This is a genomic window from Nocardia sp. NPDC003979, assembly GCF_053605015.1.
In genome coordinates this window covers 55,339-111,475 of sequence record NZ_JBSGIJ010000006.1, presented here as the reverse complement: position 1 = coordinate 111,475, position 56,137 = coordinate 55,339, and the positions used below count along the sequence as shown (strand labels likewise).

Below are 56,137 nucleotides of genomic sequence, written 5' to 3'. Positions count from 1 at the left end.
GCAGCGACCCGGTGACATTGGACATGATGTGGCGGAACATGATTCGCGCCGTCGACGCGCCGGTCACCCGCGCGGCGTCCACGTACGGTTCCGTCTTCACCGCCACCGTCGCGTTGCGCACCACCCGGAAGTACTGCGGCACATACACAACGGTGATCGCGATCGCCGCCGACAACATGCCACCCAGGCTGCTCGACGTGCCGCCCGCGATGACGATGGAGACGACGATGGCGAGCAGCAGCGACGGGAACGCGTAGATCGCGTCCATCACCATCACCAGCACCCGGTCGACCCACCGGCCCACATAACCCGACAGCAACCCGAGCGGCACCCCGATCAGCAGCGACAGCGTCACCGCGATGGCGATGACGAGCAGCGCGGTGCGGGCGCCGAACAGCACCCGCGACAGCACGTCCTCACTGCGCACCGAGGTACCGAACCAGTGCTCGGCCGACGGACCCTGCTGCGACGCGAAAGCCACTCCGTCGGAGGTGTTCTGCGCCAGATCGTAGGGCGCGAGCAGCGGCGCGAACGCCGCGACCAGCACGAACCCGGCCACCAGGATCAATCCGGTGATGAGTGTGACGCGCTGCATCCCAGCGGTTTTCGACAGCAATTCGGCGCCGGGCAGCCTACGTTTCGTGACCGCCATCAGAACCTCACCCTCGGATCGATCAGTGCGACAACGGCATCCACCAGGAAACTCATCACCGCGACGAGCAGCGCGATGAACGCCACGATGCCCTGCACCGCGATGAAGTCACGCGCCCGCAGGTACTCGGCGAGCTGATAGCCGAGGCCCTTCCATTCGAACGTGGTCTCGGTGAGCACCGCGCCGCCGAGCATCATCGCGATGCACATGCCCATCACCGTGATGATCGGGATGAGCGCGTTGCGCACCGCGTGCCGCCCGGTGACCACCCGCGAGGACAACCCGCGCGCCCGCGCCGCCTCGACATAGTCGCTGCGCAGGGTCTGGATGAGGTTCACCCGGACCAGCCGCAGGAAGATGCCGCCGGTGAGCAGGCCGAGCGCCACCGCGGGCAGCACCGCGTGTTCGAGCACGTCGAGCACATAGGACGGTTCGCCGTAGAGGATCGAATCGATGAACAGGATGTTCGTCTTCGGCGACACGTGCTGCAGCGCCAGCTCCACATCCGTACTTGCCCGGCCACCGACCGGAAACCAGCCCAGCCACACCGAGAACACCAGCTTCAACAGCATGCCGACGAAGAACACCGGCGCCGCGTAGGCGAGCACCGCCGAGAACCGCAGCACCGCGTCGGCGGGCGTATCCCGGTGTGTCGCAGCGTATCTGCCCAGCGGGATACCGACCGCGAAGGCGACGAGCAGTCCCCAGAACACCAGCTCGAAGGTGGCCGCACCGTAGGTGACGACCACATCGGCGATGGCCTGGTTGTCCTGGGTGCGCCCGAAGTCGCCGCGCAGGAACCCGGTGATGTACTCCCAGTACTGGGTCAGGATCGGCCGGTTCAGCCCGGCCGCGTCCTTGCGTTCCTCGATCTGCTCCTGGGTCAGCCGGCCACCCATGGCCGCGCTGATGGGGTCACCGATCACCCGCATCAGGAAAAACACCACTGTCACCAGCAACCACGCGGTCGGCACGATCAGCAGGAGCCGGATCAGCAGGTACCGCAGCAAAGCCACCTGGCGGGAACCCCCGCCGCGCATCCACCCGAAACGTCGCGCCCGGACCGGTGATCCGGGCGCGACGGGAACGTCACTCACTTGCTCAGTACCGTGAACCGGAACTTGAAGGAGCCGTCGAGGGTGTCGCCGACGCCGTTCACGCCCGGCTTGGACACCGCGACCTGCTTGCCCGAGAGCAGCGGCAGCGTCGGCAGATGGTTCTGGGCGAGATCGGTCTGGATCTTCTTGATCAGCTCCACCCGCTTGGTCGGGTCCGCCTCGGTGAGTTCGGCGGTGAGCTGGGCGTTGATAGCGGGGTTCTCGAAGTGCGACTGCAGGAAGTTGTTCGGGCCGAAGAACGGCGCGAGGTAGTTGTCGCCGTCCGGGAAGTCCGGGTACCAGCCGAACTGGTACATCGGGTAACCGTCGGAGGCGCGTTCCTTCTGGTACGTGACCCATTCGGTGGACTGCAGGTTCACCTTGAACAGGCCCGACGCCTCGAGCTGGGACTTGACCGCCGCGTACTCCTCCGAGGAGCTCGAGCCGTAGTGGTCGGGGTTGTACTGCAGGTTCAGCGTCACCGGGGTGGCCACGCCCGCGTCGGCGAGGAACTTCGCCGCCTTGTCCTTGTCCGGCTTGGCGCCGTAGATCTCCTTGAGCGGTTCGGCCGCGCCGATCATGCCTTGGGGCACATAGCCGTAGGCGGGCTGGTAGGTGCCCTTGTACACACCGGCGGCCAGCGCCTCACGGTCCACCGAGGATGCCATCGCCTTGCGCACGGCCAGCTTCTGCTCGGGCGTGCTGCCCGGCATGGTGTTCATGTTGAACACGATGTACCGCAGCTCGCCGCCCGGTCCGTCGGTGACCTTCACCTTGGAATCGGCACGGAGGCTGTCGATATCGGTCGGCGTGAAGGAGCGGTAGCCGACGTCGATGGCGCCGTTCTGCAGGTCCAGCTTCAGGTTGTCGGAGGTGGCGTAGTACTTGGTCGAGACCGAGTCGTTCTTCGGCTTGCCGAGGATGCCGGTGTAGTCGGCGTTGGCCTTGTACTCGACCAGCTTGTTCTTGTCGTAGGTACTGATCGTGTAGGGGCCCGAATAGCCCTTGGCGGCAACGACTTCCTCATCGGTGGCGACCTTGTCGGCCGGGAACACCTTCTCGTCGACGATGGGTCCGGCCTGGGTGGGCAGGATCGTCGGGAAGGTCTGATCGTTGGCGACCTTCAACGTGAACGCGACGGTGAGATCGTCGACCACATCGGTCTTGTCGAGGTTGCCGAGCAGTGCGGCGGGACCGTGCGGGTCGTTGATCTTCACCATGCGGTCGAACGAGAACTTGACGCTCTTGGCGGTCAACGGATTACCGTTGGCGAATTTCAGACCGGATTTGATCTTGCAGGTATACACCGTCGGTGCGGTGAATTCGCATTTCTCCGCCGCATCCGGCTTGGGTGTGGTATCGCCGGGCGCGAAGTTCAGCAGATACGAATAGATCTGGTTCTCCACGAGCAGCGACCCGTTGTCGTAGGCCGCGGCCGGGTCGAGGGCGAAGATCTTGTCCGTGGTGCCGACGACCAGCCCCGCGCCGGAGCCCGCGTCATCGGTGCGTCCCGACCCACAGGCCGCAAGCGAGGCGGCGACAACAGCCGCAACACCCACTGCGGCAGCTTGTTTCGCGCGATTCTTGCGAGCGCTCTTTGCACTGTTCAACATCAGATCCCATTCTCGAACGCCGCGATGTCGCCGCACCCGGATCACGGGAGCGGCGACGACGCGGTGAGCTAGCGATATAACGAGGGACCGTACAGGCGAACCATTACCGCCCAGTTTCAAATCGAGCGAAAAATTACGCGGATGTTATGAACAAATCTTACGTAATTCGGATAGGCCGGAAAATTGTAGGTACACAACACAAAAGGGACCGATCAGGTTTATCCTGACCGGTCCCTGGTGCGAGGAGGTTATGGGCGGCTGAGCGCGTCGACGTTCACATTGCCGCCGAGCAGCGCGGCCTCGGACTGGCCCGACAGCATCCCCTCTAGCACGTTCTTGCCGATGGCGGCCTCCTGCGGCAGCTCGATCGGGTACTCACCGGTGAAGCAGGCGGTGCACAGCCGCGAGGCGGGCTGTTCGGTCGCCGCGATCATGCCCTCGGTGGAGATGTAGCCCAGCGAGTCGGCACCGATGGAGCGGCGCACGTTCTCGACCATCGCCTCGTAGCTGTCGTCGGAACCGCCCGCGCCGTTGGCGATGAGCTCCGCGCGCGAGGCGAAGTCGATGCCGTAGAAGCACGGCCACTTCACCGGCGGCGACGCGATGCGCACATGGATCTCGAGCGCACCGGCCTCGCGCAGCATCCGGATCAGGGCGCGCTGGGTGTTGCCGCGCACGATGGAGTCGTCGACGACGATGAGCCGCTTGCCGCGGATCACCTCGCGCAGCGGGTTGAGCTTGAGCCGGATACCGAGCTGACGGATCGTCTGGCTCGGCTGGATGAAGGTGCGGCCAACATAGGCGTTCTTCATCAGACCCTGGCCGTACGGAATGCCGGAGCCCTGGGCGTAGCCGACCGCGGCGGGCGTGCCCGACTCGGGCACCGGGATCACCAGGTCGGCCTCGACCGGGTTCTCCTTGGCCAGCTTGCGGCCGATCTCCACGCGGGTGGAATGCACCGAACGGCCCGCGATGGTGGTGTCCGGCCGCGCGAGATACACGTATTCGAAGACGCAACCCTTGGGTTCGGGGTTGGCGAAGCGCAGCGAGCGCACACCGTCGGAGTCGATGGCGAGCAGCTCACCCGGTTCGATCTCGCGGACGAAGGCGGCGCCGACGATGTCGAGCGCGGCCGTCTCCGAGGCGACGACCCACCCGCGATCGAGGCGGCCGAGCACCAGCGGACGCACACCGTGCGGGTCGCGCGCGGCGTAGAGGGTGTGCTCGTCCATGAACGTCAGGCAGAAGGCGCCGCGCAGTTGCGGCAGCAGTTCCATCGCGGCCTGCTCGATGCTCGAGTCCGCCGAGGCGTGCGCGAGCAGCGCGGTGACGATGTCGGAGTCGGAGGTGGCGCCGGTCATCTGCGGGCGGCCGTTCACCACACCCGCACCGATCAGGCCGAGTTCGCGTGCGCGCCCGGCCAATTCGGCGGTGTTCACCAGGTTGCCGTTGTGGCCCAGGGCCAGGCCGGAGCCGACGGCGGTGGTGCGGAAGATGGGCTGGGCGTTCTCCCAGGTGACCCCACCGGTGGTGGAGTAGCGGCAATGGCCCACGGCGATATGGCCGGGCATGGCGCCGAGCGTCTGCTCGTCGAAGACCTGGGACACCAGGCCGAGATCCTTGAAGACCAGGATCTGGGAGCCGTCGGAGACCGCGATACCGGCCGCCTCCTGTCCGCGATGCTGCAGCGCGTACAGGCCGTAGTAGGTGAGTTTGGCCACGTCCTCGTCGGGAGCCCAGACGCCGAAGACGCCACACTCCTCGCGAGGCTCGTTCTCGGGCTCGTCGGAAATGGCGGATGTTGTGTCGATCGTCGGATCGGCGTCGGTCACCGTTTGCTCCCTGTTCGGGCGGGCTGGGGGCACTCGTCAGTCTACGGGTGAATCGCCGGTGCGTACCACGGGTGCTCGCATCCCGGCAGCAATCTCCGCGCGGAACACCCTGATCGGCCGCGTGGAGCTGTTACCGTGCCGGTTGTGACGACGGACGACAGTGCAGACGTTGCAGCCGGTGAATCGCGTTCGAACAGTGAAAACGCCAGGTCGACGCCGAGTGATTCCCGCAAGACGTCCGCCCGTGGAGCGATGTTCGACACATCGACGCGCCCCCGGCGTCACTGGGCCAAGATTGTGTTCGCCCCGACACTGGTGCTCGCCGTGCTCACCGGTCTGCTCGGGGTGATGTACCTGGGTTATGTGGCCGATCCGGAGAAGAATCTGCACGATTTCCCGGTCGCGCTGGTGAACCTCGATGTGGGCGATGTCCTCGATACCGGTGGTCAGCAGCGCCGCGTCGACTTCGGCAAGCAGGTCACCGACGCGCTCGTCGCGAACGTGCCCGCCGACAAGATCGACCTGCGAGTGGTCGGCAAGCCGGAGTCCGAGCAGTTGCTGCGCACCGGCCAGGTGTACGGCGCGATCGTCATCCCCGGCGATTTCAGCAAACGCCTGGGAATTCTCGGCGCGGGCTCGATCGTGCCCGGCGAGATGGAAAACCCCATCATCACCTTGCAGACCAATCCGCGCATGGGCGCCTACGGTGACGCCATCGTGCAGCGGATCGGCGAGCAGGCGCTGGCCGAGGTCGACAAGCAGGTCGGGGTGCAGCTGGTCGACCAGGTGCAGGCCACCCTCGCGCAGACGCCGGAGGGCGCGCCCGCACCGCAGATCTCCGGTGCGGCGATGCTGAGCCTCCAGAGTCCCATCGACACCGTCACCCAGGAGTACCGGCCGCTGCCACCCGGCACCGGTCAGGGCCTGACGGCCTTCTTCTACGCCCTGCTCCTGCTGCTGGCGGGGATGGTCGGCGGGATGGTCATCCACACCATGGTCGATGGCCAGTTCGGTTTCGTGCCAACCGAGTACGGGCCATGGTTCGTGCACTATCCGACGTCGTCGATCTCCCGGTTCCACACCCTGCTCGTCAAGTGGGGCGTGTCGACGGTTGTCGCGGTGGTGGTTTCGGCGGTGTTCCTGCTGGCGGCAAAGCTCATCGGCATGCCGGTCGACAATCCGCTCGCCCTGTACCTGTACTCGGTGCTCGCCATGGTCGCGGTCGGCTGGACGGCACTGATGACGCTGGCCGCGCTCGGCACGGCGGGCCTGCTGGTGAATCTGGTGCTGTTCGTCATCCTCGGCCTGCCCTCCTCGGGCGGCACCGTGCCCATCGAGGCGACCCCGACCTACCTGTCCTGGCTGGCCGAATTCGAACCGATGCACCAGGTGTTCCTCGGCGTGCGCTCGATCCTGTACTTCGACGCGAACTACTCGGCCGGCCTCGATCGCGGCATCTGGATGGCACTGCTCGGCATCGCGATCGCCGTCGTGGCGGGCACGATCATCACCCGCTACTACGACTACAAGGGCCTGCACCGCAAGAACCACTCCGACTGACGATGCGCGCGGCGGGGGTCACCGCGCAGCACCGGCTCGCCACCGGTCGCGCCGGTCCTGCCACGTCTCGGTTCAGCGCGGTGCGGACAAGGGGACGATCGGCAGCCAGCCCGCGATCTCCGCTGCCCTGGTCCCGGAGGCCGAGACCGCGCCCGAAGCCACGGCGTCGTCGAACTCCAGCAGCCCGGTGGCCAGCAACAACCACGTCCGCGCGTCGGTCTCCACCACGTTCGGCGGATTCCCCCTGGTATGCCGAGGTCCCTCGATGCACTGCACCGCGACGAACGGCGGCACCCGCACCTCCACCGAATGCCCCGGCGCACTCGCCGCCAACGCCCGCGCCGTCCCCTTCACCGCCGCCCCCAACTTCGCCCGCCCCGGCCCGGGCACACCCTCGTCCCCCAACCACTGCGCCACCGCCAACACCGCCGCCCGCACCTGCGCGGGATCGACCACATTCCGACCAGCCATAACGCGCAACGCTACCGACCGCCCCCGACAGCAATCGAGTGGCCGTATGCCTGAGTTGCCAGAGGGCCGAGAAGGGCGAAACCGCCGCCCAAAGCGTCACGGCTGCCCCTAGGGCTGGATGGTCATCGGCCCTCGCAGCCGGCCGATGCCTGATCCGGCGGCAAGTCGGGTCTCGACGTAGGCGGCCAGGGTGGGCAACAAGGCACCGCCCGCATTGATCGTGAGGTGCAGCAGGGCTGGGGCGGTGGCGCTGTCGGCGCGGCGGCGCAGGGCGCTGAAGATCAGGCCGGCGACGGTGGTCGCGGCAAGGGTGACGGGGAGGGAGTCGCCTGCGGTGCGGGCGGGGCGGATGTGCCAGAGGGCGAAGTCGGCGGCACCGACGACGGGCGGGCAGCCGCGGGAATCGAGGAGGGGGTCGAGGGTGGCGCGGAAGACGGCTTCCTCGGCCAGGACCGTGCCGACGGGAATGTGGACGGCGATCCACTCGAGGGTGGAGGTTTCGGGGACGCGCACCGCGATCTCGGCGAGCAGCCTGCGCAGCGCCGGAACAGCCAAGACCACGCCGTAACCCGCGAGAACCACCGCAGAACTACCGAGACCCCACCGTAAACCGCCGGCGGACAACCAGTTCGGGCGACCACGGAACACCCCGGTGTACGCGCCGGCGAACAGCACGTTGGCCACCGATCGTCCGCGCAGAGGCAGACCGAGGGCAGGCAGAACCCAGTTGTTCCACACCGGCGGTATACACAGCGCCACACCGACAGCACCGACCACGTTCTCCCCGGCTCTCACTTCACCTCCCGCTCCAGCTTCTCGGCGGATTCGACTGCCACCCTGGCCTTTTCGATCGCATCCGGGTTCACCGAAAGCCCCGTCACTGCCAGCCAACCGTCGAGCACGAGACTCCCGTACCGATGCCCGTGCCCGTCCGACACCCCTTGTGCGTTCGTGAGATCGGCAGTGACCTGCCAGAACGTCACGAACGGCGCCCAGCGCATCTGCGTCGACACATCGTCGCCACGCGGTTCACGCAACCAGTCCGGCCGGGTGAAGATCAGGTCCGCCGACCACCACACGATCGGGTCGGACGGATGCTGCAGGTAGGCGATGCGGGGCTCGCGCCATACCTCCGGCGAGTCGAAATCTGTTGCGTCATCGGCGAATCGGACGACCAGCCCATCGGCATAGACCGGTGCCACCTCTCGCGAACCCGGATCGCGCCGGGCCACGAACTGCCGCCAGAGCCGATTGGAATTGGGCGGCCCTACCCACAGCGCCCCGTCGACCTTCTCCCGCAGATCGGCCAACCCCTCGAAGGCCTCCTCCGACCCCTGCGACCCGAGACTCTCGCCGTACACGAACAGCTTGGGCCGCAGCTCTTCCGGCTGCGCCGACCACCGCCGGTACACCGCGTCGAACAGCTCACGGCTCGCCGCCGCGGCCTTCTCCCGGTCGGACAGAAACGACAGCACGCTGGGCAGATACGAGTACTGGGTGGCCACGATCGACGTGTCACCGCCGTAGAGGTATTCGAGCGAACCGGCCGCCATCCCGTTCACCCACCCGGTGCCGGTGGTCGTCACCACCACCATCGCCGCCCGCTCGAAGGCCTTGGTCCGCTCGAGTTCGGCCACCGCCAGCTCGGCCGCCGTCTGCTCCCCGCGCACCGATTCCAACCCCACATAGGCCCGGATCGGTTCGCGCGCAGGCCTTCCCGTCACCGCGGCGATGTCGGCCGCGTCGGGACCGTTGGCGACGAACCACCGCCCTTCGAAACCGAGTGTCTCCCAGGGCGCGAGCGAAGCCGAGCTCCCGGACTTCTCCGGCGCCACCGGCGGCACCGCGTACTCGGTGGTCCGGTCGTTGCGCACACTGAACGCGGAGTTGGCGACGGCGAAGAACGCCCGCGAGGCCACCCCGTTGAACACCGTCACCGCGAACACCACCAGCACCAATGCCCCGGCCGATGGCGCCAATTCGCGCGGCACCCGCACCCACTGGTTGAGCTGACGGGCCAGCACGAGGATCAGCGCACGCACCGTCCGGTACACCGCGACCACCGCCACCCCCACAGCCACACTGAGTAGCCCGGTCCGCAGATACGCGGGGGTGGTCGTACCTTCCATCCCCATCAGCGAGGTGATCTCGCGCTGCCAGCGCGCCGACTGCACGAGCATCCCGGCCGCCACGACCGAGCACACCACGAGCACCACGGCCTTGATGGCGTATCGCACCCGGTCAGGGGGCCCGGCCAGCGGAATCCGTGGCCGCACCCACCGCCGCAACGCCCACTCGAGCACGCACCCGAGCCCGTACCCGATGGCCGCGTTGATCCCACTGATGAGCCCCTGGAACAACCAGTCGCGCGGCACCAGCGACGGCGTCACCGACAGCGCGAAGAACAGGGTGGCGACGACGAGCCCCGGGTAGTTCAGATCGGCGATGTCCTCGACGCGGCGCACCACCCGCTTGCCGCGCGTACGCAGCGTGACGAGGGTCGACTCGGTCGCAGACACCGATCAAGTATGGCTGGCGGGCGCGCCGGGGGCAGAGGTTGTGAGTGGTGGGTCGGTCACTTTCGGCAACTACCCATCGCCGGTGAGTAGTTTCACGCGCCCGCGCGAATCCCCCGCCGCCCATGCTTGTTCCATGAGCACACCCAATGCCAAGCCGAAGAACACCACGGCCTACATGGCCCAGGCCGCGATCGCCTTCGCCGTCAGCCTGTTCGGCACCGGCGCGGGCATCGCCTACCTGCCGCTGGACGGCTGGCAGCGCGCCTTCCTCGCCATGTCGGGCCTGTTCCTGGTGACGAGCTGCTTCACCCTCGCCAAGGTGGTGCGCGACCAGCAGGAATCCCAGACCGTGATGAGCCGCCTCGACGAGGCACGCATCGAACAACTGATCGCCGAACACAATCCGTTCAAGTCGGTGTCGTAGCCGGAAGTAGCCGATCGAGGGGTTCGGCTACTTCAGCTGATGCTCGGTGGCGGCGGATTCTTCGAGGAACAGCCGGATCCGCTGCGCCAATTCCGGTGTGTAGTCCGGTGGTTGGGCGATCGCCGCCCAGGCATCGGGCACCAGGTTGCCGTAGTTGTGGCCGTGCCCGTTCGAGACCGACTGCGCCCGTGGCAGATCCGCCGCCACCTGCCAGAAGGTGACGATCGGATACCACGACATCGCCGGTGACACATCGGGACCACGCTTCTCCGCGAGCCAGTCGGGCCTGCTGAACAGCAGATCGGGCGACCACCACACCACCGGGTCCGAGGCGTGCTGCAGGTAGACGATGCGCGGATCGGTCCACTTGTCCGACGGCCGGGCGAGCTGATCGGCACTGGCGGCGAAGCGCACCGAGAGCCCGTCGGCGAAGATCGGGGTGATCTCGTCGGTCCCCGGATCACGGCGGGCGACGAATTCCGACCACAGCCGGTTGGAGTTGGGCGGGCCGACCCAGAGCACACCGTCGGTGCGGTTGCGGATATCGGCCAGCCCGGAGAACGCGCCCTCCGACCCCTGTGAACCGAGGCTTTCTCCGTAGACGAGCAGCTTGGGCCGAGCGTTCTCGGGCAGCGTCGACCAGCGTTCGTACACCTTGTCGAACAGCATGCGGCCCATGCTCATCGACTTGTCCCGGTCGGACAGGAACGACAGCGCACTCGGCAGGTACGAGTACTGGGTGGCGACCAGAGCGCTGTCCCCGCCGAACATCAACTCGACCGATTCGGCGCTGGTCGAGTCGACCCAGCCGGTGCCGGTGGTGCTGATCACCACCAGCACCTCGCGGTCGAAGGCCTTGGTTCGTTCGAGTTCGGCCACGGCCAGGTCGGTTTGCGCCTCGAATCCGTCGGCCGATTCCAGTCCCGCGTAGACCCGGATGGGTTCGCGGGCCGGTTTGCCGGTGACCTGGCTGATGGCCAGCGCGGTCGGTGCGTTCGAGACGAACCAGCGGCCTTCGGAACCGAGTGTTTCCCACGCCGCCAGCGAGCCGGGGCTGCCGGACCGTTCGGGCAGCGTCGGCTGGATCGCGTGTGCGGAAGTGTGGCTGTTGCGCGCGCTGAACGCCGAATTGGCCACGGTGAAAAAGGCTTTCGCCAGCACGCCGTTGAACAGGAGCACCGCGCCGATCACCACGATCAGCACTCCGAGCGGTCGCGCGAACGACGCGGGCACCCGAATCCACTGATTGAGACCGCGCGCCACCGCACGCACCAACTTGCGCACTGCGCGCGCGATCCAGATCAGCAGCCCGACCACCGCGGCGCCGAGCAACACTGTTCGCGCGTAGGAGTCCGAAACCGGCGCCATCCCCATCAGATCGGTGATCTCGCGTTGCCAGCGGCCCGATTGGATCGACATCAGCACCGCGAACACCACGCACGCCACCACGATCAGCGCCTTCACCGCCATCAGCGTCCACCGCGGCCGCTGCGCCCATCGCGCGGCGATCTGCTCCGGCACCGTCACCCGCGGCACCACCCACCGCCGCCAAGCCCAGGCCAGCCCACACCCGAGGCCGTACCCGATCGTCGCATTGATGCCACTGATCAGGCCCTGGAAGAACCAGTCGCGCGGCAGCAGCGACGGTGTGAGCGACCAGCCGAACAACATGGTCGCCACGAGCAACCCGGTGTAGTTCGGGTGGAAGAACCGTTCCACCAGGTGCACCCCGCGCAACAACGGGTTGTCGGCGGGTGCAACGGTGGCGCCGGTGGGGGCCGAGCTCGTCTCCGATGTGGTCAAAGCTCGGCTCCTCCTGCTCTAGGTGTGCGCTCCGAACAGCTTAGGCAGCGTGCCCTCGAAAACCTCACGCAATTCCGTGAGCGTCACCGAGAACTGGCCCTGCACCTCGATCGAATCCGAACCCTGGTCGACCACGCCGATGCGCACCCACGGCAGCTGCCGTGCGTCGCACATCTTGGTGAACCGGGTCTCCTCCGAACGCGGCACCGCGACGAGCACGCGTCCGGCCGACTCGGAGAACAGCTGCACGAACGGGTCACTGCCCTCGGGAAGCACGATGCGGCAACCGGTCTCGCCGGCCAGCGCGGCCTCGACGACGGTCTGCGCGAGACCGCCCTCGGACAGGTCGTGGGCCGCCGAGATCATGCCGTCGCGCGAACCGGAGACGAGCACCTCCGACAGCAGCTTCTCCCGGGCCAGGTCGACCTTGGGCGGCACACCACCGAGGTGACCGTGCACCACCTGCGACCAGATGGAGCCGTCGAGTTCGTCGTGCGTGTCGCCGAGCAGGATCAGCGATTCGCCCGGTTCGAGGCCGAGACCGGTCGGGATGCGCCGGTGCACGTCGTCGATCACGCCGAGCACGCCGACCACCGGGGTGGGCAGGATGGCGTCCTTGCCGGTCTGGTTGTAGAAGCTCACGTTGCCGCCGGTGACCGGGATGCCGAGCACCGCGCAACCGTCCGCGAGACCGCGCACGGCCTGCTGGAACTGCCACATCACGCCCGGGTCCTCCGGCGAACCGAAGTTCAGGCAGTTGGTGACGGCCTTCGGGGTCGCACCCGTGGTCGCCACATTGCGGTAGGCCTCGGCCAGCGCCAGCTGCGCGCCGGTGTAGGGGTCGAGCTTGGTGTAGCGGCCCGAGGCGTCGGTGGCCAGGGCGATGCCGCGCCCGGACGTCTCGTCGATGCGAACCACACCGGCGTCGGCGTGCTCGGCGAGCACGGTGTTGCCGCGCACGTAGCGGTCGTACTGCTCGGTGATCCACTTGCGGCTGCACAGCTGCGGGCTGGCCAGCATGGTCAGCAGGGTTTCGCGCAGCTCGTCGGCGGTCTTGGGCCGGGGCAGGTTGGCGGTGGTGTCGGCGATCAGCGCGTCCTGGTAGTCCGGGCGCTGCACCGGGCGCTCGTACACCGGGCCCTCGTGGGCGACGGTGCGCGGCGGCACGTCCACCACGGTCTCGCCGTGCCAGCTGATGACGAGGTGGTCGCCGTCGGTGACCTCACCGATGACGGTGGCCAGCACGTCCCACTTCTTGCACACCGCCATGAACGCGTCGACGTTCTCGGGGGTGACCACCGCGCACATGCGCTCCTGCGACTCGCTCGACAGGATCTCGGCGGGGGTCATGTGCTTGGCGCGCAGCGGCACCTTGGTGAGGTCGATGTGCATGCCGCCGTCGCCCGCCGCGGCGAGTTCGGAAGTGGCACAGGACAGTCCGGCGCCGCCGAGGTCCTGGATGCCGACCACGAGGCCGGCCTTGTACAGGTCGAGACAGCACTCGATGAGCACCTTCTCGGTGAACGGGTCGCCCACCTGCACGGCGGGCAGCTTCTTGCGGCCGGTGCCGGACTCGTCGCCGGAGAAGCTGTCGGAGGCGAGTACCGACACGCCGCCGATGCCGTCGAGGCCGGTACGCGCGCCGAACAGGATGATCTTGTTGCCCGCGCCCGAGGCGAAGGCAAGGTGCAGGTCTTCCACGCGCATCGCGCCCGCGCACAGCGCGTTCACGAGGGGGTTGCCCTGGTAGGAGGCGTCGAACACCGTCTCGCCGCCGACGTTGGGCAGGCCGAGGGAGTTGCCGTAGCCGCCGATGCCGCGCACCACACCGTCGACCACGCGACGGGTGTCGGGGGCGTCGGCCGCGCCGAAGCGCAGCTGGTCCATCACCGCGATCGGGCGCGCGCCCATGGCCATGATGTCGCGCACGATGCCGCCGACGCCGGTGGCCGCGCCCTGGTACGGCTCCACGTACGACGGGTGGTTGTGGCTTTCGACCTTGAAGGTGACGGCCCAGCCGTCGCCGATGTCGACCACACCGGCGTTCTCGCCGATACCGGCCAGCATCGAGGCCTTCATCTCGTCGGTGGTGGTCTCACCGAAGTAGCGCAGGTGCACCTTCGAGGACTTGTAGGAGCAGTGCTCGCTCCACATCACCGAGTACATGGCCAGCTCGGCGTCGGTGGGCCGACGGCCGAGAATCTCCTTGATGCGGGCGTACTCGTCGTCTTTGAGACCGAGTTCCTTGTACGGCTGCGGAGCATCCGGGGTGGCTGCGGCGGTGGCGACGGTGTCGACCTGCAGTGTCACGGGAGACCAGGGTCCTTTCGGCCGGGGGGAACTTGGCTCCGAGTCTATCGGTAGGGCCGTCGCGGCCCGCCGCCTGTACTCCCCGGCCGCCGGTGGTGCGCGGATTCGGTCTGATCACACTTGCGGTTCGACGCGGTGAGCACCCGTTACGCTGGCGCCGTGAACGAAAGTCCGGGGGTTGCCGAGCAGGTAGAGCCGCCGTTTGCCGCGCGCATCGCGTCGGGCGCGAGGGATCGGGAACAGAACTCGCTGCCGGTTCGGCAACGCGGGCTGCTGGTCGCCGCGATCACATTGTTCGTGGTCTCCGGCGTGATCGCCTTCGTCGCGAACTGGTGGACCGGCTTCATCGACCTGCAGGTCTACCGCACCGGTGCCCGCGTCTGGCTCGACGGCGGCGACCTCTACGGACCGATGCCGCCGGTGCGCGGGCTCGGGCTGCCGTTCACCTATCCCCCGCTGGCCGCGTTGTTCTTCGTCCCGCTCGCCCTGCTGCCGCTGGTCGCGGCCGAGGTGCTCGTGCTCACCACCTCGTTGCTGAGCCTGGCGATCGCGCTGTGGCTCGTGCTGATCCGGGTGCGGCCCGAGTTCGACCGGATCACGGTGCTCGCCGTGGTGATCGCCGGTCTCGGCCTGGCGCAGTTCCTGGAACCGGTGCGGCAGACGGTCAATTTCGGGCAGATCAATCTGATCCTGATGGCCGCGGTCACCGTCGACATCCTGGTGCGCAAACCGTTCTGGCCCCGCGGAATGCTGATCGGCATCGCCGTGTCGATCAAGCTGATCCCGGCCGGTTACCTGCTGTATTTCCTGCTCCGCCGCGAGTGGAAAGCCGCGGCGACGCTGGTGGTTTCGGCCGCCGGTGCCATCGGCGTCGGCTTCCTGCTCTTCCCGAGCGACTCGGTCCAGTACTGGTTCCACACCGTCACCGACACCGGCCGCATCGGCACTCCGTATTTCGCCGGGAACCAGTCGATCAAGGGCACGCTGTACCGGCTCGGCATCGACTCCTCGGCCGCCACCGCGCTCTGGATCCTGCTGTCGGCGTTGACGATCACGCTGGCGGCGGTGTGGATGTACCGGCTCATCGAGGCGGGCCGTGACGTCGCGGCCGTGCTGGTGAACGCCGCCGCGATCCTGCTCGTCTCGCCGGTGTCGTGGTCGCATCACTGGGTGTGGGTGGCGCCGGCGCTCGTCGTCGCCGTCGACCTGGCGGCGCGCAGGCGTTCGCGCGCGTTCACGACGCTGGTTTCCGTGTTCACGGTTGTCTTCATCATCGGCCCGCAATGGTTGCTGCCGCACAACCGTGATCACGAGCTGGACTGGGCGTGGTGGCAGCAGATCATCGGAAGTACCTACGTGTGGGCCACTTTCGCGGTCCTGGTGTACGCGGTGATCACCTATCGGCCTCAGTCCAGTGGCGTCGGCGTGAGGAAGGCGGCCAGCGCCGAGGCGTAGGCGGGGATGTCGGCGGCGCCCATCAGTTCGCGGCAGGAATGCATGGCCAGCTGCGGTGCGCCCACGTCGACAGTGGATATTCCGGTGCGGGCCGCGGTCATCGGGCCGATGGTCGATCCGCACGGCAGGTCGGCGCGGTGCACATACCGCTGCAACGGCACCTCGGCCTGGGCGCACGCCAGCGCGAACGCCCCGGCACCGGCGGCGTCGGTGGCATAGCGCAGGTTCTGGTTGACCTTGAGCACCGGCCCGCCGCCGACCTCGATCCGGTGCGCGGGCTCGTGCCGGTCGGGATAGTTCGGGTGCGTGGCATGTGCCATGTCACCGGAGGCGACCACCGAACCGGCAAGTGCGGCAAGATAATCCGCACGGCCACCGCCACGGGCGAGCACGATCCGCTCGAGCACGGCGGGCAGCAGATCCGATTGGGCGCCGCGATCGGACTGACTGCCCACTTCCTCGTGGTCGAACATCACCAGCACCGCCGTTGCCGCGCCGGGGTCGTCGGCGGCGGCGAGGAACGCCTGCAGTCCGGCGTAGCAGGTGCCCTGATTGTCCAGGCGCGGGGCGCTCACCAGGTCGTGATGGCGGCCGACGATGGTGCTCGGCGCCAGATCGTGGGTCATCAGTTCCCAGCCGAGCACCGAGTCGCCGTCCACCCCGGCGCGCTCGGCCACGAAATTCAGGAACGAGGCGGGCGAATCACCGATGCCCCAGATGGCGTTCACGTGACGTTGCGGGTCGAGCGTCACTCCGCGCCGGTCCTCGGACAGGTGGATCGCCAGCTGCGGCACCCGCAGAATCGGTTCGTCGACGCGCACCAGCACGTCGCGCATCCGCGCACCGTCGCGCACACTGAGCCGCCCCGAGATCCCCAGTTCCCGGTCGAGCCACGAATTCAGCCAGGCCCCACCGTAGGGCTCGAGCCCGACCAGCTGCCAGCCGGACCCGGCCAGATCCGGATGCTGCTTCACCCGCAGGTTGGGGCTGTCGGTATGCGCCCCGACCACGCGAAACGGGTCGGCGGGCGCCGCGTCGTAATCGGCCCAGGCGATCAGCGAACCGCCACGGACCACATAGTGTTTCCCACCCGCGTCGTCCCAGGACCGCGCCTCGGTCAACGGCGTGAAGCCATTGGCATCCAATTCCGCCGCGACGGTCGCGCACACATGAAAAGGCGACGGCGAAGCATCGATGAACGCACACAATCCACTGGCCGTGGCGGCAGTCAGAGATACCGGCATAGGGCCGATCCTAGGGGCAATACCGTCGGCTCCGGCGGCCGAACGCCGGGACCGGCACCCGCTACCGGTCGGCGATCACCGCGAGGGCGGCGACGAGGTCGTTGTAGCGCCGGGCTCCCAGCCGCGCCTTCAACTCCTCTTCGGCCAGCTGTTCTTCCCGCCGGATCTTGGCCACGAGCTTGGCGCCGAGGCTGCTCAGCCCGATGAGAATCCGCCGTCGGTCATCGGTCGCCGCGACGCGGAAGATCAGGCCGCGCTCGGCGAGATTGTCGGCGTGCCGGGTGGCCGAGGACGGGGCGAGGCGGGCCTGCGCAGCCAGCTCCGACATGGTCACGCCGTGCTCGGTGGACAGCTGGGTGAGAATCGCCCAGTGGTCGTCGGTGAGGTTGTCGGCCGACAGCGCCGCGTCTAATCGGCGCACCCAATTTCGCTCTGCCGAGCGCAGCGCGCCGTGCAGCGTGGAACAGCCACTTATGATGGACACCGATCGCATTCCCACCTGCCGAGAAATTCATTCGAACAATGCTGCTCGAGCTAGGCGATAGAGTACAGAATGCCCACCTTCGACGAGAGCCGGGATGAGACGATCGAGATTCTCTCGATCGTGCCCACCCAGGGCCCGGGTGGCATCATCGCACCGTCCTGTACAGCGGCGATATCGCTGGCAGTAGACGAAATCAACAGCGGCACAGGGATTCTCGGCCGGGAGATCCGGCTCACCACCATCGACGGCGGCCGCCCACCGAGCGTGGTCGCCACCGAAGTCGAGGCCCTGCTGGCCACCGGAATGGTCGGCGCGATCACGGGCTGGCACACCTCGGCCGTGCGCCGTGCGGTCGCCACCGCCGTCGACAGCCGGGTGCCGTATCTGTACGCCACCGATCACGAGGGCCTGCCCGACGAGCGCGCGGGCGTGCTGATGGTCGGCGAACATCCCGATCACCAGACCGTGCCCGCCGCCGCGTGGATGGGCCGGGAGCTGGGGGTGCGCCGCTGGGCGGTGATCGGCAACGACTATGTCTGGCCGCGCCACACCGCGCACGCGCTGCGTCGCGCGCTGCCCTCACCGGCCGATATCGTGCTGGAACGCTATGTGCCGATGGGCACCACGGACTTCGCGAATTTCCTGGACGAACCCGCCCTGCTGTTCGCCGATGCCGTCCTGATCCTGATGGTCGGTGCCGACACCGCCCGCTTCAACAGGCAGTTCACCGCGGTGGGACTGTCGGATTTCCTGCCGCGTCTCAGCCCGGCGGTGGACGAGAACGTGCTGCTCAGCGCGGGCCCCGGCGCCAGCAAGAACCTGTATGTCGCCTCGAGCTTCTTCCTCGACGACAACGACGGCCGCCGCGCTCGCTACCGCCGCCACCAGGGGAAGTTCGCCCCGGTGCTCACGACGTTCGGCAATTCCACCTATGAGGCGGTGCACCTGCTGCGCGGTGTCGCCGACACCGTCGGCACGCTCGACGTGCCGACCGTGCAGGCCCGGCTGGCCGAGGGTCTCGCCGTCGACGGCCCGGCCACCCGGCGCGGTTTCCTCGGCAATCAGGCCGTCGGCCCCACGCACCTGGCGCGGGCCGACGGGGTCGATTTCGACATCATCGACCGGTTGGACTGATTCAGGCGTTGACGAAGCTGTCGATCACCGAGAAGAACATTCCGAGACCGTCGTCGCTGGGCCCGGTGAGCGCCTCGGTGGCGTGCTCGGGGTGCGGCATCAGGCCGACGACCCGGCCGTTGGCCGAGGAGATGCCCGCGATTCCGCGCTGCGAACCGTTCGGGTTGTCACCGGAGTAGCGGAACACCACGCGGCCCTCACCCTCCAGCTCGTCGAGCACCTTCGTCGACGCCTGGAAACGGCCCTCACCCGACTTGAGCGGGACGAGGATCTGCGCGCCCGGCTCGTACCGCGAGGTCCAAGCGGTGTTCGTCGCCTCGACCGTGAGCCACTCGTCCCGGCAGATGAAGTGCAGGCCCTCGTTGCGGGTGAGCGCACCGGGCAGCAGCCCGGCCTCGCACAGCACCTGGAAGCCGTTGCAGATGCCGAGCACCGGCAGACCCTGACCGGCGGCGCGGACCACTTCGCCCACCACCGGCGCGAACCGGGCGATGGCGCCGCAGCGCAGGTAGTCGCCGTAGGAAAAGCCACCGGGCACGATCACCGCGTCGACATCCTTGATGTCGGCGTCGGCGTGCCACAGGCTCACCGCGTCGGCGCCCGCCAGGCGCACCGCGCGGGCCGCGTCGACATCGTCGAGCGTGCCCGGGAACGTGATGACCCCGATGCGAGCACTCATGAGACCCGGACGACCTTCCAGTCCTCGATCACCGTATTGGCCAGCAGCGCCTCGGCGATCTGTTCGAGCTGGGCGTCGGAGACGCTGTCGTCCACCTCGAGCTCGAATCGCTTGCCCTGCCGTACATCCGAGATGCCGGCGAATCCCAGACGTGGGAGCGCGCCGACCACGGCCTGCCCCTGGGGGTCCAGAATCTCGGCCTTCGGCATGACCTCGACCACGACTCGTGCCACGCAATGCTCCTCATGTGGTGTGGGGGTTACAGCAGAAATCCTAGTTGACCCGGCCGTCGTACCCGCCTTCCGGGGTCTCGGCGGCTTAGCATCGGGAACATGCGTATCGCCCATTTCGGCCATTCCTGCATCCTCGTGGAACTGCACGGCGCGAAAGTGCTGTTCGATCCCGGCACCTTCGCGCACGGGTTCGAGGGCATCACCGGTCTGGACGCGATCGCGGTGACCCACCAGCACCCCGACCACATCGACCCGAACCGGATCGCCGACCTGATCGACGCCAATCCGGGCGCGCGGCTGCTGTCCGACCCGCAGACCGCCCAGCAGCGCAGCGAGGGCTGGGAACCGGTGTCGGCCGGTCAGGTGCTCGACATCGGCGACTTACAGATCACCGGTGGCGGCGGCCGCCACGCGGTGATCCACCCCGAGATCCCGGTGATCGACAACACGGTCTTCCAGCTGGGCACCGCCGCCGACCCCGCCCAGCTGGTGCATCCGGGTGACTCGCTGTGGGTGCCGCCGGTGCCGGTCGGCGTGCTCGCCATCCCGGCCGTCGCCCCGTGGATGCGGATCTGGGACACCGTCGACTACCTGCGCGCGGTCAACCCACGCACCGCCCTGCCGATCCATTTCGGCATCATCGACCGCTCCGCGCACGGCATCTACTTCGGCCGCCTCGCCGAGATGGCGCCGGCCGGTACCGAGTTCCGGGTGATCGACCCCGAGGACCAGGACCAGTTCTAGCGCCCGTAGGTGCTCAGGAACAACGCCTCGGCCAGCGCCATGTGCTCGATCTCGCTCGGATCGACGCTTTCGTTGGGCGCGTGGATGAGGCACTTCGGTTCCTCGACCCCGATCAGCATGATCTCGGCCTTCGGGTAGGTGTCGGCGAAGACATTGCACAGCGGGATGGAACCGCCCTGACCTTCCGTCGTGGCCGGTCGGCCGTACGCGGTCGCCATCGCCTCGGACATCGCGTCGCGGGCCGGGCCGTGTTCGGCGGCGACGAACGGTTCGCCGAGTCCCTCCAGTTCGATGTCGAGTCGCGCGTTCCACGGCGTGTGCGCCCGCAGGTGCTCTTCCAGCAGCTCGTAGGCGTGTTGTGGGTCCGTGCCGGGCGGAATGCGCAGGTTGAGCCGCGCCCGCGTGCTCGGCTGGATCGCCGCCGACGAGCCGACCACCGCGGGCACGTCCATGCCGAGCACGGTCAGCGCCGGCCGGGCCCACAGCATGTCGGCGACGGTGCCGCCGCCGATCAGGTCCACGCCGTCGAGGACGCCCGCGTCGGCCCGGAAATCCTTGGGCGGGTATTGCACCCCGGTCCACTGCTGGTCGGCGGTGAGGCCGTCGACGGTGGTGTTGCCGTGCTCGTCGCGCAGGGACGACAGCAGCTGGATCATCGCCGCCAGCGCGTCGGGTGCGGGCCCACCGAACATGCCCGAATGCATCGGCCCGGCGAGGGTCGTCACGGTGACGACGACATTCACCTGCCCGCGCAGGGTCTGGGTGAAGGTCGGCAGGCCGACGGCGAAATTGCCGCAGTCGGCGACCAGGATGGCGTCGGCGGTGAGCAACTCGGGATTCGCGACGACGAATTTCTCCAGCCCGCCGGTGCCCTGTTCCTCCGAGCCCTCCGACACCAGCTTGATGCCCACCGGGAAGTCGGGGCCGAGGGCGCGCAGGGCCGTGAGGTGGGTGACGATATTGCCCTTGCAGTCGGCGGCGCCGCGGCCGTACCAGCGGCCGTCCTTCTCCGTGAGCGTCCAGACCGGGGTTTCCCATGCCTGGTCATCGAGTGGTGGTTGCACGTCGTAGTGGCAGTACAGCAGCACCGTCGGGCTGCCGGGCGGACCCGGCCGGTGCCCGATCACGGCCTGGCTGCCGTCGGGTGTCTCGTGCAGGCCGACGGTCAGCCCGAGCTCGGTGAAAGCGTCGGCCACCCACTGCGCGGCCCGCGTGCAGCCTTCCGCCGGGAACTGGCGCGGATCTGCCACGGACCGGAACGAAACCAGCTGTGCGAGGTCGTTTTTCGCCTCGCCCATGAGTCCGGAAACCTTGGCGCGCAGCGCGTCGACATCGGGAGCCTTGGTCATCGGTGGCCTCACTTCGTCGTGTCGTCGAGATGCAGGGTGTCGAGATGTGCACGGTAGTCGGCCAGGTGTTGCGGGCAGTACACGGCGATCGCCTGGCCGACCGCCTCGGCGGCCTCCTTCGAGCCGATCACCGGGCGCTGTCCGGGCCCTGATGCGCCATTGCTCAGCGCGGCTTGGTATTTCGCTTTGATGTGCGCCGCGTCCGGGTCCTGGCACACCGAGCCCCCGTCGTCTCCGAGCGCCGAGGCGATGACATCCGGCTCGGGCGCGGGCAGGCCCGCCGCGAGCAAATTGCTGTGCAGCTGTTGGGCTTTCGCGGTCGCTTCGTTGTTCCGGTGGATTTCGTCGAAGGTGAGCAGCCCGATCAAGGCGAAGACGACGAGCAGCACGGCGGCCGTGAGGTATATCCAGATCCTGGTGCGGTCGGGGGCATCTGCGGTAGTCATCACTCGGCCTCCTGCGGAACGGCGATCTTCCAGCTTTCCCGGCGATTCCGATAGAACAGATAGGGAATGAGCAGCCCCACGATGCCCATTCCGCCGCCGACGATCGCGAAATACACCAGCGGACTACCGCTACCGAATTGCGAGGGCGGCACGAAACCGATGGCGAACGCCGCCACCGAGGACACGGAGCCGAGCAGACACAGCGCGTACAACGCGGGCGCCCGGTAACCACGGGGATGATCCGGGTCGTCGCGGCGCAATTTCGCGGCCGCGGCGAACATCAGCACATACATGATGAGATACACCTGCGTGGTGATCACCGACAGAATCCAGTACGCGCTCGACACATTGGGAATCAATGCGTAGAGCAAGGCGATGGCCGTGGTGAAAACTCCTTGCGCGACCAACATGTTCTGCTGCACACCGTGCTTGTTGAGCCGGGTGAGAACCGGCGGCAGATAACCCTCGCTCCGCCCGATCAGCAGCAGCCCCTTGGACGGTCCGGCCAGCCAGGTGAGCATCCCGCCCAGTGCGGCCGCCACCAGGGCGATGCCGACGATCGGGGTGAGGAATCCGATATGGAAGTGGCTGAAGAATCCGTCGAACGCCTGCATCACACCGGCGGTCAGGCTCAGGCTGGCCGAGGGCACCACCCAGCTGATCGCCAGGGCGGGCAGGATGAAGATGACCAGCACCAACCCTGCCGCCAATGCCATCGCCTTGGGAAATTCCTTGCCCGGGTTGCGCAGCGACGACACGTGGACCGCGTTCATCTCCATCCCCGCGTAGGACAGGAAGTTGTTCACGATCAGGACCAGGCTCGCCAGGCCGGTCCAGGCCGGTAGCAGATGCGCCGAGTCCATCGGTGCCGCCGAAGGATTGCCCTGGCTGAGGAACACCAGCCCGAGGACGACGAGCAGCGTCCCGGGAATCAGCGTGCCGATGATCAGCCCCATGCTGGACAACCCGGCGACCGTCTTGGTACCGCGCGAGGACACATACACCCCCGCCCAGTAGACGGTGATGATCACGATCGCCACATACGGGCCGTTCGACGCGAGCGAGGGATGGATGATGTAGGCGAAAGTGCTCGCCACATAAGCCAGCAGGCTCGGATAGTAGAAGATCGTCATGGCGAACTGGCACCACACCGCGAGGAAACCCAGCGGTTTACTCAGGCCGTCGCCCACCCATTTGTAGACACCGCCGTCCCAGCCCGAGGCCAATTCCGCCGCCACCAGCGAGGTCGGCATGAGAAAGAGAACGGCGGGAACGATGTAGAGGAAAACACAGGCAAGTCCGTAGACGGCCATTGTCGGTGCGGAACGCAGACTGGCCACCGAACTGGTGGTCATCAGCGCCAATGTCACCCAGGACAGGTATTTCGTGGTGGTCGCGGCTTTCGTCGCGGTGCCCGTCATCAGCGCTGCCTCCTGCTGTGTTCACACAACTAGCGGAAACCCTCGAATAACGCTCGAGGATCGTAACCGTGTGACAGCCGCTCGGCGGCTTCGAAACGGCCACGATTACAGCGCGAATATCCGGACAGCGAAGGCAGGGGCAGCCGATAGGCCGCCGCCGCGCGCGGTGATCGCCGATTCGCGCGCGGCGGGGCCGGTCAGGCGGCCTTGCTGGCCGGGACCGGCTCCCAGCGGTAAACGGTGCTGCGGGCACCGTGGTAGAGCGCGAGGTCGACCGCGTCGAGCACGGCCTGACGCGGACCCGAACGCTGCAACTGCGCGCCCGAGATCGCCAGGCGAAGAACGCCGCCGCGCCGGGCCGTGCGGGCCGCGCCCATCACCAGCGCCCGACACCACCAGGGTTCGGCCCGGAAGCCCTCACCGATGCCGTACACCCGCGAGCGCTGCGCCACATTGTTCTCCAGGTCGAGCATGGTGGTCAGGCCGAGGGCGAGGCGGAAACCCACGTCGGGGAGGGCGGCGAGCGCACCGGCGGAGGCGTCCCAGCGCGGGGCCGCGAACAGCCGGGTGCGCAACTGCACCTGCTCCATCACCCGGTCGGCCGCTTTGAGTCGCAGCGTCGCCTCGTGCCGGGGCAGCGTCGCGAATTCGGCCCGCCGCGACTTGGTGGCCGCCTGGTCGTAGCCGTGCAGCACGATGGCGTCACCGGCCAGCCGCCGCCCGCGCAACCACGATTGCGTCGCCGGGTCGTCGACCAGCCGGTATTTGCCCTTCAGCCGGGGCGCGACCAGCAGCGACAGCCGCACCCCGCGCTGATCCATCAGCTCCGCGAACTCGATCGCGGCATCGCGCGTGGTATCCCGGATTCCCGACACCGAAACGATCAGCTCGCCGTTCATGTGTCAACGATGGCAGCCCGAGGTGACGCCCACGTGGTTGCGCGATGAACTCCTAGCGAGCGTCTATTTGTCGGCGAGGCCCACCGTGTCCAGCACCCAGGCGTACTCGAACGCGACTTCCTTCCACTTCTCGTAGCGGCCGCTCACCCCGCCGTGACCCGCGCTCATCTCCGTTTTCAGCAGCACTTCGCTGTCACCGGTCTTGGTGGCGCGTAGCTTGGCGACCCACTTGGCCGGTTCCACGTACAGCACACGGGTGTCGTTGAGGCTGGTGATCGCCAGGATCGGCGGATAGTCCTTGGCCTCGACGTTCTCGTACGGCGAGTACGACTTCATGTACTCGTAGACGTCCTTGTCGGCCAACGGGTTACCCCACTCGTCCCACTCGATCACCGTCAGCGGCAGCGACGGGTCGAGAATGGAGGTGAGCGGGTCGACGAACGGGACATTGGCCAGGATGCCCGCGAACAGCTCCGGCGCCAGGTTGGCCACCGCGCCCATCAGCAGACCGCCCGCGCTGCCGCCGTCGGCGACGAGCCGGTCGGGTGCGGTGGTGCCCGCGTCGACGAGATGGCTTGCGACAGAGACGAAGTCGGTGAAGGTGTTCATCTTCGACAGGGTCTTGCCGTGCTCGTACCAGAGCCGGCCCATCTCGCCGCCGCCGCGCACGTGTGCCACCGCGAACACCATGCCGCGATCCAGCAGCGACAGCCGCGACACCGAGAACGACGGATCGATGCTCGCCTCGTAGGACCCGTACCCGTAGAGCAGCATCGGCTTGGGGCCCGGCGGCAGATCGCGCCGCTGGATCAGCGAGATCGGGATGCGGGTGCCGTCGGAGGCGACTGCCCAATCACGGTGCTGCTCATAGTCTTCGGCGTTGTAGCCGCCGAGTACCGGCTGCTCCTTGCGCAGCAGCAGTTCCCCGGTTGCTGGCACGTAGTCGAACACCTGCATCGGGGTGATGAACGAGGTGACACCCACCCGCAGCGTCGGCTGCTCCCACTCCGGGCTGGATCCCATACCGGCGGAGAACAATTCGAGCCCGAACTCGAGTTCGGTCAGCTCGCCGTAGCCCGCCGGGGTGAGCGGCCACACCGCGAGGCGGGGCAGGGCGCCGCGGCGGTAGCCGAGCACCAGGTGGTCGGCGAAGGCGTCGATGTCCTCGAGCCGCACGTCCTCGCGGTGCCCGATCAGGATCGTCATGTCCGACGGGTCGGTGGCAGGCGCTTGCGCGAGGACGAAGTTCTCCGCCTTCACGCCGTCGACCACGTCGTTGTGCAGGATCAGGAAACGGTCCTCACCCGCGATCACCGCGTGCTCGGCCGAGTACTCCACGCCCTCGCGCCGGGGCAGCAGCACCCGGAACTCGCCCTCAGGGTTGTCCGACTCCAGCACCCAGCCCTCGGTGGTGATCTTGGAACCGAGCCAGATCATCAGGTACTTCTCGGAGCGGGTGGCGCCGACGCTCACCCAGTAGCGCTCGTCCGGCTCGTGGAAGACCCTCACGTCGTCGGTGGACGCGGTGCCGACGCGGTGGCGCCACACGGTGTCGGGGCGCCAGGATTCGTCGACGGTCTGATAGAAGATGTGCGTCCCGTCCAGCGACCAGGTGGCCCCCGGTGCGGCGCCGACGACCTCGTCGGGCAGCAGTTCGCCGGTGCGCAGGTCCTTGATGCGCAGGGTGTAGCGCTCGTCGCCGGTGCTGTCGACCGAGTAGGCGAGCAGGTTGCCGTCGTGGCTCAGCGAGAACGCGCCGAGGGCGAAGAAGTCGAGCCCCTCGGCGAGCACATTGCTGTCGAGCAGTACCTGCTCACCTTCGATGGTGGTGTCCACCTCGAGTTGCGGCGGCGTCCAGGCGTCGATGCCCTCGGCCTGCGCGTCGATCGGACAGCGGCAGTGCACGCCGTACTGCTTGCCCTCGAAGCTGCGCGAGTAGTACCAGTACTCCCCCAGCCGGGTCGGCACCGACAAGTCCGTTTCCTGGGTCCGCGCCTTGATCTCGTCGAAGATCTTGTCCCGCAGTGGCTGCAGCTGATCGGTGCGCGCCGCGGTGTAGGCGTTCTCCTCCTCCAGGTACGCGATGACCTCGGGATCTTCCTTGTCCCGTAGCCACTCGTACTCGTCGACGAACGTGTCGCCGTGGTGCACCCGTTCGACGGGCACCTTCTTCGCGATCGGCGCCGACACCACCGTCTGATTCTCGCCAGCCATGGGTCCACCGTAGTCGCCGCCCCCGACCCCGGCCCGCCAACTCGGCCGTCACCGGGATCCGCCCCGCTCTGGGCGGTGAGTATTCTGCGGATGGCGGCTCGGGGTGGGGTCCGTAACCTGCTCGCATGGGGATTCGCGGAACGGTTCGTTCGCTTGTTGTCGCCGGTGCGCTGCTGCTGGCTTCCGGTTCGGTTGTCGTCGCGCCCGCGGTGGCGTGTGCGTGTGGCGGGGTGGTGAGCGGCGACGGCTCGGCGCGGGTGGACAGTGAGACCGCCGTGCTCGGCTGGGACGGTCGACGCGAAACCATTCTGATGCGGTTGGGGATGCGGTTCACCGGCGCCGATGCGGCGCTGATCGTGCCGACCCCCACGCCTGCCACGGTGTCGGCCGGTAGTGCAGCGTCGTTCGCCGAGTTGTCGAGGCTCACGGCGCCGGAGGTGGTCGTCGACCGCTACTGGTTCGACAGCGACAGGTACGAATCCTCCGCCGGGGCACCGGGTTCCGGGCCGGAAGTGCTCGGCCAGGTGCAACTGGGTCCGCTCGAGGCGACAACACTACGCGGCGGCGACCTCACCGGTGTGCGGGAGTGGTTGTCCACCAACGGCTATCAGCTGCGGCCGGAGGTGAGCGCTACCCTCGAGCCGTATCTACGCGAAGGCTGGTCGTTCGTCGCCATGCGGCTCACCAGCCCCGAACCCCTCGACGGCGCCCTCGATCCGGTGCGCCTCACCTTCGATTCCGATCGCCTCGTCTATCCGATGCGCATGTCGGCCGCGGCGACCACGCCCCAATCGGTGCACCTCTACGTCTTCGGCGACCACCGCCTCACCCGCATCGACGCCGACATCGAATCCCAGTCCACCACGACCGATTTCGCGTCCCCCGTGGGCGCTCTCACCGACCCTGATCTGATCGCGCTCGCCGCGGGCAAGACCTACCTGACCGAACTGTCGGTCTCCATCCCCCGCCCCGCCACCATCACTTCCGACTTCACTTTCGCCCCGGCCGACACCGACACCACCGTGCGCGACCGCATAGTCGAGAAGGAGTATGTCGAGATCCTCGGCTTTCCCGCCGGTTACGTCCTTGTCGCCGTGGGGCTTTCGATCCTGGCAGTGGCGGGCGGCGCATTGCTGCGCCGCCGCTCGATCCGCTAGGCCCCGAGAGCGGGCCCGATGGTGGGCCAGGAGTGGTGCAGGGCGTCCTGCCAGTAGCCCCAGGAGTGGGTGCCGACGGGGTGGTAGTCGATATCGGCCCCGATGCCCGCGGCGGCCAGACGCTGGCCGAAGGAGGCCATGCAACCGTTGACGCCGACCTCGATGGGACCGCCGAGAACGATGTTCTCCGGCAGCTGAGGCTTGAGCTGGGCCTCGTGGTGGCCGGGGATGCCGGTGCCGGTCGACATGTACAGCGCCTTGCCGCGCAGGTTGTCGAGCAGCTGGGCGGGGTCGTGCGCCGCCCATTCGGGGCTGCCGGGCGCACCCCACATGTTGAGCGGGTTACCACCGCGGTTGGTGATGGAGAACATCATCGCGCTCGCCGCCATGCCCATGTCGGGGCACGCGCTGTAGCCGGCGACGGCCCGGTAGAGGCCTGGGTTGCGGGCGGCCAGGATGTAGGCCGCGTTGCCGCCCATCGACAGGCCGCCGATGGCGTTCACGCCGTTGCCGTCGAAGCGGGCGTCGATCAGGCCGGGCAGTTCACGGGTGAGGAACGTTTCCCACTTGTAGCGGCCGAAACGCGGGTCGTCGGCGATCCAGTCGGTGTAGTAGCTGGCCTGTCCGCCCATCGGCAGCACCACGTTCACGTGCTTGCCGCGGAAGAACGCCTCGGCGTCGGTGGCATTGGTCCAGGTGCTCTGGCCGATGCCCGGATCGAGGCCGTCGAGCAGGTAGTACGTACCGCGCGCTCCGCCACCCGCCGGGTGCAGAACCTGCAGCTCGATATTGCGCCCCATCGCGGGCGAGGTGACGGTGATCGCGGTGCGGTTCGGGGTGAGCACACGCTCCCCGACGATGTCCGCGGCCGCGGCGGGTGCGGGCTGCAGAACGCCCGGACCGATGAACGCGATGGCGAATGCCAGCACTGAAGCAGCAACACCTGAACGACGCACGATCTACCCTCCATAACCGCATGCCAATGACAGTCCAAAGTAACCCAACGATGAACGTCGGGGAAGCATTCGGCGATTTGGGCGTTTCTTCGGCAAACTTTTGGGTATGTATTGCCCGCTTCGTCCGAAATCGCAGGTCAGCGGGTAAGAGCACCCCGGATCGAGCCCGCGAGATAGTCCAGATCGGCGCGCGCGGGCGAGGTGGGTCGTGCGCGCAATCCGAAGCCGTCGCCGGGCGTTCGCGGAATGACGTGCAGGTGCACATGGAATACCTCTTGGCCGGCCGTAACACCGTCGGCGAGAAAGAAATTCACGCCGTCGGCGGCCACTTCGCTGTCACGCAGGGCGGCCGCGATCCGCTGCCCCACTTGAAACAGCTTGCCGCCCAACACCGGATCGAGTTCGGCAAGGCTCGGCGCGGCCACCTTGGGCACCACGAGCACATGACCGGGCGTCACAGGACGAATATCCATGAACGCCAGCACATCATCGTCCTCGTACACCTTGGAAGCGGGCGCCCGACCGGCGACGATGTCGGAGAAGATCGTGTACGGATTCATCCGCGCACGGTATCGAAAACGCACGAGAGCCCGCCACCGCCGCCGCAGGGCGGGCAGTGGCGGGCTCACGCGCACGGCTCTACAGAATCGGCGAGGGGGTGTACCGGGCGGCCTCCGGGTTGGCCTCGACCAGCTTCTGCACCTGGGCGATCACCTCGGACACCTGATCGGTGGCCGCACCGATGAACGCGGACTTGTCGGCCAGTGCGGCGTCGAGTGCGGCGCGGTCGAGCGGCATCCGCTCGTCGGCGGCGAGCCGGTCGAGCAGATCGGGTTCGCGGCCCTGCTCGCGCATGGCCAGGGCGACGGCGACCGCGTGCTCCTTGATGACCTCGTGCGCGGTCTCACGGCCGACACCGGCCCGCACCGCCGCCATCAGGATGCGCGTGGTGGCCAGGAACGGCAGGTACCGGTCGAGCTCGCGCGAGACGACGGCCGGGTAGGCGCCGAACTCGGCGAGCACGGTCAGGAAGGTCTCCATCTGCCCGTCGATGGCGAAGAAGGCATCGGGCAGCGCGACGCGACGCACCACCGAGCAGAACACGTCGCCCTCGTTCCACTGCGCACCCGCCAGCTCGGCGGCCATCGAGCCGTAGCCGCGCAGCACCACCTGCAGGCCGTTCACCCGCTCGCAGGACCGGGTGTTCATCTTGTGCGGCATGGCCGAGGAACCGACCTGACCCGGCTGGAACCCTTCGGTGACCAGCTCGTGGCCCGCCATCAGACGGATCGTGTGCGCGAACGACGACGGCCCGGCACCCAGCTGCACCAGCGCCGAGAGCACGTCGTGGTCGAGCGAGCGCGGGTACACCTGGCCCACGCTGGTGAAGACGTTCTTGAAACCGAGGTGGGTGGCCACCTGCTGTTCGAGGGCGGCGAGCTTGCCCGCGTCACCGTCGAGCAGGTCGAGCATGTCCTGGGCGGTGCCCATCGGGCCCTTGATGCCGCGCAGCGGGTAGCGGTCGATCAGTTCACGCAGCCGGGTGAGCGCGACGAGCACCTCGTCGGCGGCGGAGGCGAAACGCTTGCCGAGCGTGGTGGCCTGCGCGGCGACATTGTGCGAGCGACCGGCCATCACGAGCGCCTGGTACTCGGCGGCCCGCTCACCGAGCCGCGCGGCGATGGCGACACCGTGGTCGTAGACGTGCTCGAGCGAGAGCCGGATCTGCAGCTGCTCCACGTTCTCGGTGAGGTCGCGGCTGGTCATGCCCTTGTGCACATGCTCGTGCCCGGCCAGCGCGTTGAACTCCTCGATGCGGGCCTTCACATCGTGGCGGGTGACCCGCTCACGCTCGGCGATCGAGGCCAGGTCCACGTGATCGATGACCCGCTCGTAGTCCTCGACCACCCCTGCGGGAACGTCGATCCCGAGCTGCGACTGGGCGCGCAGCACCTCGAGCCACAGCTTGCGCTCGAGCACGATCTTGTTCTCGGGCGACCAGAGCGCGACGAGCTCCGGGCTGGCGTATCGGGTGGCGAGGACATTCGGGACGAGGCTCACGAGCACTCAGTCTAGTTGCCTGACCCGTTCGCCCTGCTGGGGCATCATGTTGGGCACCACGGGCGGGGCCACGATGTCGATCATCTCGAGCAATCCGGCTCGGGCGGGGCGGCGCGGCTCGGGGTGTCCCTCGATCAGCGCGGCGACGACGGCACCGTCGACGACGGCGACGAGCCTGCGTAACTGCTCGGGGCGCACCACTCGGTCGGAGCGGCGCAACACGTCGGCGAGCAGGTCTTCGAGCTGGGTGCGTAGTCGCAGCTGAACCTCGCGTAGCTCGGGGTGCCGCGCGGAGGCGACCGACCGCTCGTAGCGGGCGATCAGTTGGCCACGGGCGTCGAGATCGCTGTCGTCGGGGCCGACCAGCAGGTCGAGCACCAGGTCGACGGTCGCCTCGGTGCCGCGCCTGCGGTGGCTCACGTCGCCGACGCGGCGGCGCATCGCGTCGAGCTCGCGGGCGCCGCTGAACTCGACGGCGCTGGCGATCAGATCTTCCAGTGAGGCGAAGTAGTAGGTGGTGGACGCGAGGGGAAGATCGGCTCTCGAGGCCACCGAACGATGCCGCACGGCGTCGAAGCCGCCTTCGAGCAACAGTTCAGCCGCCGCCGCCACCAGAGCCTGGCGACGTCGTTCGCCTTTCGGAGTCGTCGCGGTGGTCACCGTGCCATCGTGCCAGTCATCATCAGTTCAACCGTGCGCAATCGTCATCGGGGAAACGCTGGGAATTCGGGATATCTGAGTTTTACCGCATCCCGGCACCGATGTGTTCGTACTAGGGAAAGTTGTTGGGGGACATCACCGTTGACAACCGGTCCAGCGCTGCGGAAATGTCGTTTGTGGCGCCTGCGAAGGAAAAGCGAATCGTGCGAAGACCGCGCTCGGTATCGAAGTCGAGACCCGGTGCCACCGCCACTCCGGTTTCGGCGAGAACCCGTGCGCACCACTCCAGTGAATTACTGGTCAAATGACCGATATCCGCGTAGGCGTAGAAGGCGCCGTCGGCGGGCGCCAGATCGGTGATGCCGAGCGCGGGCAAACCCTCCAACAGCAACGCCCGATTGGTCGCGTACCGGCGCACGTGCCCGTCGAGTTCGTCCTTGGCCTCGGGTCCGAAGGCGTGCACCGCCGCGTACTGCGAGATCGCGGGCGGGCACACGGTCATGTTCGACGCCAGCCGCTGCAACGCGGGACGCAGGTGCGCCGGCGCGAGCATCCAGCCCAACCGCCATCCGGTCATCGAGAAGTACTTCGACACCGACCCGATCACCACCGCGTCGCGGGAGAACTCCCACGCCGAGGACGTCGGCGTGCTGGCGCCCGCGTAGGTGATGCCGTGATAGATCTCGTCGGAGATCAGCAGCGTGCCGTGCGTTTCGCACCAGCGGGCGATGGCGGCCAGCTCCGCCGGGTCGATCATGGTCCCGGTCGGATTCGCCGGGCTCGCCAGCACCAGCCCCGCGGGCGGTTCGGGTAGCGCCTCGAGCATCGCCACGGTCGGCTGGAAGCGGGTCTGCGGGCCGCAGTCCAGCTCCACGACGCGGCAGCCGAGGGCGGTGAGGGTGTTGCGGTAGGCCGGGTAGCCCGGCCGGGCGACCACGACGGTGTCGCCCACGTCGAAGGCGGCGAGGAAGATCAGCGTGAACGCGCCCGACGATCCGGTGGTCACCACCACCTCGTCGGGGTGCACGTCGTAGCCGTAGGTCTCGCTGTGATGGCCCGCGATGGCCTCGCGCAGCGGCAGGATCCCGAACGTCTCGGTGTACCCGAGCAGCTCGTGGTCGATCGCCGCACGTGTCGCCCGCAACACCGGCGCGGGCGCCTGCGTCGACGGCTGCCCCGCCGCGAGTACCAGCACGTCACCGTGCGACCTGGCGCGTTCGGCGGCCGCCTTCCACACGTCCATCACGTAGAAGGGAGGAATGGTCGACCGTAGCGATTCTGTGGACACCCGAGAGACGGTAGATCACCCGATCGCGCGCCTGCACAGATATGGTCGGCACAATGGCTCCGACAGCGAATACGCAGGCACCGACGCCACCGGCAGTGGGGCGCCGGGCAGGGTCGTGGGGGCGGTATGAGGCGGACTGAGGTGCACGGACTCGCGTCGGGTGAGGTGCGCGAGCCCGACGATGCGGGCCGAGGAGTCGGCGATGATGCCGTGCCCGGGGGCGCGGCTGCAGTCGATCACGGCACCGCATCCGCGGCTGGTGGCGCCTCCGGGGCCCACGACGCGCAGGCGAACAGTAATTCCACGCGACGTGGGGTACGGGCGAACGGCGAGGGCGTCCCGGCGGCGGGCGATACCGAACGACCGGGGGCGAGCTCGGACGAGGATGCCGAGGTGCCATCGGCGGCCGGGTCAGGCGGAACAGAGGTCCTTACGCCGGATAGGTTGGGCACCTCGGGTACTCGCCGCTCACATGTGAACGGCCTTGTCCTGCGGTCCAATTGGCGGGAGCACCTACCCGTCCAAGTGCCGGTGCGCGAACGGGTGGCGGCGTGGGTCGGCAAGTATCCCGCACTCGGGGAGATCGCGGCCGACCTGCGCCGTGGTGACGTTCGGAAAGCGTTCTGGGAGCGGCCTTCTCGGCAGGCGACGCAACTGTGGTCGCGCAGGCCGAGCAACGAGCGGGTGCGTGCGGTGCTCGTCGAGCGGCGTGTGCTCATCGCGGGCGTCGCGGTGGTCGCGGTGCTCGTGGCTTCGGACGGGCAGTTCGGCGGGCTCGTCGACCGGCCGCTCGAACCGGGTGAGGCCCAGCGGGTCGCCATCGCCTATCCCCCGCAGATCCCGCCCAACCCGCAGTCGGTGCGCCGCCTGCTCGTCGCCATCGACAACGGCGAGAAGCGCCGGGAGGCCGCGGTGGTCGCCGCGGCGGCCCGCGCCACCCTGGAACGCGCCAAGGCCGAGGCGGCGGCCGCGTCGTCGGGCCAATGGCAGGACTGGATGGGTGAGCGCGCCCCCGTGGTGCCCGGCGTCATGGTTCCCGGGGCGAGCACCCCGTCGACCGGCGGTTTCAGCCTGCCCGCCAAGGGCCTGTTCACCTCAGGATTCGGCTCACGCTGGGGCACCATGCACCGCGGCATCGACATCGCGGGACCCATCGGCAGCCCCATCTACGCCGTAGCCGACGGCACCGTCGTCGAGGCGGGCCCCGCCCAGGGCTTCGGCCTGTGGGTCCGCATCCGCCACGACGACGGAACCATCAGCATCTACGGCCACATGTACGACTTCTTCGTCTCCCCGGGCGAACGCGTCCCCGCGGGTATGCAGATCGCCCGCATCGGCAACCGGGGCGACTCCACCGGCCCCCACCTGCACTTCGAGATCGTCCAGAACGGCCAGCACGTGGACCCGCAGGCCTGGCTGGCCCGTCACGGGCTCAGCCTGACCTGACCGTCTACCGCTTCCGTTCCGGGACAACAACTTCCGTGGCGCCGATGTCGGTGCGGAAGTGGCTGCCGGGGAGCTTGATCTTGGCGAGGCGGGCGTAGGCGCGTTCGCGGGCCTCGGCCAGGTCCTCGCCGATGCCGACGACATTGAGGACGCGGCCACCCGCGGAGACCAGCGCCTTGTCCTCGCGCAGGGCCGTGCCCGCGTGCAGGACGAGGGTGTCACCGTCGAGGGCGCCTTCCTCGGCGCCGGTGATCACATCACCGGTGCGGGGACGGGCAGGGTAGTTCTCAGCGGCGAGCACGACCGTGATGGCCGAACCGTCCTTCCAGCGCGGCGATTCGACCTCGGCGAGGCGGCCGGTAGCGGTGGCGTGCAGCAGCTCGGCGAACGGGCTGTCGAGCAGCGCGAGCACCGCCTGGGTCTCGGGATCACCGAAGCGGCAATTGAATTCGACGACCGCGGGACCGTTGGTGCCGATCGCCAGACCGGCGTACAGCAGCCCGGAGAAACCACTGCCGCGCCGAACCAGTTCGGCCGCAACGGGCTTCACGACATCGTCGACGATCTCGGCGAGCGTCTCGGCGGGCAGCCACGGCAGCGGGGTGTAGGCGCCCATGCCGCCGGTGTTGGGGCCCGCGTCGCCGTCACCGACGCGCTTGTGGTCCTGCGCGGGCAGCAGCGGCACCACGGTCTCGCCGTCGACCAGGCAGAACAGCGAAACCTCCGGCCCGTCGAGGAACGACTCCAGCAGCACCGGATGCCCCTGCTCGAGCAGCTCGGCACCGTGATCGCGGGCGGCCCGGCGATCGGCGGTCACCACCACACCCTTGCCCGCGGCCAGGCCGTCGTCCTTGACCACCCAGGTGGGGCCGAATCGGTCGAGCGCGGCATCCAGGTCGGCCGGGTTGTCGACGATCTCGCTGTGCGCCGTCCGCACACCGGCCGCCGTCATCACATCCTTGGCGAACGCCTTGGACCCCTCGATCCGCGCCGCGTCGGCCGACGGGCCGAACACGGGGATCCCGGCCGCGCGCACCGCGTCGGCCACACCGAGCACCAGCGGCACCTCGGGCCCGATCACCACCAGGTCGGCCGCGACCTCCCGGGCCAGCGCGGTCACGTCCTCGGCCGAGCAGGGATCGACCGGTCGCAGCTCGGCCTGCTGGCCGATACCGGGATTGCCCGGGGCGGCGATCACCGCCGTCACCGACGGATCCCGGCGCAGCGCCAGGACGAGGGCATGTTCACGGGCTCCGGAACCGATGACGAGTACGCGCACCGCCACAGATTAGTCGCGCCGCCGCGCGTCCACTCGCGACCCCCTGATCCCGACATCCGCCCGTCCACCACCGTTCACCCTGGCCGAACCGGGTTCCGCTGGGCCACAATGGAACCAACAGCGGAACCGGGGGACGATCGTGGGACTACTCGACGGCATGATGGGCAACGCGGGTCGCATCGACCCCGCCGCCGCCCAGCAGGAATACGCCAAACTCTTCGGCCAGGGCGAGCAGGTGTACGCCGCATACCTCCTGGTCCGCGACGCGATGCTGTTCACCAACCGCCGCCTCATCATGATCGACAAACAGGGCGTCACCGGCCGCAAAGTCAGCTACCACAGCATCCCGTACCGCTCGATCACCCACTTCGCCGTCGAAACAGCGGGCACCTTCGACCTCGACGCCGAGCTCTACATCTGGCTCAGCGGCAGCCACGAACCCGTGAAGCAACGCTTCAACCGTCAGGTCGACATCTACGAGGTACAGGGCATCCTGTCCCACTACGTCGCGATCTAACTAGGCTCGCCTGCATGGCATCCGTTTTCAGCGCGATCATCGCAGGTCAGATTCCGGGGCGGTTCGTCTGGGAGGACGACGAATTCGTCGCCTTCCTCACCATCGCCCCCGTCACCCAGGGCCACACCCTCGTGGTGCCCCGCGCCGAGATCGACCAGTGGCAGGACATCGACCCCGACGTGATGGCCCGCCTGATGGCCGTCGCCCAGAAGATCGGCCAGGCCGTCCGCGCCGCCTTCGACGCCCCACGCGCCGGCCTCCTCATCGCCGGCCTCGAGGTCCCCCACCTGCACACCCACGTCTTCCCCGCCTACTCCATGGGCGACTTCGACATCTCCGGAGCCGACAACTCCCCCACCCCCGAATCCCTCGACGAAGCCCAGTCCAAGATCAAAGCCGCCCTCCGCGACCTGGGCTACGGAGCCAACGTCCCCGCCTGATCCTACTGGTGCCCGTGCCAACCCACGGGCACCGCCACGGCGACAACTCGGTCGCCGCCGATGTGGACACCGTGGATACGGTGGGCGAGCGGCTTTACGTCGCCCGGCCCAGCCGCAACGCTCGCTGGCCGCGGGAGGCTGACAGCGTCGGCCCGTCGACTCGATGGGTTGGTCGGTAATGGAACCGGAACGGGTCGGCGTGCGTCTAAAGACATCGAGTGGTTCTGTGCGAAGAGGAGAGACGATGCGACTGGTGGGGATCGCCGTGGGGGTGGGCGTTGCGCTCGTGCTCTCCGGGTGTGGGCAGAGTGTGGACGGGCAGCCGGAGGTGAGTGGGGCTCCGTTGACGAAGGAGCAGTTGTTCGATCCGTGTGGGGTGCCGGAGAGTGCGTTGGTCGCGGCGGGACTCGACCCGGCGTCCAAGGACACCAACCTTTTCTCGGTCCCGCGGGCGGAGTGGAAGGGCTGCGCGTGGCGGGGCGGCGATCACTTCATCTCGTTCATGTCCACCGTCTACACCATCGAAGAGATTCGCGCTAACGATCGCTACCACGACTTCAAAGATGTCACGGTAGGTGACCGAAAAGCCCTGCGATTCACAATCGGCGACGAAGCAGTTCCGGTCGAGTGCGAAATTGCCGTGGAAACGCAGCAGGGCCGCGCGCTCATCAACGCCACAAAGTTCGTCGACAGCAAGTCGACTATCGACCCATGTGTCCTTGCCGAGGATGCTGCCCCACACATCATCGATTACGTCCCGCAGTAGACGCCCTCTGCCGAAAGGAGCCGACTGCCATGACTAACGCTGCCGCACAGGAATTTCAGCGACTGGCTGGTGAAGCCGCCGGCGGGCGCTTGATAATCGAATCCGACGCTGCTGAGCGTTGCGCGAAGTGGTGCGAGGATTACATCACCGACCTGCGGACACTCTCCCTGCGCACCCGAAGGATGGTCGACGCCGACTCGTTCGGCGACCTCAATTCCGCAGGTACCCTCGCGAAGAAGTTTGCCGACCTCGCGGAAGGCGGTCCGGGAAGCGGATCGTACTTGGATGCGGTAACCCAACACATCGAGATCCTTACCCAAATGGCCGACATGTACCGCAAAGCCGGTGCCGCATTCAAGAACTGCGACGAAGCCTCTCAACTGGCGATCAAGCAGCAGACCAACAAGCTCGACTGACTACTGGGGGAACCATGCCGTTCGTAGCTTTTATGACCGGACTGTCGAATCTACGCGCGGCCACGGATCGCGTCGGCTCACTGTTCGATTCCGATATCGCGCCGGCGCAGTCCGAACTGGACGCGCAGGCCGACGGTAACAAGGAGCGGAACCGCATCTACGGCGAGAACCAGGCCCTGGCCTCGGGTTTCTCCGGTGAGTACACCCAGCAGGTCGTGCCGCCGGTGATGGAATCTTTCACCGACATGTCGCATTCCCGCATCATGCAGTTCGTCGAGTCGATCGACATCGGCCAGATGAGCACAAGCATTCAAGGCTGGACCCAGCTGGCCAACGACACGACGGCCAAAGCGACCGCCTTCCACGACAACATCAGCAAGGAGATGGAGCGGGGATGGGCGGGTAGCGCTGCCACGCAGGCGCTGGCCAGTACCAAGGCGTATCTCACGGATATCCACAAGGTCGATCAGGCCGCCAAGCTGATCGCCAACAAGATGGACGAGGCGCGGTCGGGCTTTCAGCAGGTGAAGTACTCGGTCCCGCACGAGTCCGACGACCAGGGCGACAGCAAACTGGGAATTCTGGTGTCCGTTCTCTCGCCCGCCACCGGGAAGATCATCGATAGCGCCAGCGCCGGCCGGGCGGAAGCCGCGCAGGCCGCCGCCCGTGAAGTCATGCGAACCGTCTACCAGCCGGTTGCCCAGCAGTCCGACACCCAGGTCCCCAAGGTGCCGGGACCGTCCAAACCGCAGCAGGACAACCCTGGGAACGGCGATCCCGGCGACGGCCCCGGCAGCGGAATCACCAACGGCGACAACAACAACAACACCGGTGGAACCCCGGGAACGAACCCGGCAAACACGACCACCGAGCCGGAAGACCCGGCAACGACCGAACCGGGCGACGACGAGGACAGCGGCGACGATTCCTCATCGTCGACGGAGGAACCCGCCGCCACGACACCCGAGGACACCACACCGGCCTCCACCCCGGCGACGAACCCAGCCGCAACCACGCCCGCAGGCACCACCCCGAACGGCCTGGGCTCAGGCGGCGGCGCAGGCGCAGGTGCGGGCGCAGGTGCAGGTGCGGGCGGCGGAAGCCCGAGCGTTCCCGGCGCGGGCAGCTCCCTCCCCGGCGCAGGCGGTGCCGCCCCCGGCGCCGGAGCAGGCCAGAAGCTCGCCGCGTCCGCAGGCGGGTCGGCCGGCCGGGCGGGGATGCCCGGCATGGGCGGCATGGGCGCACCGGGCGCGCGCGGCGGCAAGGACGACGAGAACGAGCACGGTGCTCCCGACTATCTGCGCGGCGTGCACGAGGAACTGCTCGGTCCGGACCGGGCGCACGTTCCACCGGTCATCGGTGGGGACGCATGACCGACAGCTGGGAGCTCACCCAGTTCGAATTCTGGGTCGCCTGGGAAACTCTCGGCCGCGATCGCATGCCGTGGCCGCTGACCTTCACCGCGGGTGTGGAAACCCAGGCCGAGTTCGACCGTGAATGCCGGATCGCCGCTGATTCCCTCATCGCCAAGATCGGCGACGACGAGTCGCTGTACCACGCCCTGCACGCCTTGGCGCATCCGGAGATTCGCATCGAATTGTTCGGTCACCGTTTCGACGGCCGGACCCGCATGGTCCGAGCGTGTGCGACAACCGAGTCAACCATCGGCACCGTCGCGGCTCAACTCCCCGGCCCCGAATACGGCCAGGGCGGCAACATCCTCATCTACCTGCGCCCCGCCCACGCCGTGACCCAGCGGCTGATCTCCGTCCTGCCGACGGTTCCGCCGGGCACAAGCCAGGGTTTCGACCTGCACCGCGACGAATTCACCACCACCCCAGACCCTTACGCCACACGTCGTACTCCGGCCGAACACGCCCTGGCGTTCCTCGAACGCCCGTTCCGCACCTACGCCGAATTCCGCGTCGACAAGGGCCCTGCCCTGGACGGCTGGCAAGAGGGTGGCACAACACTCCAGGTCATCGACTACACCGACGACGGCCGCTATCTCCTTCGAGACGCGACCCGAGTTTCAGCCCACCCCCTGACCTCCGACCGCTTGAACAACGAGCTCCACAACCTCATCGCCCGAGCGGCCGCCGATCACAACCAGTCGGCTTGGTAGGCAGGCTCTTTCACTGTGCGGTGTAGCCGCCGTCGACGAGGTGATAGCTGCCGGTGATGAAACTGGCGGCGTCGCTGGCGAGGAACAGGACCAGGTTGGCGACCTCTTCCGGCGTACCGAGGCGGCCGATCGGATGCTTGTCTTCCAGGAACTTGGTGGTTTCGGGATCGTCAGCCAGTAGCGGGGTGCGGATGTAGCCGGGTCCGACGGCGTTCACGCGGACATTCTGCCGCGCGTATTCGAGCGCACCGTTCTTCGTCAGCCCGAGCAGCGCGTGCTTGGCGGTGACATATCCGGCGTATTCGGGATTTCCGACGCTGGCGAGGATCGAGGCCATATTCACGATCGCCCCGCCACCGTTCGCCGCGAGTACCGGCAATTGCTCGCGCATTCCGTAGAACACGGAATCGAGATTCACCCCCATCACCTTGCGCCACCCCTCGATCGAATAATCACCGATCGCGTTGCGCTCCCCCGTGATCCCCGCATTGTTCACAGCGATCCCCAACGGCAACATTTCCTGTGCTGCGGCAACACTCCTTGCCACATCCCCCGGATCAGCCGCATCACCGGCCAAAGCCACCGCGGTTCCCCCGTTGACCACGATCTCGTCGGCAACCTCCCGCGCCGCCCCCTCGTTCAGATCGAACACCACCACCGACGCCCCGTTCCCCGCCAGCCCGAGCGCCACCGCCCGCCCGATCCCCGACCCCGCCCCACTCACCACAGCCGACCGATGCCCCACCTCGTAAACAGCCACGCCGATCCTCCATCCCGTTGCTACCGCACCGATGAATCAGGACGAGCTCACCATTTCACAGTAGACAGACGATCGGCCTGTCGAGCGATGCCGCACGAAAAAGCCCTGACCCGAACTTCGGGTCAGGGCTGGAAGAGCCCCCTGTCAGGATTGAACTGACGACCTTTCGCTTACAAGGCGAGTGCTCTACCACTGAGCTAAGGAGGCGGGTCCCCGGAGGGCAGCGACCATCATAGCCGGACACGTCCGCCGCGTGACACCGAGTTCGGTGTCACGCGGGGACGCCCAGCGAGCGGTCCCGGCGCAGTATTCGGAAGGTACCGGTCAGGACTGGGCGCGGGCGGCGTCGTCGGCGGCCATGGCGTCGCGCAGGCTCTTGGGACGCATGTCGGTCCAGTTCTTCTCGACGTACTCGACGCACGCGGCCCGGCTTTCTTCGCCGAACACGACACGCCAACCCGCCGGGACCTCCGCGAACGCGGGCCACAGGGAGTGCTGCTCTTCATCGTTGACCAGAACGAAGAAGCGGCCGTCCTCGTCGTCGAAGGGGTTGGTGCTCATTTCACCTCACTGGATACTGGCGCTGTGTACGGGATCGCTGAGGCCGGCAAGCCCCGAGCGTTGTGTCGACCCTAGCAAGCCATACGTTACGCGTAGGCGGTTACCTCAGCTCGCGAAGAAATCGAGCAGGATCTTGTTCACGGCCTCGGGCCGTTCGAGGTAGCCGAAATGACCCGCGTCGGGGATTTCCTGATACCGGGCACCGGGGATGGCCTCGGCGACCTCGCGCGACAGGTACGGGGGAATCATCCGGTCGTCGGCGAAACCGATCGCCAGACAGGGCACGGTGATCGCGCGGTAGGCGGCCACGCGGTCGAAGTCGTGATCCATGGCGCGCTGGGCGCGGATGCCCGCGGTGGCCGGTCCGCCGGTGAACTCGAACAGGTCGAGCCAGTCGCGGGCGGCGTTGCGGTCGGCCATGGTGGCGGGCGACAGGTTCATCACCGCGGTGACGGCCGCCTCGAACTTGGCGGGCAGCTGCACGCCCGAGGCGTCGAGGTCCTGCTCACCGGCCGACAGGGTCTTCTGGAACTGGTCGAGACGGCCGTGACCGGCCATGAACACGGCCTTGCGCACGAGATCGGGGCGGGCGAGGGCCAGTTCCTGGGCCACCCGCGCACCCATCGACGTTCCGGCGACCAGCGCGGGGCCCTCGTCGAGCAGTTCGATGAGCGCGGCGGTGTCGGCGACGAGTTCCTCGATGCGCATACCGCCCGCGGCCTCGTAGGACGGCGCGATGCCGCGATTGTCGAAAATGCAGACCCGGTATCCGGCCGCGACCAGCGCGGGCACCTGGTGCAGCTCCCAGACGCGTCCGGGCGAACCGGTTCCCATGATCAACACCACCAGCGGACCGCCGCCCTTGACGTCGGTGCCCTTGGTACGGTCGCCCTTGACCTGATAGTTCAGTGCGATGCCGTTCACCGTGGCCAGTGGCATGGGGAAACCTTTCGGTCGGGTTGACGAACCAATCCACGGTAACCGGCGCCCGATACTATTGACTACTCGCACGAAGAGCGTTGGAAAACCGGGAGGACGAACCACTATGGCCGCGAAGAGCACCGCCAACGACATCGCCGACGACGAGCTCGAGCCGCTGGCCGACGAGACCGCTCGCCAGGCGCAGCGCGTGGTCGCGGCATATGCCGAGGACGCCGACGAGTGCCGCATGCTGCTGTCGATGCTCGGCATCGGCCCCAGCTGAACAACCACCTACTACAACCTCAAAACGGCACCCTGCGACGCAAAGGATGCGTGAGTGGACCAGATGATCGATGAACAGTCCAACGACCGTCCGTCCGAAGAACCGGTGGCACCCTCGGGTGCGGGATCGGGATTCGTCGTCGTCGCGAACCGGCTCCCGGTCGACCTCGAGAAACTGCCCGACGGCACCACCCGGTGGAAGCGCAGCCCCGGCGGTCTGGTGACCGCGCTGGAACCGGTGTTGCGCAGCAACAAGGGTGCCTGGGTGGGCTGGGCGGGCGTCCCCGATGTCGACGTCGAGCCGATCATCGAGGACGGGCTCGAGCTGTATCCGGTGCCGCTCTCGTCGCAGGAGGTGGAGGACTACTACGAGGGGTTCTCCAACGGCACCCTGTGGCCGCTGTACCACGACGTGATCGTGCGGCCCGTGTACGACCGGGCCTGGTGGGCGGCCTATGTGGAGGTCAACCGGCGCTTCGCCGAGGAGACCGCGAAGGTGGCCGCCGAGGGCGCGACGGTCTGGGTGCAGGACTACCAGCTGCAGCTGGTGCCGAAGATGCTTCGCATGTTGCGCCCGGATCTGACGATCGGGTTCTTCCTGCACATCCCGTTCCCGCCGGTCGAGCTGTTCATGCAGATGCCGTGGCGCACCGAGATCGTCGAGGGCCTGCTCGGCGCCGACCTGATCGGTTTCCATCTGCCCGGTGGCGCGCAGAACTTCCTGTACCTGGCCCGCAGGCTGGCCGGTCAGCCGACTTCGCGCGGCACCATCGGTGTGCGGTCCAAGCTGGGCGTGGTCCAGGTCGGTTTCCGCACGGTGCGCGTCGGCGCGTTCCCGATCTCGATCGATTCCGCCGAACTCGACGAGCACTCACGCCGCCGGTCGGTGCGTGAACGCGCGGCCAAGATCCGCGCCGAACTGGGCAACCCGAAGAACATCATGCTCGGTGTCGACCGCCTCGACTACACCAAGGGCATCGACATCCGCCTCAATGCCCTCCAGGAGCTCCTGGAGGAGGGCCGCGTCGACCCGGCCGAGACAGTGATGGTCCAGCTGGCCACGCCGTCGCGTGAGCGCGTACAGAGCTACATCAAGATGCGCGGGGACATCGAACGTCAGGTGGGCCGTATCAACGGCGAATTCGCCCGCGTCGGCTACCCGGTGGTGCACTACCTGCACCGGCCGATCCCCCGCGACGAGCTGATCGCCTTCTTCGTGGCCGCCGACGCCATGCTCGTCACCCCGCTGCGTGATGGCATGAACCTGGTCGCCAAGGAGTACGTGGCCTGCCACAGCGACCTCAACGGCGCCTTGGTCCTCAGCGAATTCACCGGTGCGGCAGCCGAATTGCGGCAGTCCTACCTGTGCAACCCGCACGACCTGGACAGCGTGAAGGACGCGATCGTCGGCGCCCTCGACGACGACCGCGACACCAAACGCCGCCGCATGCGCTCCATGCGCCGCCAGGTCCTCACCCACGACGTGGACCGCTGGGCCCGCGCCTTCCTCGACGCCCTCTCCCAGGGCAATGTGGCCGGCTCCGCGCTACTCAGCGAGGACGACGACAACTACCCCGACACCAGCCGTTAGGACTCAGACCGGCGTGACCTGGGAAACCAGCCAGCGATCGCCGGTCTTGTCCAGCGAGACCCGGACGCGACTGCCCGAGGCGGTGCCCTGCGGCGCGTCCTTGCTCGTGGTCACCTGATTCAGGTATAGCAGCACCACCGCGTGCTCGGGTTCGGCGGAGATCACGCCTTCGGCCTGCGTTGTCGCCTTGACCGTGAGCTGCTTCTCCTTGGCGCCGGGCGCGATGGCTTCCTCGATGAGCCGCAGGTAGTCGTTGCGGAAGGACTCGCTCAGGCCGTCGGCCGCCTTGGGCAGCTCGGTGTCGACGGTGACGTGTTCATAGCTGAACATGGCGCTCACCGTCCGGCTCGCCGTGCTCATCGCCTCGCCGCGGGCCTGCTCGGTGCGGTCGTGCTCCCACAGCTGGTAGCCGCTGACGCCGAGCACGGCGGCGGCGATCAGGCCGAAGACGGCGAGGACGCCGAAAATGATCTGTGCGCTTCTGCGGCTCATCCGACGAACTCCACTTTCGACACGGTCATGCCCGTCTCACCGTTGGTCACGGTGATGCGGAATCGGTACTGACGCGATTGGGGTTCGGGCGAACCGTTGTTGGTCACCGTCTGCTTGGCGGCGACGAGCACCTGCGCGGACTCGAGGTCGGCCGAGACGATGGCCGACTCGACAACGCTGCCGTTGGACACCACGTTGGCCTGCTTGACGACATCCATGAACGGGTCGACTCGACCGTCGAACTCGGACTTGAAGTCGCCCGATGCCACGGCAAGAATGCGGTCGATGTCTTCCTTGGCGGATTCGGCGCGGATGGTCGTCAGGTTCAGCACGGCTTGACGTGCGGTCTCGGTGTACTCCGCGCGCAGGTCCTCTTCGGCGTCGGTCATGAACGCGGCGACGGCGGAGATCCCGGCGCCGACCATGAGCGCGAGCACGAGGACGGCCGCCGCCGCGACGGCGAGGACGCGACGCACGCGCGACTTCTTCTCCGCGTCGGGAACGTTCGGCACCGCCGCGTCCTCGGACTGCGCGATACCGCCGGTGAACTTCACGGTCGGAGCGGACGAATCGACGGCGTCCTTGTCGATCTTCTCGGTCGGGACGGCGGGCTCGACGGCATCCTTGCCGAACTTCACCGTCGGTGCGGCGGCGCCCTTCGTGAACTTCACCGTGTCCGCCGACGTGGCGGCCTCAGCGGCTGGTGATACGGATTCGCTCTTACTCACGGCCACCGTCACGGCCGCCTTCTCCTCGACCGGCGGCCCGGCCGAGCGGGCGGCCCGGCGACGCGGGCGGCGGTTGTCGTTGTCGTTCATCGTTGCTGCTCCTCCAACATCGCCTGCCAGCTGGCCGGAACGGTGCCCGAACCATCGGTGGCGATGTCACCTTGGCGGTAGGTGCGTCCGTCTGTTCCCAGGTACGTACCCGTCGACGGATCATAGGGGCGCGCTGCGGCGGGCGTCACAGCACCCGTCGATGCGCCTGCCGGTGCGGACGCCGGAGCGACCGGCTCGACCTCGCCGAACGGCGGGTTGTTGCCCTCGGGCACGAACCCGGTCCGGCACAGTTCGGGGGTGGGTGCACGGCGGCCGGGGAACTCCATGCACGGGGTGTTGCGGATGCCGCGGACCGCGATGTTCGAGTCCTGCGGAACCTTGCAGTACAGCCCGGGCGGAGTGTCCATCGGGGTCAGATCGCTTGGTTCGCGCCACTGCTCCGCGGGCAGGAAGCCGGTGGTGCAGGCGGGCGGGTCGTTGAGCACGGTCATGAAGTCGACCATCACGCCATACTTGGCCGGACCGCGGATGGCGGTGCGCAGCGCCGCGATCAAGGGCGGGAAAACGACCAGAAGTTGTTCCACGCTGGCGTTGTACGTCACGCCGACCTGCCCGAGGCTCACCAGGTTTCGCGCCAGCAGCGGCAGGGTGGGACGCAGATCCTGGAACTGCTTGTTCACCACCTCCATCGCGGAAGGGCCGTTGTTCAACAGGTTTCGCAGCGTCGGGTCGCTTTCGCGGAGCTGGTCGGTGATGGTGGCGAGATCGTTTGTCCAGGAACGGATATCGGCCTCGGACTCGATCTGGGTGTCGAGCAGCGGGCCGATCTGGTCGAGCAGCTTCTTGGTCGGTTCGATGTCGGTCTCGGCCTGCTGGATCAGCAGCGCCGCGGAGTCGATGAACCGTTGCAGGTCGGGTCCGGCGCCGTTGAACGCCAGGAACGCCTCGTCGATCACCTGGCGCAGGCGGGTGTCGGCGACGGTGGCGAGCAACTTGTCGGCTTGATCGAGCATCGCGCCGACGTCCTGCGGCAGATGAGTGCGCTGCACGGGGATCACCGAGCCGTCGCGCAGGTGTCCGTCGGCGGGCTGTTCGCTCGGCACGAGGTCGACGTACTGCTCGCCGATCGCCGAGACACTGCGCACCCAGGCGCTCGAATCGGCGGGGACCTTGTAGTCGCTGTCGATCGACAGGTCAGCCTCGACGCCCGCGGGCGTGAGCCGCACCGCCTCCACCTTGCCGATGTTCTGGCCCCGGTAGGACACATTGGCCGTCGGGTAGAGCCCGCCGGTGGCGGCGAGCTGCACGGTCACCGCGTACCGGCCGATGCCGAACATCGCGGGAACATGCAGGTAGCTGCCGCTCATCACGACCAGGCCGATCACGGTGAGCACCGCGAAGATCGCGAGCTGGGCTCGCACGAACCGGGTGAGTTTCATCGACCCGCCCCTTCCTGGCCGGGCAGCGGCGCGGTGATACCGGGGATGGCGGGTAGACCGGGAATGGACGGTAGCCCGGGGATGACGGGCGCGGGGGCCGGTGCGGGCGCCATCGGCGCGGTGGCCGGGTCACCGGCATCCGTCGCGGTCGACGGCGCGAACGAGCCGACCACACCCTCGACGCCGCCGAAGCGACCGCCGAGCGGCGTACCGGTGAGCCAGTTGCTGTCGAGACGGCTGGCGGTCAGGTCGAAGGTGATGAACAGATTCAGGTAGTCGCCCATGATCGCGTTGTCGATATTCCTGATCGGGAACGGGAAGGTCGGCAGGATGCCGAGCGCCTGGATCAGGTTGGTTCCGGTGTCGGCCAGTGTCTGCAGCACGGGGCCGAGACTGCGCAGGTTGGCCACCAAATCGTCGCCGCTGGTCTTGATCAGTCGTTCACTGACGTCACCGAGCTCACCGAGCGCCGTGATCGCCCTGGTGATGTTGGCCGATCGGTCGGCAAGGGCGGTGAGCGCGGGATGGATCTGCTCGATCGCCTCGGCGATCACCTCGCGCTGACCGGCCAGTTTCACCGCCAGCCGATCCAGACCCTCCATCGCGGCGATGATGCTGCCGGTCTGGCGCTGCAACCCGGTCGTCAGCTCGTTGAGCTGCGGGAGCAGGTCGGCGATCTCGTCCTCACGACCGTTCACCATCGCGTTCAGCTCGGTGGTGATCGTCTCGAGCTGGGCGATCCCGCCGCCGTTGAGCACCACCGACAGCGACGACAGCACCTGTTCGGTGGTCGGGTAGGCACCGGCCCGTTCGAGCGGGATGACATCGCCGCCCCGCAACTGTCCGGTCGGCGCTTCGCTTGTCGGGGCGGCCAATTCGACGTGGTTGCTGCCGAGCAGACTGGTCTGCCCGATCTTGGCGACCGCGTTGGCCGGCAGGCGCACATCGGGATTGAGCGAGACCGTCACCAGCGCGTGCCAGCCTTCGACCTCGATCCCGGTGACGTTGCCGACCTCGATGTCGTTCACCCGCACCGGCGAATTCCGGGTCAGCGTCGTGACATTGGGCATCTGGATGCGCACCGTGTAGGAGCCGTCCATCCGCCCCTCGGAGCCCGGCATGGGCAGCGAGTTGAGCCCGTCGAACTGACAGCCGGTGGTGCCGAGCGCCACCGCGACGCCGACGGCCAGCCCGGCGAGTATGCGCCGCCTCATCGCGGTCCTCCTGGAATAGCAAGCCCCGCAAGGCCTTCGGGCACGGTGATCGGCGCCGCGCCGGGCGGCTGGTCCTGCTGGACCGCACCTTCAAGGCTCGGGTCGCTGTACACCAGCTGCTCGGGGAAGGCGGTGACGCCACTGGCCGGGTTGGTCATGATCGGCACGTAATTCATTGCCAGCGAACTGATCACCGGTGCGAGGAACTCGGCGCACAGATCGGCGGAGCGGTCCGAGTTGTTGTGTTCGATGGCCCGGATCGACCCGCACAGGAAGCTGAGCGGATTGGCCGTGTTGTTCAGTGCGACAGCACCGGTGAGCGAGCCCTGAGCCGGTTTGTAGAGCTGGTAGAAGTTCACCATCGCCGTGGGGCCGGAGTGCAGCACCCGCTCGATCTCGGGCCGATTGTCCACCAGGGTCTGGGTGACGTCGGCGAGCCGCTCGACGCCCTCGGTCAGCTCACCTCCGGTCCCCTCGAGAAACCGCTTCACATCGGCCAGTGCCACATCGAGACTGTCCAGACCGGCGCCGAGTTCTTCCGACGCACCGGCCAGCACCGACGACACCGACGCGAGCCGGCCGCTGAACTGCACGATCTGCTCGTTGCTCGCCGAGAGCACCTCGACGAACTTCTGCAGGTTGCGGATGGTGGCGAACAGGTCGGTTCGCCCGTCGGACAGGGTGGTCAGGGTCGCCGACAGTTCCCGCAGGGTGTCGCGGAACTTCTGGCCGTTGCCGTCGAGGTTCTGGGCCGCCGTGTCGACGAAGCGGCCGAAGGAGCCCTGCTTGTCGTCACCGACCGGACCGAGCGCCGCCGACAGTTTGGTCAGCTCGGCCTTGATCTCGTCCCACTCCACCGGCACCGCGGTGCGCTCGAGCGGAATCTGCGCTCCGTCGGCCAGTTTCGGGCCGCCGCTGTAGGCAGGCGCGAGCTGCACGAACCGGGCCGAGACCAACGACGGCGCGATGATGACGGCGCGCGCGTCGGCGGGCAGATCGATATCGCTGTCGATGCTCATCTTCACCTGAACCTGGCCGCGGCCCGGTTCGATGGAGTCGATGCTGCCGACGGTGACGCCGAGAACCCGCACCTCGTCGCCCGCGTACAGACCGGTGGTCGAGGTGAACGAGGCGGTCACCGTGTTCTTTCCGACGCCGGTCACGAGGTAGACACCGACCGCGACCAGCGCCGCGATCACCACCACCGCCACCGCGATCGTCCAGCGCGGCAACCCGCGCACCTGCTGGGTCAAGCTCATCGCGGGGGATCCTCCTCGGCAGGAGCGATGTACGGCGTCCTGGGGTGGGTGAAGATGTCGATCACGTCCTGGGGCAGTTGTTCGGGCCAGACCAGCGCGTCGACGAGTGGACGGAGCTCGACACTCGACGCGTTCACCACGTAGGCGTTGAACCAGGGCCCGTTGCCGACCTGCTCGCCGAGCGCGGCGGCGTAGGGGCCGAGACCGTCGAGGGCATCGTTGAGGTTCTGCTTGTTGCGCTGGAGCAGGGCGAGGACCGAGTTCAGGCGGTCCAGCGTCGGCCGCATCTGCGGCTCGTTGTCGGCGACCAGGCCCGAAAGCTGTTTGGCCACATCGTCGATGTACACGACGAGCTGGTTGATCGCGGCGCGGCGCCGGTCGAGCTCGCCGAGCAGCGCGTTGCCGTCGATGAGCAGCGTGTTGAGCTGGGTGCTGCGGTCGGCCAGGATCTTGGTGACGTTCTGTGCCCTGGCAAGCAGGTCGGTCAGCGCCTGGTCGCGGGTGTTGATGCTGCGGGAGAGGGCGGTGACACCGTCGAGCGCGTTGCGCAGCGGTCCGGGCGTATCGGCGAACGCCGCCGACAGCGTGTCGAGGGTCTGGTCGACCTGCTCCAGGTCGAGGTCACGCACCGTCCCGCCGAGATCGCTCAGTGCTTCGTTGAGCGAGTAGGGCGAGGTGGTCCGCTCCACCGGAATGGTGTCCCGCGCGCCGATGGCGCCGGGGCCGTCCGGCACCACGTCCAGCGATTTGCGGCCGAGCACGGTGTTGGTCTTGATCGCGGCGGTCGTCTTCTCCCCCAGCACGATCGACTCGTCGAGGTCGAACTTCACCAGCACTTTGTCGCCGTCGAGGCTCACCTGCCGTACCTCGCCGGAGCGCACACCGGCCACATGCACCGGGTCGCCGGGGACGAGACCGCCCGCGTCGAGGAAGTTCGCGGTGAAGGTCGCACCCGAGCGGATGAACGGCAGGTCGGTGAATTGCAGCGTCGCGAGCGAGATCGTCAGCGCCAGCACCACGCCGACGATGCCGATCGTCGCCGCGGGCGAGGAGTCGTCATTCATTGGGCTTACACCTTCCGGTGACCTGCAGCGCCGGCATGTGCACTTCCATCGGCTTGCCATCGGGGCCACTGATCAAAAAGTTGGTACCGCAGATGTAGAGCTGGAGGAAGGAGCCGTAGGAGCCGATCCGGATGAGCTTCTTGTAGGTATCCGGCAGTCTGTCGAGCACCCATTGGATGTGATCGGACCCCTCGTCCAGGTTGGTGGCGAGCCGACCGGTCTGTTCGATGGTGGAGCGCAGATCGGGACGGGCCTGCACCAGCAGGTCGTTGACCTCCTTGGTCGCGCCCGCGATCCTCGGCAAGGCGTTGCCGATCGGGTCGCGCTCCGCGGACAGGTCGCTGACCAGGCGCTGCAGTTCGTCGATGGTGGTGGCGAATTGATCGCCGCGATCGCTGACCGTGGCGAGCACGGTGTTCAGGTTGTCGATCACGCTGCCGATCAGCGCGTCGCGATCGGCCAGGGTCTTGGCGAAGCCGCCACCGCTGTTGAGCAGCGACACGAGCGTTCCACCCTGCCCCTGGAAGATCTGCAGCAGCGCCTCGGTGAGGTCGTTGACCTGCGCCGGGTCGAGCCCGCGCAGCAGCGGCTTGAATCCGCCGAGCAGCAGGTCGAGGTCGAGGGCGGGCTGGGTCTGCTCGAGGCCGATGGTGTCGCCGTCGGAAAGCCGGCGAGCCGAACCCGGCCCCTCCAGCAGCTCCAGATACCGGTCGCCGACCAGGTTCTCGTACTTGATCGCCGCCCGGGTGCTGGCCAGGACCGCGTACTTGGTATCGACATCGAACTCGACGTGCGCGAGGTTGTCGTCGCCGACCTTCACCGAGGTCACCGAACCCACCGGCACACCGGCGATGCGCACCTTGGCACCGGGCACCATGCCCGAAGAACTGGTGAACACCGCGCGATAGCCGTTCTCGCTGGAAAACCGCGCCTGACTCAAAACGATTGCCAGACCGGCGAATACCAGCGTCATCACCACGGTGAAGATCGCCAGTTTGATCGTCGTCCCTGTGTTCTTCACCGTGTCACTCCCGGCATTCCGTCCAGCAGCAGCTGGAATACCCGAGGCATGCCGTGGAATTCGTGGCGCGTGGTCGGTGCGTACGGAGCGCCCTCGCTGGTGTCGGTCACCAGGTAGTCCGAATGGCTCTCCGGGACGCGGTCCAGCACGCCTTCACAGCGCGGGCCTCCGGTCGCGTTCACCTTGGGCAGGTCGTCCGGGTAGCTGTAGGGCTTGGCACCGAGCATGAAGCTCGCGTTCATGCCGACACCGGGCAGCAAACCACCCATCATGTCCTCGGCGATCGGGATCAGTGTGCCGAGTCCGTTGACCACACAGCTCACCGATTCGCGGTAGTCGTACAGCAGCGCGGTGGAAGGACGCAGCAGGTCCAGTGCGGTCACCAGATCGTTCTCGTTCTCCCGCAGGACAGTTCCGGCCGTATCGGACAGGCCGATTACATTCACCAGCACGTTGTCGAGCTGACCCTGCATTTCGGTGATGGTCTGCGCGGTGCCCGTCGAATTGTCGACCGTGCGCAACAGCGGATCGGCGACATCGGCGTAGATCCCGGTCACCTGCGCGGTCTTGTCCAGATCCGTCTGCAGCGTCGGCAGGTACGGATTCAGTTCGCGCAGATAGCGATCCGATCGGACGAGCAGATCGCCGAACTTGTCACCGCGCCCTTCGAGGGCGGTACCGAGCGCGGTCAGGGTCGCGTTCAGCTTTTCGGGCTCCACCTGGGCGAGCACGTCGGACAGGTGCTGGAACAGGGTGTTGAACTCGACGGTCACCGAGCTCGCCGAGACGGTGCTGCCCGGCACCAGCGACTTCGACGAGGGCTGTTCCGGGACAATGAAATTGACGTATTTGGCGCCGAACACCGTGGTGGAGCGGATGTCGACCCCGGCGTTGTCGGGCACGAGCTTCAGCTGGTCGGGGTCGAGTTCCAGCCGCAGGGTCGCACCGTCGGCGGCCAGGTCGATGTCGGCGACCCGGCCGATCTCTACGCCGCGCACCTTCACCTTGGCGTCGGGGTCGAGGACCAGGCCCGAGCGTGGCGCGTCGACCAGCACCACGGCGGTGTTGGTGAACGCGCCCTGGAACAGCGCGATCGCGAAGGCCGCGCCCGCGACGAGTACGCCGACGAGGGCAAGCGCCGCGAGCTTGCGCCCGAGCCCGCCCTGCAGTGCGGCAACGATCCGTGAGGTGTCCATACCGCTATCCCGAGAGGTGGAAGTTGCCGGAGGTGCCGTAGATGGCCAGCGAGATCAGCAGCGTCACCGTGACGACCGCGACCAGCGAGGCCCGCACCGCGTTGCCGACCGCCACACCGACGCCGACCGGACCGCCCGCGGCGTGGAAGCCGTAGTAGGTGTGGATCAGCATCACGGCCAGGGCCATCACCATCGCCTGCGCGAACGACCACAGGATGTCGCTGGGGATGAGGAAGGTCGAGAAGTAGTGGTCGTAGACGCCCGCCGACTGCCCGTAGATCACCACGGTGGCGAAGCGGCTGGCGATGAACGAGGCGATCACCGCCAGGGCGTAGAGCGGCACGATCGCGATCATGCCCGCCAGCACCCGGGTGCCGACCAGGAACGGCACCGGCCGGATCGCCATCGATTCCAGCGCGTCGATCTCCTCGGCCACGCGCATGGCGCCGAGCTGAGCGGTCGCGCCCGCGCCGATGGTCGCGGCCAGGCCGATACCGGAGATCACCGGCGCCGCGATGCGCACATTGATGAAGGCGGCGAAGAAGCCGGTGAGCGCCTCGACACCGATATTGCCGAGCGAGCTGTAGCCCTGCACCGCGATGGTGCCGCCCGCCATCAGCGTCAGGAAGCCGACGATGACCACGGTTCCGCCGATCACGGCGAGAGCGCCACTGCCCATGCTGATCTCGGCGATGAGTCGGATGGTCTCGGTGCGGTAGTGCACCAGGGCACGCGGTACCGAGCCGAGTGCCTTCACGAAGAAGATCGCCTTGTCACCGAGGGAGTCCATCGCCTTGGACGCCCGCTCGTACCGACGGACCGCGCGGGGAAATTTGGAACGAACTACGAAGGCCATGTGTTCACCGCACCGTGAATTTCAGGCCGATCGCGGTGACGACGACATTCACCACGAACAGCGCCATGAAGGCGAACACGACGGTCTGGTTCACGGCGTCGCCCACACTCTTGGGCCCGCCTTTCACCTGCAGCCCGAGATAACAGGCGACCATTCCGGCGATGAGCCCGAACAGGCCCGCCTTGATTTCGGAGATGATCAGCTCGGGCAGATTGGTGAGCAGCGGAATGCCGTTGACGAAAGCACCGGGATTCACGCCTTGCAGAAACACCGAGAACGCGAAGCCACCGACGATGCCGACCGTGCACACCAGGCTGTTGAGCATCAGCGCCACGAACATCGAGGCGAGCACGCGCGGCACGACCAGCCGGCTCACCGGGTCGATCCCGAGCACCTTCATCGCGTCGATCTCCTCCCGAATGGTGCGGGCGCCGAGGTCGGCGCAGATCGCTGTCGCACCCGCTCCGGCCACGATCAGCACCGTGACGATCGGGCCGACCTGCGTGACGGCGCCGAACGCGGCGGCCGCCCCGCTGAGGTCGGCGGCACCGATCTCGCGCAACAGGATGTTGAGGGTGAACACGACGAGCACGGTGAACGGGATGGCCACCAGCAGCGTCGGCAGGATGGAGACGCGCGCGACGAACCAGGACTGGTCGACGAACTCACGCCATTGGAACGGCCTGCGGAAGGCGGCTCGTGCCACTTCCGCGCCGAGTTCGAAGAATCCGCCGACTGCCCGCAACGGGACAGCAAGGAGGTCGTTCACCGGCAATCCTCCTCGTTAGACGGGCGGACCATGGCGTCCGCGTTTCCGTACTTCACCGCCACCCCGATCTGAAGACTGCCCAAAGACTAGAACACGTTCTCACGAATGTCTGCGATTTCCAGAGACTTGTACCAGGAGTTTTTCCCGGAAAATGCCATCCGAACTGAAACGACTCCTGACCGCTTCACCCAGACCTCCTGTGAGACACCACACACGCCGACGTCCATGTCTACCAATACCTGGACCGGCGTACAACAGATCTGCGGCGAGCCGGGTCGGCGACTTTCCGCCCGGCCAACATCGGGCAACCCTCAGCCGAGATCGCGAAGCGCTCGCGCCGAGAAAGTGTGATCGGCCGGGCGGCCGGCGAAGTACTGCCGCAGGGTCGAGGCGAGATCGTCCTCGGCCCACTGTTCGCCCGCGGCATCGAAGCGCTGCTCGACCGTCGGCGGCGCCATCAGCGCGACCATCGGGCCGTAGACCACGAAGACCTGCCCGTTCACCTCGTCGGCCGCGGGTGAGGCCAGGTAGGCGACCAGTTTCGCGACATGTTCGGGAGCCAGCGGGTCGACCTGACCCTCGGGCGCCTCGGAGAAGACAGCCTCGGTCATGGCCGTGCGCGCACGCGGGCAGATCGCGTTGGCCCGCACGCCGTAACGCGACAATCCGCGCGCCGCCGAAAGGGTGAGCGCCGTGATGCCCGCCTTGGCCGCACCGTAGTTCGCCTGGCCTTCCGGACCGAGCAGACCGGCCTCGGAGGAGGTATTGATCAACCGCCCGTACACCGGTTCGCCCGCCGCTTTGGAGGCTGTTCGCCAATACGAACAAGCATTGCGCGACAAAAGAAAATGGCCGCGCAGATGAACGGCGAGGACCGCGTCCCAGTCTTCGTCGGACATGTTGAACAGCATGCGATCGCGCGTAATACCCGCATTGTTGACAACGATATCGAGGCCCCCGAGCGATTCCCGCGCGGTGGTGACGAGCGCGTCGGCAGTGGCACGTTCGGCGATACTTCCACCGACGAATTCCGCTTTTCCGCCGAGTTCGCGTATTGCGGCGATCGTTTCGGCGGCCGCGTCCTCGGTGAGGTCGTTGACGACCACCGCCGCGCCCGCCGAGGCCAGCGCGAGCGCCTCGGCCCGGCCGAGACCCGCGCCCGCACCGGTCACGACGGCGACCCGGCCCTCCAGTGAAGTCTGCATCACACTCATCGGGCCGACTTTAGAACGTGTTTCACCATCCGACAAGAGGCGATCACGCCAATCGCAGCGCGGCCTTCGGGCACTGCGCCACCGCCTCCTCCGCATCGGCGACGCGGTCGGCGGCGATATCGCCCTCGGCGACGGCCAGCTGATCGTCGTCATCGAGTTCGAACATGTCAGGGGCGATTCCGACGCAGACGCCGTTCGCTTCGCAGCGGTCGAAATCGACGATGATCTTCATGGGATCTTCCTTCCAGACGGTCTCGGCGAGAGTAACCCGGATGACATACCTCGCGCGGTGAGAACCGGCACCGATTCACTGTCAATACTGGAACATGTTCCAGTTGCTGTGCAATGATCGGCTCACTGAAAGCTGGAGTTCGACACCGAGGTGGGAAGCATGCGCGTCGCGTACACGCCGCAGCAGGAAGAATTGCGCGCCGAGCTGCGCGCGTATTTCGCCGGGCTCATGACACCGGAGCGCAAGAAGGCGCTGAGCCTGCAGACCGGCGAGTACGGCGAGGGCGACGTATACCGCGAGGTGGTGCGTCAGATGGGCCGCGACGGCTGGCTCACGCTGAGCTGGCCCAAGGAGTACGGCGGCCAGGACCGGACCACCATGGATCAGCTGATCTTCGTGGAAGAGGCCGCCATCGCGGGTGCGCCCGTCCCGTTCCTGACGCTCAACTCGGTGGCGCCGACCATCATGCAGTACGGCACCGAGGAGCAGAAGAAGTTCTTCCTGCCCCGCATCGCCGCCGGTGAGCTGCACTTCGCGATCGGCTATTCCGAGCCGGGCGCGGGTACCGACCTGGCCTCGCTGCGCACCGCCGCGGTGCGCGACGGCGACGACTTCGTCGTCAACGGTCAGAAGATGTGGACCAGCCTCATCGCCTACGCCGACTACATCTGGCTGGCCGTGCGCACCGACCCCGCTGCCAAGAAGCACAAGGGGATCAGCATGTTCATCGTGCCGACCTCCGCCGAGGGCTTCTCCTGGACGCCGGTGCACACCATGGCCGGGCCCGACACCA

Annotated in this window: 56 protein-coding genes and 1 tRNA gene (2 of these 57 running past the window's edge); 16 read left to right on the top strand and 41 right to left on the bottom strand. The window is 67.4% G+C overall.

The window, feature by feature from the left end:
• The 4 genes from ACWEVR_RS15430 to purF all read right to left on the bottom strand — a co-directional run.
• Positions 1-652 carry the 5' portion of an ABC transporter permease gene (locus ACWEVR_RS15430; protein WP_452467465.1) on the bottom strand. It extends 287 nt beyond the left edge of the window, so 652 of the gene's 939 nt are visible here — the first part of the coding sequence; its start codon is at positions 650-652; the stop codon falls past the left edge of the window.
• The gene (locus ACWEVR_RS15425) at positions 652-1,692 is read right to left on the bottom strand and encodes an ABC transporter permease (RefSeq protein ID WP_452467626.1); all 1,041 of its coding nucleotides are present in this window, start codon (positions 1,690-1,692) and stop codon (positions 652-654) included. Before ACWEVR_RS15425 ends, ACWEVR_RS15430 begins: the two co-directional genes overlap by 1 nt.
• 53 nt (positions 1,693-1,745) lie before the next feature.
• Positions 1,746-3,362 carry an ABC transporter substrate-binding protein gene (locus ACWEVR_RS15420; RefSeq protein WP_452467464.1) on the bottom strand — a complete coding sequence of 539 codons (1,617 nt, stop codon included), beginning with the start codon at positions 3,360-3,362 and terminating at the stop codon, positions 1,746-1,748.
• A 248-nt stretch (positions 3,363-3,610) separates the two neighbouring features.
• The gene (gene purF, locus ACWEVR_RS15415) at positions 3,611-5,194 is read right to left on the bottom strand and encodes an amidophosphoribosyltransferase (RefSeq protein ID WP_067492328.1); all 1,584 of its coding nucleotides are present in this window, start codon (positions 5,192-5,194) and stop codon (positions 3,611-3,613) included.
• Between the two features lie 252 nt (positions 5,195-5,446).
• Here purF and ACWEVR_RS15410 point away from each other — a divergent pair, with 252 nt between their 5' ends.
• The gene (locus tag ACWEVR_RS15410) at positions 5,447-6,754 is read left to right on the top strand and encodes a YhgE/Pip domain-containing protein (protein WP_452467463.1); all 1,308 of its coding nucleotides are present in this window, start codon (positions 5,447-5,449) and stop codon (positions 6,752-6,754) included.
• A gap of 72 nt (positions 6,755-6,826) precedes the next feature.
• Here the strand turns inward: ACWEVR_RS15410 and ACWEVR_RS15405 are convergent, their stop codons facing one another.
• From ACWEVR_RS15405 to ACWEVR_RS15395, 3 genes are all read right to left on the bottom strand, one after another.
• A complete protein-coding gene (locus ACWEVR_RS15405; protein WP_452467462.1) occupies positions 6,827-7,225 on the bottom strand; it encodes a sterol carrier family protein in 399 nt (132 codons plus the stop codon).
• 108 nt (positions 7,226-7,333) lie between these two features.
• The gene (locus tag ACWEVR_RS15400; protein ID WP_452467461.1) at positions 7,334-8,020 is read right to left on the bottom strand and encodes a CPBP family glutamic-type intramembrane protease; all 687 of its coding nucleotides are present in this window, start codon (positions 8,018-8,020) and stop codon (positions 7,334-7,336) included.
• Positions 8,017-9,744, bottom strand: a complete 1,728-nt coding sequence (locus ACWEVR_RS15395; protein ID WP_452467460.1) for an alpha/beta hydrolase — start codon at positions 9,742-9,744, stop codon at positions 8,017-8,019. Before ACWEVR_RS15395 ends, ACWEVR_RS15400 begins: the two co-directional genes overlap by 4 nt.
• 133 nt (positions 9,745-9,877) lie before the next feature.
• On the opposite strand from ACWEVR_RS15395, the gene ACWEVR_RS15390 reads away from it, so the two are divergent.
• Positions 9,878-10,168 carry a YiaA/YiaB family inner membrane protein gene (locus ACWEVR_RS15390; protein ID WP_067640771.1) on the top strand — a complete coding sequence of 97 codons (291 nt, stop codon included), beginning with the start codon at positions 9,878-9,880 and terminating at the stop codon, positions 10,166-10,168.
• Between the two features lie 27 nt (positions 10,169-10,195).
• Here ACWEVR_RS15390 and ACWEVR_RS15385 read toward each other — a convergent pair whose 3' ends face one another.
• Both ACWEVR_RS15385 and purL read right to left on the bottom strand, forming a co-directional pair.
• Positions 10,196-11,971, bottom strand: coding sequence for an alpha/beta hydrolase (locus ACWEVR_RS15385; protein ID WP_452467459.1), 1,776 nt, complete (start codon positions 11,969-11,971; stop codon positions 10,196-10,198).
• 18 nt (positions 11,972-11,989) lie between these two features.
• A complete protein-coding gene (gene purL / locus ACWEVR_RS15380) occupies positions 11,990-14,281 on the bottom strand; it encodes a phosphoribosylformylglycinamidine synthase subunit PurL (protein WP_452467458.1) in 2,292 nt (763 codons plus the stop codon).
• Between the two features lie 159 nt (positions 14,282-14,440).
• On the opposite strand from purL, the gene ACWEVR_RS15375 reads away from it, so the two are divergent.
• Positions 14,441-15,736, top strand: coding sequence for a glycosyltransferase 87 family protein (locus tag ACWEVR_RS15375; RefSeq protein ID WP_452467457.1), 1,296 nt, complete (start codon positions 14,441-14,443; stop codon positions 15,734-15,736).
• On the opposite strand, the gene ACWEVR_RS15370 is transcribed toward ACWEVR_RS15375, so the two are convergent.
• Both ACWEVR_RS15370 and ACWEVR_RS15365 read right to left on the bottom strand, forming a co-directional pair.
• Positions 15,688-16,980 carry a M18 family aminopeptidase gene (locus ACWEVR_RS15370; protein ID WP_452467456.1) on the bottom strand — a complete coding sequence of 431 codons (1,293 nt, stop codon included), beginning with the start codon at positions 16,978-16,980 and terminating at the stop codon, positions 15,688-15,690. The two genes, ACWEVR_RS15375 and ACWEVR_RS15370, sit on opposite strands and share 49 nt — an antisense overlap.
• Positions 16,981-17,041: 61 nt before the next feature.
• Positions 17,042-17,473: a MarR family winged helix-turn-helix transcriptional regulator gene (locus ACWEVR_RS15365; protein ID WP_452467455.1), complete on the bottom strand. Its 432-nt coding sequence runs from the start codon at positions 17,471-17,473 to the stop codon at positions 17,042-17,044.
• A gap of 60 nt (positions 17,474-17,533) precedes the next feature.
• Here ACWEVR_RS15365 and ACWEVR_RS15360 point away from each other — a divergent pair, with 60 nt between their 5' ends.
• On the top strand, positions 17,534-18,598 hold the full coding sequence (locus ACWEVR_RS15360) for a substrate-binding domain-containing protein (protein WP_452467454.1): 1,065 nt from the start codon (positions 17,534-17,536) through the stop codon (positions 18,596-18,598).
• A gap of 1 nt (position 18,599) precedes the next feature.
• Here the strand turns inward: ACWEVR_RS15360 and purQ are convergent, their stop codons facing one another.
• Positions 18,600-19,277 (bottom strand): phosphoribosylformylglycinamidine synthase subunit PurQ, encoded by a 678-nt coding sequence (gene purQ / locus ACWEVR_RS15355; RefSeq protein ID WP_452467453.1) that lies wholly within the window; start codon positions 19,275-19,277, stop codon positions 18,600-18,602.
• Positions 19,274-19,510 carry a phosphoribosylformylglycinamidine synthase subunit PurS gene (gene purS / locus ACWEVR_RS15350; RefSeq protein ID WP_056818769.1) on the bottom strand — a complete coding sequence of 79 codons (237 nt, stop codon included), beginning with the start codon at positions 19,508-19,510 and terminating at the stop codon, positions 19,274-19,276. Before purS ends, purQ begins: the two co-directional genes overlap by 4 nt.
• Before the next feature lie 99 nt (positions 19,511-19,609).
• On the opposite strand from purS, the gene ACWEVR_RS15345 reads away from it, so the two are divergent.
• Entirely contained in the window at positions 19,610-20,254 is a 645-nt protein-coding gene (locus tag ACWEVR_RS15345) for an MBL fold metallo-hydrolase (RefSeq protein WP_067492318.1), read from the top strand.
• Here ACWEVR_RS15345 and ACWEVR_RS15340 read toward each other — a convergent pair.
• The 5 genes from ACWEVR_RS15340 to ACWEVR_RS15320 form a co-directional block, all read right to left on the bottom strand.
• A complete protein-coding gene (locus tag ACWEVR_RS15340) occupies positions 20,251-21,603 on the bottom strand; it encodes a M20/M25/M40 family metallo-hydrolase (RefSeq protein WP_452467452.1) in 1,353 nt (450 codons plus the stop codon). The two genes, ACWEVR_RS15345 and ACWEVR_RS15340, sit on opposite strands and share 4 nt — an antisense overlap.
• 8 nt (positions 21,604-21,611) lie before the next feature.
• Complete coding sequence (locus ACWEVR_RS15335) at positions 21,612-22,049, bottom strand: hypothetical protein (protein WP_452467451.1); 438 nt, start codon at positions 22,047-22,049, stop codon at positions 21,612-21,614.
• The gene (locus tag ACWEVR_RS15330) at positions 22,049-23,470 is read right to left on the bottom strand and encodes an APC family permease (RefSeq protein ID WP_452467450.1); all 1,422 of its coding nucleotides are present in this window, start codon (positions 23,468-23,470) and stop codon (positions 22,049-22,051) included. Before ACWEVR_RS15330 ends, ACWEVR_RS15335 begins: the two co-directional genes overlap by 1 nt.
• 197 nt (positions 23,471-23,667) lie before the next feature.
• Positions 23,668-24,369, bottom strand: a complete 702-nt coding sequence (locus ACWEVR_RS15325) for a DUF2334 domain-containing protein (protein ID WP_067640755.1) — start codon at positions 24,367-24,369, stop codon at positions 23,668-23,670.
• Positions 24,370-24,432: 63 nt separating this feature from the next.
• On the bottom strand, positions 24,433-26,583 hold the full coding sequence (locus tag ACWEVR_RS15320) for a S9 family peptidase (protein WP_452467449.1): 2,151 nt from the start codon (positions 26,581-26,583) through the stop codon (positions 24,433-24,435).
• Positions 26,584-26,708: 125 nt separating this feature from the next.
• On the opposite strand from ACWEVR_RS15320, the gene ACWEVR_RS15315 reads away from it, so the two are divergent.
• The gene (locus ACWEVR_RS15315) at positions 26,709-27,740 is read left to right on the top strand and encodes a DUF2330 domain-containing protein (RefSeq protein WP_452467448.1); all 1,032 of its coding nucleotides are present in this window, start codon (positions 26,709-26,711) and stop codon (positions 27,738-27,740) included.
• On the opposite strand, the gene ACWEVR_RS15310 is transcribed toward ACWEVR_RS15315, so the two are convergent.
• From ACWEVR_RS15310 to ACWEVR_RS15285, 6 genes are all read right to left on the bottom strand, one after another.
• The gene (locus ACWEVR_RS15310) at positions 27,737-28,669 is read right to left on the bottom strand and encodes an alpha/beta hydrolase (protein ID WP_452467447.1); all 933 of its coding nucleotides are present in this window, start codon (positions 28,667-28,669) and stop codon (positions 27,737-27,739) included. The two genes, ACWEVR_RS15315 and ACWEVR_RS15310, sit on opposite strands and share 4 nt — an antisense overlap.
• Before the next feature lie 164 nt (positions 28,670-28,833).
• A complete protein-coding gene (locus ACWEVR_RS15305) occupies positions 28,834-29,256 on the bottom strand; it encodes an HIT family protein (protein WP_067492302.1) in 423 nt (140 codons plus the stop codon).
• A gap of 79 nt (positions 29,257-29,335) precedes the next feature.
• Complete coding sequence (gene purB / locus ACWEVR_RS15300) at positions 29,336-30,757, bottom strand: adenylosuccinate lyase (RefSeq protein ID WP_067640863.1); 1,422 nt, start codon at positions 30,755-30,757, stop codon at positions 29,336-29,338.
• 6 nt (positions 30,758-30,763) lie between these two features.
• A complete protein-coding gene (locus ACWEVR_RS15295; RefSeq protein WP_067492301.1) occupies positions 30,764-31,417 on the bottom strand; it encodes a TetR/AcrR family transcriptional regulator in 654 nt (217 codons plus the stop codon).
• 112 nt (positions 31,418-31,529) lie between these two features.
• Positions 31,530-32,705: a pyridoxal phosphate-dependent aminotransferase gene (locus ACWEVR_RS15290; RefSeq protein WP_133733948.1), complete on the bottom strand. Its 1,176-nt coding sequence runs from the start codon at positions 32,703-32,705 to the stop codon at positions 31,530-31,532.
• 15 nt (positions 32,706-32,720) lie between these two features.
• Complete coding sequence (locus tag ACWEVR_RS15285; protein WP_452467446.1) at positions 32,721-32,945, bottom strand: hypothetical protein; 225 nt, start codon at positions 32,943-32,945, stop codon at positions 32,721-32,723.
• 234 nt (positions 32,946-33,179) lie between these two features.
• Between ACWEVR_RS15285 and ACWEVR_RS15280 the strand changes: the two genes are divergently transcribed.
• Positions 33,180-34,151, top strand: coding sequence for a M23 family metallopeptidase (locus tag ACWEVR_RS15280; protein ID WP_452467445.1), 972 nt, complete (start codon positions 33,180-33,182; stop codon positions 34,149-34,151).
• Between the two features lie 4 nt (positions 34,152-34,155).
• Here ACWEVR_RS15280 and purD read toward each other — a convergent pair whose 3' ends face one another.
• Positions 34,156-35,430: a phosphoribosylamine--glycine ligase gene (gene purD, locus ACWEVR_RS15275; RefSeq protein ID WP_452467444.1), complete on the bottom strand. Its 1,275-nt coding sequence runs from the start codon at positions 35,428-35,430 to the stop codon at positions 34,156-34,158.
• Between the two features lie 139 nt (positions 35,431-35,569).
• Between purD and ACWEVR_RS15270 the strand changes: the two genes are divergently transcribed.
• The 6 genes from ACWEVR_RS15270 to ACWEVR_RS15245 all read left to right on the top strand — a co-directional run bounded on the left by ACWEVR_RS15270 (position 35,570) and on the right by ACWEVR_RS15245 (position 39,694).
• Positions 35,570-35,947, top strand: a complete 378-nt coding sequence (locus ACWEVR_RS15270) for a PH domain-containing protein (protein WP_084476517.1) — start codon at positions 35,570-35,572, stop codon at positions 35,945-35,947.
• A gap of 14 nt (positions 35,948-35,961) precedes the next feature.
• On the top strand, positions 35,962-36,387 hold the full coding sequence (locus ACWEVR_RS15265) for an HIT domain-containing protein (protein ID WP_439267127.1): 426 nt from the start codon (positions 35,962-35,964) through the stop codon (positions 36,385-36,387).
• Positions 36,388-36,631: 244 nt separating this feature from the next.
• Positions 36,632-37,153 carry a DUF3558 domain-containing protein gene (locus ACWEVR_RS15260; protein WP_452467443.1) on the top strand — a complete coding sequence of 174 codons (522 nt, stop codon included), beginning with the start codon at positions 36,632-36,634 and terminating at the stop codon, positions 37,151-37,153.
• A 29-nt stretch (positions 37,154-37,182) separates the two neighbouring features.
• Positions 37,183-37,569 (top strand): hypothetical protein, encoded by a 387-nt coding sequence (locus tag ACWEVR_RS15255; RefSeq protein WP_225281312.1) that lies wholly within the window; start codon positions 37,183-37,185, stop codon positions 37,567-37,569.
• Positions 37,570-37,601: 32 nt separating this feature from the next.
• Positions 37,602-38,942 carry a PPE domain-containing protein gene (locus ACWEVR_RS15250; protein ID WP_452467442.1) on the top strand — a complete coding sequence of 447 codons (1,341 nt, stop codon included), beginning with the start codon at positions 37,602-37,604 and terminating at the stop codon, positions 38,940-38,942.
• Positions 38,939-39,694, top strand: a complete 756-nt coding sequence (locus tag ACWEVR_RS15245) for an ESX secretion-associated protein EspG (protein WP_452467441.1) — start codon at positions 38,939-38,941, stop codon at positions 39,692-39,694. Before ACWEVR_RS15250 ends, ACWEVR_RS15245 begins: the two co-directional genes overlap by 4 nt.
• 10 nt (positions 39,695-39,704) lie before the next feature.
• On the opposite strand, the gene ACWEVR_RS15240 is transcribed toward ACWEVR_RS15245, so the two are convergent.
• The 4 genes from ACWEVR_RS15240 to ACWEVR_RS15225 form a co-directional block, all read right to left on the bottom strand.
• The gene (locus ACWEVR_RS15240) at positions 39,705-40,454 is read right to left on the bottom strand and encodes an SDR family NAD(P)-dependent oxidoreductase (protein WP_452467440.1); all 750 of its coding nucleotides are present in this window, start codon (positions 40,452-40,454) and stop codon (positions 39,705-39,707) included.
• Between the two features lie 135 nt (positions 40,455-40,589).
• Positions 40,590-40,661 (bottom strand) — tRNA-Thr (locus tag ACWEVR_RS15235).
• A 117-nt stretch (positions 40,662-40,778) separates the two neighbouring features.
• The gene (locus ACWEVR_RS15230; protein ID WP_022565839.1) at positions 40,779-41,015 is read right to left on the bottom strand and encodes an MbtH family protein; all 237 of its coding nucleotides are present in this window, start codon (positions 41,013-41,015) and stop codon (positions 40,779-40,781) included.
• Positions 41,016-41,120: 105 nt separating this feature from the next.
• Positions 41,121-41,954 carry an alpha/beta fold hydrolase gene (locus tag ACWEVR_RS15225; RefSeq protein WP_452467439.1) on the bottom strand — a complete coding sequence of 278 codons (834 nt, stop codon included), beginning with the start codon at positions 41,952-41,954 and terminating at the stop codon, positions 41,121-41,123.
• A 106-nt stretch (positions 41,955-42,060) separates the two neighbouring features.
• On the opposite strand from ACWEVR_RS15225, the gene ACWEVR_RS15220 reads away from it, so the two are divergent.
• Positions 42,061-42,219: a hypothetical protein gene (locus tag ACWEVR_RS15220; protein ID WP_166655756.1), complete on the top strand. Its 159-nt coding sequence runs from the start codon at positions 42,061-42,063 to the stop codon at positions 42,217-42,219.
• Between the two features lie 63 nt (positions 42,220-42,282).
• On the top strand, positions 42,283-43,809 hold the full coding sequence (locus ACWEVR_RS15215) for an alpha,alpha-trehalose-phosphate synthase (UDP-forming) (protein ID WP_067492313.1): 1,527 nt from the start codon (positions 42,283-42,285) through the stop codon (positions 43,807-43,809).
• 3 nt (positions 43,810-43,812) lie between these two features.
• Here the strand turns inward: ACWEVR_RS15215 and ACWEVR_RS15210 are convergent, their stop codons facing one another.
• The 12 genes from ACWEVR_RS15210 to ACWEVR_RS15155 all read right to left on the bottom strand — a co-directional run bounded on the left by ACWEVR_RS15210 (position 43,813) and on the right by ACWEVR_RS15155 (position 55,344).
• Positions 43,813-44,301, bottom strand: coding sequence for a h domain protein (locus ACWEVR_RS15210; RefSeq protein ID WP_067492291.1), 489 nt, complete (start codon positions 44,299-44,301; stop codon positions 43,813-43,815).
• Positions 44,298-45,119: a hypothetical protein gene (locus tag ACWEVR_RS15205; protein WP_452467438.1), complete on the bottom strand. Its 822-nt coding sequence runs from the start codon at positions 45,117-45,119 to the stop codon at positions 44,298-44,300. Before ACWEVR_RS15205 ends, ACWEVR_RS15210 begins: the two co-directional genes overlap by 4 nt.
• Positions 45,116-46,519: an MCE family protein gene (locus tag ACWEVR_RS15200; protein ID WP_181698735.1), complete on the bottom strand. Its 1,404-nt coding sequence runs from the start codon at positions 46,517-46,519 to the stop codon at positions 45,116-45,118. The genes ACWEVR_RS15205 and ACWEVR_RS15200 overlap by 4 nt, the downstream gene beginning before the upstream one ends.
• The gene (locus tag ACWEVR_RS15195; RefSeq protein ID WP_452467437.1) at positions 46,516-47,733 is read right to left on the bottom strand and encodes an MCE family protein; all 1,218 of its coding nucleotides are present in this window, start codon (positions 47,731-47,733) and stop codon (positions 46,516-46,518) included. The genes ACWEVR_RS15200 and ACWEVR_RS15195 overlap by 4 nt, the downstream gene beginning before the upstream one ends.
• The gene (locus tag ACWEVR_RS15190) at positions 47,730-48,992 is read right to left on the bottom strand and encodes an MCE family protein (RefSeq protein WP_452467436.1); all 1,263 of its coding nucleotides are present in this window, start codon (positions 48,990-48,992) and stop codon (positions 47,730-47,732) included. Before ACWEVR_RS15190 ends, ACWEVR_RS15195 begins: the two co-directional genes overlap by 4 nt.
• The gene (locus ACWEVR_RS15185) at positions 48,989-50,056 is read right to left on the bottom strand and encodes an MCE family protein (protein ID WP_452467435.1); all 1,068 of its coding nucleotides are present in this window, start codon (positions 50,054-50,056) and stop codon (positions 48,989-48,991) included. The genes ACWEVR_RS15190 and ACWEVR_RS15185 overlap by 4 nt, the downstream gene beginning before the upstream one ends.
• Positions 50,049-51,077, bottom strand: a complete 1,029-nt coding sequence (locus tag ACWEVR_RS15180; RefSeq protein WP_084457243.1) for an MCE family protein — start codon at positions 51,075-51,077, stop codon at positions 50,049-50,051. Before ACWEVR_RS15180 ends, ACWEVR_RS15185 begins: the two co-directional genes overlap by 8 nt.
• Entirely contained in the window at positions 51,074-52,273 is a 1,200-nt protein-coding gene (locus tag ACWEVR_RS15175; protein ID WP_452467434.1) for an MCE family protein, read from the bottom strand. Before ACWEVR_RS15175 ends, ACWEVR_RS15180 begins: the two co-directional genes overlap by 4 nt.
• A 4-nt stretch (positions 52,274-52,277) precedes the next feature.
• On the bottom strand, positions 52,278-53,129 hold the full coding sequence (locus ACWEVR_RS15170) for an MlaE family ABC transporter permease (protein WP_067640714.1): 852 nt from the start codon (positions 53,127-53,129) through the stop codon (positions 52,278-52,280).
• A 4-nt stretch (positions 53,130-53,133) separates the two neighbouring features.
• A complete protein-coding gene (locus tag ACWEVR_RS15165) occupies positions 53,134-53,898 on the bottom strand; it encodes an MlaE family ABC transporter permease (RefSeq protein ID WP_067492283.1) in 765 nt (254 codons plus the stop codon).
• A 311-nt stretch (positions 53,899-54,209) separates the two neighbouring features.
• On the bottom strand, positions 54,210-55,112 hold the full coding sequence (locus ACWEVR_RS15160; protein ID WP_452467433.1) for a 3-oxoacyl-ACP reductase: 903 nt from the start codon (positions 55,110-55,112) through the stop codon (positions 54,210-54,212).
• A gap of 43 nt (positions 55,113-55,155) precedes the next feature.
• The gene (locus tag ACWEVR_RS15155) at positions 55,156-55,344 is read right to left on the bottom strand and encodes a ferredoxin (protein ID WP_452467432.1); all 189 of its coding nucleotides are present in this window, start codon (positions 55,342-55,344) and stop codon (positions 55,156-55,158) included.
• A gap of 159 nt (positions 55,345-55,503) precedes the next feature.
• Between ACWEVR_RS15155 and ACWEVR_RS15150 the strand changes: the two genes are divergently transcribed.
• Positions 55,504-56,137 carry the 5' portion of an acyl-CoA dehydrogenase family protein gene (locus ACWEVR_RS15150; protein ID WP_452467431.1) on the top strand. Its footprint extends 560 nt past the window's final position, so only the first 634 of its 1,194 coding nucleotides appear in the window; the start codon lies at positions 55,504-55,506; its stop codon lies beyond the right edge, outside the window.

Coding starts and splice junctions, on each gene's coding strand:
- ACWEVR_RS15200 (WP_181698735.1), bottom strand. CDS start 46,519: ATGAAACTCACCCGGTTCGTGCGAGCCCAGCTCGCGATCTTCGCGGTG.
- ACWEVR_RS15320 (WP_452467449.1), bottom strand. CDS start 26,583: ATGGCTGGCGAGAATCAGACGGTGGTGTCGGCGCCGATCGCGAAGAAG.
- ACWEVR_RS15195 (WP_452467437.1), bottom strand. CDS start 47,733: ATGAGGCGGCGCATACTCGCCGGGCTGGCCGTCGGCGTCGCGGTGGCG.
- ACWEVR_RS15215 (WP_067492313.1), top strand. CDS start 42,283: ATGATCGATGAACAGTCCAACGACCGTCCGTCCGAAGAACCGGTGGCA.
- ACWEVR_RS15265 (WP_439267127.1), top strand. CDS start 35,962: ATGGCATCCGTTTTCAGCGCGATCATCGCAGGTCAGATTCCGGGGCGG.
- ACWEVR_RS15330 (WP_452467450.1), bottom strand. CDS start 23,470: ATGACGGGCACCGCGACGAAAGCCGCGACCACCACGAAATACCTGTCC.
- ACWEVR_RS15190 (WP_452467436.1), bottom strand. CDS start 48,992: ATGAGCTTGACCCAGCAGGTGCGCGGGTTGCCGCGCTGGACGATCGCG.
- ACWEVR_RS15175 (WP_452467434.1), bottom strand. CDS start 52,273: ATGGACACCTCACGGATCGTTGCCGCACTGCAGGGCGGGCTCGGGCGC.
- ACWEVR_RS15255 (WP_225281312.1), top strand. CDS start 37,183: ATGACTAACGCTGCCGCACAGGAATTTCAGCGACTGGCTGGTGAAGCC.
- ACWEVR_RS15170 (WP_067640714.1), bottom strand. CDS start 53,129: ATGGCCTTCGTAGTTCGTTCCAAATTTCCCCGCGCGGTCCGTCGGTAC.
- ACWEVR_RS15390 (WP_067640771.1), top strand. CDS start 9,878: ATGAGCACACCCAATGCCAAGCCGAAGAACACCACGGCCTACATGGCC.
- ACWEVR_RS15365 (WP_452467455.1), bottom strand. CDS start 17,473: ATGCGATCGGTGTCCATCATAAGTGGCTGTTCCACGCTGCACGGCGCG.
- ACWEVR_RS15370 (WP_452467456.1), bottom strand. CDS start 16,980: ATGCCGGTATCTCTGACTGCCGCCACGGCCAGTGGATTGTGTGCGTTC.
- ACWEVR_RS15410 (WP_452467463.1), top strand. CDS start 5,447: ATGTTCGACACATCGACGCGCCCCCGGCGTCACTGGGCCAAGATTGTG.
- ACWEVR_RS15250 (WP_452467442.1), top strand. CDS start 37,602: ATGACCGGACTGTCGAATCTACGCGCGGCCACGGATCGCGTCGGCTCA.
- ACWEVR_RS15160 (WP_452467433.1), bottom strand. CDS start 55,112: ATGAGTGTGATGCAGACTTCACTGGAGGGCCGGGTCGCCGTCGTGACC.
- ACWEVR_RS15425 (WP_452467626.1), bottom strand. CDS start 1,692: ATGCGCGGCGGGGGTTCCCGCCAGGTGGCTTTGCTGCGGTACCTGCTG.
- ACWEVR_RS15325 (WP_067640755.1), bottom strand. CDS start 24,369: ATGAACGGCGAGCTGATCGTTTCGGTGTCGGGAATCCGGGATACCACG.
- ACWEVR_RS15205 (WP_452467438.1), bottom strand. CDS start 45,119: ATGAACGACAACGACAACCGCCGCCCGCGTCGCCGGGCCGCCCGCTCG.
- ACWEVR_RS15185 (WP_452467435.1), bottom strand. CDS start 50,056: ATGAATGACGACTCCTCGCCCGCGGCGACGATCGGCATCGTCGGCGTG.
- purQ (WP_452467453.1), bottom strand. CDS start 19,277: ATGAGTGCTCGCATCGGGGTCATCACGTTCCCGGGCACGCTCGACGAT.
- ACWEVR_RS15315 (WP_452467448.1), top strand. CDS start 26,709: ATGGGGATTCGCGGAACGGTTCGTTCGCTTGTTGTCGCCGGTGCGCTG.
- ACWEVR_RS15245 (WP_452467441.1), top strand. CDS start 38,939: ATGACCGACAGCTGGGAGCTCACCCAGTTCGAATTCTGGGTCGCCTGG.
- ACWEVR_RS15220 (WP_166655756.1), top strand. CDS start 42,061: ATGGCCGCGAAGAGCACCGCCAACGACATCGCCGACGACGAGCTCGAG.
- ACWEVR_RS15420 (WP_452467464.1), bottom strand. CDS start 3,362: ATGTTGAACAGTGCAAAGAGCGCTCGCAAGAATCGCGCGAAACAAGCT.
- ACWEVR_RS15260 (WP_452467443.1), top strand. CDS start 36,632: ATGCGACTGGTGGGGATCGCCGTGGGGGTGGGCGTTGCGCTCGTGCTC.
- ACWEVR_RS15210 (WP_067492291.1), bottom strand. CDS start 44,301: ATGAGCCGCAGAAGCGCACAGATCATTTTCGGCGTCCTCGCCGTCTTC.
- ACWEVR_RS15360 (WP_452467454.1), top strand. CDS start 17,534: ATGCCCACCTTCGACGAGAGCCGGGATGAGACGATCGAGATTCTCTCG.
- ACWEVR_RS15345 (WP_067492318.1), top strand. CDS start 19,610: ATGCGTATCGCCCATTTCGGCCATTCCTGCATCCTCGTGGAACTGCAC.
- ACWEVR_RS15340 (WP_452467452.1), bottom strand. CDS start 21,603: ATGACCAAGGCTCCCGATGTCGACGCGCTGCGCGCCAAGGTTTCCGGA.
- ACWEVR_RS15225 (WP_452467439.1), bottom strand. CDS start 41,954: ATGCCACTGGCCACGGTGAACGGCATCGCACTGAACTATCAGGTCAAG.
- ACWEVR_RS15335 (WP_452467451.1), bottom strand. CDS start 22,049: ATGACTACCGCAGATGCCCCCGACCGCACCAGGATCTGGATATACCTC.
- ACWEVR_RS15230 (WP_022565839.1), bottom strand. CDS start 41,015: ATGAGCACCAACCCCTTCGACGACGAGGACGGCCGCTTCTTCGTTCTG.
- ACWEVR_RS15155 (WP_452467432.1), bottom strand. CDS start 55,344: ATGAAGATCATCGTCGATTTCGACCGCTGCGAAGCGAACGGCGTCTGC.
- ACWEVR_RS15305 (WP_067492302.1), bottom strand. CDS start 29,256: ATGAATCCGTACACGATCTTCTCCGACATCGTCGCCGGTCGGGCGCCC.
- ACWEVR_RS15405 (WP_452467462.1), bottom strand. CDS start 7,225: ATGGCTGGTCGGAATGTGGTCGATCCCGCGCAGGTGCGGGCGGCGGTG.